The organism is Phaeobacter sp. A36a-5a (genome assembly GCF_037911135.1).
Classification (GTDB): domain Bacteria; phylum Pseudomonadota; class Alphaproteobacteria; order Rhodobacterales; family Rhodobacteraceae; genus Phaeobacter; species Phaeobacter bryozoorum.
The window spans coordinates 1,704,831-1,761,725 of the sequence record NZ_JBBLYU010000001.1 but is presented as its reverse complement, the minus strand read 5'-3'; the positions used below and the strand labels follow the sequence as shown (position 1 = coordinate 1,761,725).

Genomic DNA, 56,895 nt, shown 5'->3' with positions numbered 1-56,895 from the left:
CTTTCCGATAGCGCTTTGATGCGGTAGGAGAGGGTTAAACAGCGATGTGCTCTGGCAGGGCACGCGCAGATGCGCTATGGGGCGCGTCTGAATCGCAGAAAGTTGGTCTGATGTCTTTTACCCTCGCTATTGTGGGCCGCCCGAATGTGGGCAAATCCACACTGTTCAATCGTCTCGTCGGCAAGCGGCTGGCGCTGGTGGATGACCAGCCCGGCGTCACGCGCGATCTGCGTGAAGGGGAAGCGCGTCTTGGCGATCTGCGCTTTACCGTGGTGGATACCGCCGGTCTGGAAGATGCCACCGACAACTCGCTGGAAGGGCGGATGCGCCGCCTGACCGAGCGGGCGGTCGATATGGCCGATATCTGTCTGTTCATGGTCGATGCCCGCGTCGGTGTGACTCCGGTTGATCAGATGTTTGCCGAAATCCTGCGCAAGAAATCCGCGCATGTGATTCTGGCCGCCAACAAGGCCGAGGGCAATGCCGCCGACGCCGGTGTTCTGGACGCCTGGGGGCTGGGGCTGGGAGAGCCGATCCGCCTGTCCGGCGAACATGGTGAGGGTCTGAACGACCTTTATGCGCAGCTGATGCCGCTGGCGGATGAGTTTGAAAAACGCGCCAAGGACGACAGCCCGGAGATTGACGTCGTGCTGGATGAGGACGCCGAGGAGGATGACCTCTCGGTGCCGATGCCGACCCGCAACAAACCGTTGCAGGTGGCGGTTGTCGGGCGTCCGAATGCGGGTAAATCCACCCTGATCAACAAGATCCTCGGCGAGGATCGCCTGCTGACCGGGCCCGAGGCCGGGATCACCCGCGATGCGATCTCGCTACAGATCGACTGGCAGGATGTGCCGATGCGGATCTTTGACACCGCAGGCATGCGCAAGAAGGCCAAGGTGCAGGAAAAGCTTGAGAAACTTTCCGTGTCCGACGGTCTGCGGGCCGTGAAATTTGCCGAGGTTGTGGTGGTCCTGCTGGACGCGGCAATCCCGTTTGAGCAACAGGATCTGCGCATTGCCGATCTGGCCGAGCGTGAAGGCCGCGCGGTTGTGGTTGCGGTGAACAAATGGGACATCGAGGACGAAAAGCAGGAAAAACTGCGCAATCTGAAAGAGGCCTTTGACCGGCTGCTGCCGCAGCTGCGCGGCGCGCCGCTGATCACCGTGTCGGCCAAGACCGGCAAGGGTCTGGACCGGCTGCACGCCGCCATCATGCGCGCCTATGACGTCTGGAACCGCCGGGTGCCAACGGCGGCGCTGAACCGCTGGCTGACGGGGATGCTGGAACAGCACCCGCCGCCAGCCCCGCAGGGCAAACGGATCAAGCTGCGCTATATGACCCAGGCCAAGACCCGTCCGCCGGGCTTTGTGGTGATGTGTTCGCATCCCGACAAGATGCCCGAGAGCTATAATCGCTATCTGGTCAACGGGCTTCGGCAGGATTTCGACATGCCGGGCACGCCCATTCGTCTGACGCTGCGCTCGCAGTCGGACAAAAACCCCTACAAGGGCAAGAAAAAAGCGCCGCCGTCGAAGCTGCGCAAACATCTGGAAGGCCGCCGCAGCTGAGCGTTGCCGTGCTGACCGCAGGATGAGATTTCGGGCAGCCCCTTCGAGGGCTGCCTTTTTTCATGGGGCGCGCGGCTTCACGCCTGCGACCTTGGCCCCATTTGACCGCAAGCCATTGGCTTTGCTAGGCTTCACCATAGATTATTGAAAGCCGGGGTGGCTTCTCTGCGCAATCTGATGCCGGTCGGGCGGCCGGACCCTCAGATGCGGGGCGCCGCGTCGGGGTATTGCGGGGTATTCACAGTGGCGGTCTGAGCGTCGCCGGGCCACGGGCAATTTGCCTCAGGCCATCGTCATTTCAGCGTCACACTGCGTCTCTAAGGAACATTTCATGGATCTGAGAGCATATACGCGGACTTATTGCGAGAAGGATAACCGGCTGGCGGCGCTCAGCTATTTTGGGACGTTTGCGGTCTATTTCCTGTCGCTGTCACTCGCGATCCGCTACGCCGACATCTGGTATCTGATGGCGCCTGCCGGGGTGGTTTTTGCCTTTGCGGCGGTGCGGCTTTATGTGCTGCAACATGACACCGGGCATCATTCGCTGTTCGAAACCCGATGGCAGAACGAAGTCGCAGGCCATGTGCTGTCGCCCTTTACCTTTGCGCCGTTTGAGGTGATGAAACAGAACCACAATGAGCATCACGCCTATGTCGGCAATCTGGAACACCGCGAGTCCGGTGAGATCCACACCATGACGCTGCGCGAATGGCAGGCGGCGGGCTGGGCGCAGCGGCTGGTCTATCGGCTGTATCGAAACCCGTTTGTGCTGGTGCCGCTGGGGGCGGCGTTCACCTATTTCATCCGCTATCGCTGGCCGAAGAACACGCTGCGCTTTGGCGTCCTGGGGGTGGTGCAGCACAATGTGGTGATCGTGCTGCTGCTCGCGCTGCTCTATGCCATCGCGGGGATGACCGGGGTGCTGATCTGGCTGGGGTTTTCCTTTCTTGGTGGGATGATCGGGGTGTTTCTGGTCTATCTCCAGCATAATTTTGAGGACACCTATTGGGATCGTCGGCCGGACCTCAATCCGCAGGTGGCCGCCCTTCAGGGATCATCGTGCCTCGATTTTGGCTGGTTTTTTGACTTTGCAGTCGCCAATATCACGCTTCATGACATTCATCATTTCAACGCCCGCATTCCCAGCTACCGGCTGCGTCGGTGCCACCACAATCTGCCGCCGGAGATTGCCCCGCGCAGGATCAAATTTGGCGAGGCGGTCCGCGCCATGGGGCTGAAACTCTGGGATGAGGAGCAGCAGCGGCTGGTGCCATTCCCGCAGCAGGCGGCAGGATCGGTCGCCGTGGCGGGTGGGATGCAGGCGACCAACAGGCAGGAGACCTCATGACATCCATTGCAACACTTCCCGGTGTCGGTCCTGCCTTGGCGCAGGTTCTGGCACAAAACGGCTGCGCCACGGTTGAGGCGGTTGCCGGAAAAACGCCGGAGGAGCTGAGCCGGATCCCGCGTATCGGCCGGCTGCGCGCGCAGAAGCTTGTGGCCGAGGCGCGCAAGGCGCAGCAGGTCGCGAAGGGCGCCGGGACCGGACCGGATCACCGTGCCAATGGCGCCACGCCCGCGACAGCGGCGCGCAATGGCGCGGATACCCAGACGGGCGATGCCGCGCAGCTCAGCTCGGCGCTTGCTGCGGCCGAGGCCGCCCGCCGCGCTGCGGAGGCCAAGGCGGAGAGGGCCGTCACCAAGGCCAAGAAGGCCGCCAAACAGGCCGCAGCCCTGGCCGAGGAATTCGCCGCCGCAAAGGTGAAGGCCAAAGCCAAGGCAAAGCGGGTGAAGGCCAAGGCAAAACGCGCCATCGAGAAGGAAAAGGCCAAGGCCAAGGCGATCCTTGAGGCCAAGAACAATCCAAAGAAAGACGGCGGTAAAAAAGACGGCGCCAAGAAAGACGCCAAAAAGGAACCTGCCAAAAAAGCCTCCGCCCGGAAAGAGACCGGCAAGAAGGAGGCAGGCCGCAAGAAGGCCAGTGCGAAGAAACAGGACGATTCTGCCGCTGTCGCAAAGGCCAGGAAGAAATAGGCCTCACCGGAGGCGCGTCTCGCGAGAAAAGGAAAACCGGCGCTGGGGTGCGCCGGTTTTTATATTTTATTAACAGGTTGCAGTGCGCTGTTAAACCAGATCACCTGCCGCCGTCAGGGTCAGGCGACCGCCCAGGTAGGGGGCAAGCACCTCGGGCAGTTTGACGGAGCCGTCTTCCTGCTGGCCGTTCTCCAGCACCGCAATCAGGCAGCGCCCGACCGCCAGTCCGGAGCCATTGAGCGTGTGCAGATATTCCGGCTTGCCACCGTCCGCAGGTTTGAACCGGGCGTTCATGCGGCGGGCCTGAAAATCACCGGTGGTGGAGACCGAGGAAATCTCTCGGTAGGTGTTCTGACCCGGCACCCAGGCCTCGATGTCAAAGGTACGGCGCGCGCCAAAGCCCATGTCGCCGGTGCACAGCACGACGGTGCGATAGGGGATGCCCAGTTTCTCAAGGATCCCTTCGGCGCAGCGCAGCATACGCTTCTGCTCATCATCGGACTGGCTGGGGTGGACGATAGAGACCATCTCCACCTTCTCGAACTGGTGCTGACGCAGCATGCCGGAGGTATCCTTGCCGGCGCTGCCCGCCTCGGAGCGGAAACACAGCGTATGCGCGGTCATGCGGATCGGCAGGGCAGCCTCATCAAGCGTGTCGCCCGCAACGGAATAGGTCAGCGGCACCTCGGAGGTGGGCACCAGCCACCAGCCATTGGTGGTCTGATAGCTGTCATCGCCAAATTTGGGCAGCTTGTCGGTGCCATACATCGCCTCATCGCGCACCAGAACCGGGGAATTCACCTCGGTCAGGCCGTTCTCATCGACATGGGTGTCGACCATGAACTGCGCCAGCGCGCGGTGGATACGGGCCACGGCGCCCTTCAGCAGAACAAAGCGGGAGCCGGAGATTTTGGCGGCGGTTTCGAAATCCATCGCAGCTGCGACGCCCTTGATTTCAAAGTGCTCTTTCGGTTCAAAGGCGAAATTGGGGATCGCCCCCCATTTGCTGACCTCGACATTGTCGTCCTCATCCGCGCCCTCGGGCACGTCCTCGGCGGGCAGGTTGGGAATGCGGGCCAGCACATCGGTGAGCTTGGCGTCCAGTTCCTTGGCCTCGGTCTGCAGGGTGGCGACTTCGGCTTTCTTACCGGCCACTTCCGCGCGCAGACGCTCGAATTCGGCATCGTCCCCCTTGGCCTTGGCCGCGCCGATGGCCTTGGCCGCCTTGTTCTGGTCGGCCTGAGCGGTTTCGGCCGCCTGGATTTTGGCCCGGCGGGTTTCATCCAGCGCCAGGATGTCAGAGGACATCGCCGCATCCCCACGCCGCGCCAAAGCGGCGTCAAAAGCGGCAGGGTTCTCGCGGATCGCGCGGATGTCATGCATGGGGGGTGCTCCTAAAGCGTTGAATCAGTGGCTCCAGCATATGCCGGATGGGGGCGGGAAGGGGAAGAGGGCGCGAGGCTGCGGCGCGCAGGCTGTTGTCAGGAGGGCGCATTGAGGGCGGGTGTCCTCGGCAGCGCGGCATAGACGACGGCCCCCCGTCGGCGCAAAACCGGGAAGGGTGACGGTTGCCCAGAAATACTTGGGATCAATCGGCAGGATAATCGTGGTCATATGGGCAATCTGGATCTGAAATGGGTTGTAAAAACCCTCTCATCGCTCCCGCCATGGGTCAACTGCGTTTGCGGTATCGCAACTGGCCCTGTTAGCCTTGCAAAGCCCCGGGCCAGCGCATAGGTTCCCCTGCAAAATTAAGGGCGTCTGAAGCGCCTGTCACACAGAAGGAATATCCCATGGAAGGTGGCGCACTCGCCCAGTTTCTCCCGCTCATTCTGATCTTTGCGATCATGTATTTCCTGCTGATCCGTCCGCAGCAGAAAAAACTGAAGACCCATCAGGCGATGGTCGAGGCGCTGCGCCGGGGCGATCAGGTGGTGACCCAGGGAGGCATCATCGGCAAGGTGGCCAAGGTCAAGGACGATGGCGAGATCGAAGTGGAAATCGCCGAGGGTGTGAAAATCCGCGTGATCAAATCCACCATCGCGCAGGTTCTGAACAAGACCGAGCCGGCAGCGTAAGTATCCCCGCTTAACCAACTGAAAAGGCAGGGCAATGCTGCAAATTGATCTCTGGAAGCGGGTTCTCATCTGGCTGGTCTGTGTGACCGGCCTTTTGCTTGCCCTGCCAAATGCGTTTTACACGCGCGTCGAGCAGGCCAATGATGCCGCCGCCGAAATAATCGCGAAGGGCGAAAGCCCCGCGCGGCTGGACGTGGCGGGCCAATGGCCGTCGTTCATGCCGTCGTCGCTGGTCAACCTTGGTCTGGACCTGCGCGGTGGCGCGCATCTTCTGGCGGAGGTGAAGGTGGCCGACGTCTACGGCGCGCGCATGGATGCGCTCTGGCCTGAAGTGCGCGACGCGCTGCGCCCTGAGCGCGGTGAGGTCGGCACCTTCCGGCGCCAGCCCGCACCGGAGGGGCAGATTCGTCTGAAGATCTCTCAGCCAGAGGGCATGGCCCGCGCGCTGGAGGTTGTGCGTGGTCTGGCCAATCCGATCACCAGCCTGACTGGCGCCGGGGCCACAGATATCACCGTGTCCGGGACCGGTGACATTCTGACCGTAGAGCTGAGCGAGCAGGAGAAGCTGGCCTCTGATGACCGCACCGTGCGTCAGGCGTTGGAAATCATCCGCCGCCGGATTGACGAGGTGGGCACCCGAGAGCCGACCATTCAGCGCCAGGGCAGCGACCGGATCCTGATCCAGGTGCCCGGCATCGGGTCGGCGTCTGAGCTGAAGGCGATCATCGGCACCACCGCCCAGCTGACCTTTAACCCCGTCGTTGGGCGCGGCACGGACGCCGATGCCAATGCGGGTGTCGGCAACAAAGTCGTGCCGTCGCTGGACGAAGACGGTGTGTTCTACACCGTTGAGGCTGCACCGGTTGTGACCGGTGAGGAGCTGGTGGATGCGCAGCCGTCGTTTGATCAGAACGGCCGCCCGGCGGTCAGCTTCCGTTTCAACACCACCGGCGCGCGCAAGTTCGGCGACTATACGGCCGAAAACATCGGTTCGCCCTTTGCCATCGTGCTGGATGAGGAGGTGGTCTCCGCCCCGGTGATCCAGTCGCATATTCCGGGTGGCTCTGGCATTATCACCGGCAACTTCACCATCGAGGAAAGCACCAATATGGCGATCCTGCTGCGTGCAGGTGCGCTGCCTGCGGGGCTGGAGTTCCTTGAGGAACGCACGATTGGCCCGGAACTGGGTCAGGACAGCATTGACGCGGGCAAGGTTGCGACCATCGTCGCCTTTGTTGGGGTGCTGGTGTTCATGGCGCTGAGCTACGGTCTGTTCGGGATCTTTGCCAATATCGCGCTGATCCTCAATATCGCGCTTATCTTTGGCGCGCTGAGCCTGATTGGTGCGACGCTGACCCTGCCGGGGATTGCGGGTATCGTTCTGACGGTCGGTATGGCGGTGGATGCCAATGTGCTGATCTTTGAACGGATCCGCGAGGAGCTGAAGGCCGGTCGAGGTCCTGCACGGGCCATTGACGAAGGCTATTCCAAGGCGCTGAGCGCCATTCTTGACGCCAATATCACCACCTTCATCACCGCCGTGATCCTGTTCGCCATGGGCTCTGGCCCGGTGCGCGGCTTTGCGATCACGCTGGGGCTGGGGATTCTGACATCGGTCTTCACCGCGATCTTCGTGACGCGGGTGATCATCGTGATGTGGTTTGAACGGCGTCGTCCGAAAACAATCGAGGTCTGAGATGCGGCTGAAACTAATTCCCGAAAATACCTCGTTTGATTTCTTCAGACTCTGGAAACTGTGGCTGGGCATCTCTGCGCTGATGATCGTTGTCGGCTTTGCCTCCTTTGCCTTGCAGGGGCTGAATTTCGGCATCGACTTCCGCGGCGGCACCACCATCCGGACCGAAAGCACGACCGAGATCGACGTGGGCGCCTATCGCGGCGCGCTGGAACCGCTGGAGCTGGGGGACATCACCATCAGCGAGGTGTTCGATCCGACCTTTGACGAGGACCAGCATGTGGCCATGGTGCGCATTCAGGCGCAGGGCGATGGTGAGTCGATTTCCGGCGCAGTGATTGCGGATGTGAATGCAGCACTGGATACGGTGGCACCGGGGATCAAATTCGTCTCGGTGGAATCTGTAGGCCCCAAGGTCTCGGGTGAGCTGGTACAGACGGCGGTTCTGGCGGTCGCCCTCGCGATTGGCGCGGTTCTGATCTATATCTGGCTGCGCTTTGAGTGGCAGTTCGCGCTTGGCGCTGTTGCCGCGCTTGTCCACGATGTGGTGCTGACCATTGGCGTGTTCTCGGAACTGCAGATCAAGTTCGATCTGGCCATCATCGCGGCGCTGCTGACCATCGTCGGCTATTCGCTGAACGATACCGTGGTGGTTTTTGACCGGGTGCGTGAAAACCTACGTCGCTACAAGAAAAAGCCACTGGCCGAGGTTCTGAACATCTCGATCAACGAAACCCTCAGCCGGACGGTGATGACCTCGGTGACCACATTGCTGGCGCTGATCTCGCTTTATGTGCTGGGCGGCGATGTGATCCGGGGCTTTGTCTTTGCGATGATCTGGGGCGTCATCATCGGCACCTATTCGTCGATCTTCGTGGCCTCCACCATCCTGTTGTGGCTGGGTGTGAAACGCGACTGGACCAAGCCGTCGAACACCGCAGGCAACCAGTTCGCAAATATCGACGCCTGAGAGTTCAGACCGCGCGACGGATCAAAGGCCGCAGCCCCATGGGTTGCGGCCTCTTTTTATCGGCATATGCGGCGCTGGTATTTTGTCGCGGTGGCGGACATGTTATGCAGCCGGGCAGGGCAGGGTCGCCCGCACACCACCCGACCACGTACAAAGGATGCACGCCATGCGTTTGAACGAAGTTGCCTATACGGATGCCCTGCCAATTGATGGCTATGGGCCGGGGTTCTTTCGGGTTGGCGGTGAGGTGCATCACGGCAATATCCTGACCGGGGCCACGGGGACCACGGACTGGGGTGGCTATGAGGACAGCGCGCCATTGCTGGCGCTTGCCGGTGATGTGGATGTGCTGTTCGTCGGCACCGGCGCCGAGGTGGCCCATATCCCCGCCGGTCTGCGCCAGCAGCTGGAAGGGGCCGGGATCGGAGTTGAGGCGATGAACTCCCCCGCCGCCTGCCGGACCTATAACGTGCTGTTGTCCGAGGGCCGCCGCATCGCGCTTGCGGCGCTTGCGGTCTGACTGTCGCACGTGCAGGCCTGGGCTTGATCTGGCGCAAGGACAGCGGCCGCCGGATCGGCTTTTTCGAAGCAGAACCAAATGGGTAGGCGGATTTCATGACAGTGACCATCGCAGGGCTGAGCATCGCGCGCGGCGGCGTTCCGGTGCTGGAGAGGGTGAGCTTTGCGCTGACACCGGGCCGGGCGCTGATCCTGCGGGGGCCAAACGGCAGCGGCAAGACCACGCTGCTGCGCACCATCGCCGGGCTGCAACCGCCGCTGGCGGGTGAGATCAATTTTGACGGCGACGGCAGCGCCGAGGATTTTGCCTATGCCGGCCACGCCGACGGGATCAAGCTGACGCTGACGGTTGCGGAGAACCTGCGGTTCTGGGCGGCGATTTTTGCCACCGGCGCGATTGATGCCGCGCTGGATGCCTTTGACCTCCGGGGTCTGCGCGACCGGCAGGCCGGGGCGCTGTCGGCCGGACAGAAACGCCGCCTGGGTCTGGCGCGGCTGATGGTGACGGGGCGGCGCTACTGGATCCTGGATGAACCGACCGTCAGTCTGGACCGGGCCTCGGTGCAGCAGTTTGCACAGGTCGTGCAGCAGCATCTGGCCGGTGGCGGCGCGGCGCTGATCGCCACGCATATCGATCTTGGCCTGGATGGCGACACGCTGGATGTGGGCCGTTTTCGGGCCAGGCTGCCGGATCTCGACAATTTTGACGGAGCCTTCCTGTGAGGGCGCTGTTGCTGCGGGATCTGAAGCTGGCGCTGCGTGCCGGCGGCGGCTTTGGGCTGGGGCTGGCGTTTTTCCTGATTGTCACCGTGCTGGTGCCATTCTCGGTGGGGCCGCAGTCCGAATTGCTCAGCCGTATCGCGCCCGGCATCCTCTGGCTGGGCGCGCTCCTGGCCTGCCTGTTGTCGCTGGACCGTCTGCTGGCGCTGGACTGGGAGGATGGGACGCTGGATCTGATGGCCACGGCGCCGCTGCCGCTGGAAGCGGTGGTGACGATCAAGGCGCTGGCCCATTGGATCACCACCTCGCTGCCGCTGGTTCTGGCAGCACCGGTGCTCGCGGTTCTGCTCAACCTGCCGGGGCAGGGGTTTCTCTGGCTGGTGGTTTCGCTGCTGCTGGGCACGCCCGCGCTGTCGGTGATCGGCACCTTTGGTGCGGCGCTCACTGTCGGGCTGAAGCGGGGCGGTCTGCTGATGTCGCTTCTGGTGCTGCCGCTTTATGTGCCGACGCTGATCTTCGGAGCCGAGGCGGCGCGCCGGGGGGCCGAGGGCATGGCGGTAGAGACGCCGCTGTTGATGCTGGCCGGTATCTCGGCCGCCTCGCTGGCGCTGCTGCCCTTTGCCAGTGCCGCCGTGCTGCGCGTCAATTTGCGCTAGGATGAATGAATTGAGATCCCTTCAAGCAAGAGCTAAATAGCCACCATGTCGATCTGGGAATACGCCAATCCAAAGAAGTTCCTGACCACCTCGGAGCGGGTCTTGCCCGCGCTGTGGGTCACGGCTGCCGTGCTGACCTGTGCGGGGCTGGTCTGGGGGTTCTTCTTCACACCAGATGACTACCGGCAGGGGTCCACGGTGAAGATCATCTTCCTGCATGTGCCTTCGGCGCTGATCGCCATCAACGCCTGGTTCATGATGTTGGTGGCCTCACTGATCTGGGTGGTGCGCCGTCATCATGTCAGTGCCCTGGCCGCGCGTGCCGCAGCGCCCGTTGGGGTGGTGATGACGCTGATCGCGCTGGTGACCGGCGCGCTCTGGGGCCAGCCGATGTGGGGCACCTGGTGGGTCTGGGACCCGCGGCTGACCTCATTCCTTGTGCTGTTCCTGTTCTACCTTGGCTATATCGCCCTGTGGGAGGCGATCGAGGATCCGGACACGGCGGCGGATCTCACCTCGATCCTGTGTCTTGTTGGCTCCGTCTTTGCGGTGCTCAGCCGCTATGCGGTGAACTTCTGGAACCAGGGTCTGCATCAGGGCGCGTCGCTCTCGCTCGACAAGGAGGAGAATGTGGCCGATGCGTTTTCCAACCCGCTCTATGTCTGCATGATTGGCTTTGGGTTGATGTTTCTGGCGCTGGTGCTCTACCGGACCGGCACGGAAATCCGCGCCCGCCGGATCCGTGCGCTGATGCTGCGTGAAAGGATGGACGCATAATGCCCGATCTTGGAAAATATGGCGTTGAAGTGCTGTCTTCCTACGGCGCCTCGCTGGTTCTGCTGGCCGGACTGCTGGTGATCACCTTTGCACGTGGTCGCCGGATACGGCGGGAGATGCAGGCAATGGAACAACAGATGCAGACCCGTGGAGGTGCGCCCCGTGGCTAAGATTTCTCCCGTGATGGCGCTGCCGGTTCTGGTTTTTGGCGGGCTGGTGGCCCTGTTTCTGGCTGGCATGTTCCGCGATGATCCCGAAAGCCTGCCCTCAGCGCGCGAAGGTCAGAGCGCGCCGCCGGTTGTGCTGACCGATTTTCCCGGTGAACCCGGGTTCGACGATGCCACGCTGCGTGACGGCAGCGTGAAACTGGTGAATTTCTGGGCCAGCTGGTGTGGCCCCTGCCGGGTGGAACACCCGAGCCTGGATGCGCTGTCCAAGGAAGGGCTGGCGATTTACGGGGTGAACTACAAGGATCAGGAAGACAATGCCGTTGGCTTTCTGAACGAGCTGGGCAACCCCTATACGGCCATCGGTCGCGATGAGGCAGGTCGGATGGCGCTGGACTGGGGTGTCTATGGCGTGCCGGAAACCTATGTCATCGACGGTAAGGGCACTATCATCCTGCGTTTTGCCGGTCCCATCACGCAGCGGGTGATCGACAGCACCCTGCGCCCGGCACTGGAGCGTGCGGCAGCCAACTGATGCGGCTGCCATCGGCGGGCGGCGCAGGCCTTGCGGGGCAAGCAGGATCCGATCCTAGCCGAGCTCATAGGTGCGGAAGATCTGTTCGTCCTGTATGAACTCTGCCAGCCGATCAAAATCACCGCGGTCTGCCCGCCAGGTGAGATAGGCGCTCTGGACCTCGCTGTTCTCCCAGATCTGGAAAATGACCACCTCGCCGCGCTCTGGTGCCAGCAGGAGATGGGCCTGGATACAGCCCTGAAAACGACGGGTTTCCGGCATCAGTTTTTGCAGCGCCGCGACCAGCTCGTCGTAGAGGTCGGGGATCGCCGTGATGGTGACAATGATAGCTTCTTTTTCAGGAGTGTCGTTCACTGGGCATCCGTCTGAGTTTAGTGCGTCTTGGGGGCGGCTGAGCACAACCTGTTGCATCTGGCAGTGCCGTCGTTACGCGGCTGCTAGATCTGTTGATAAATCCTAGACGGGCCGGCAGCCCGCCGTCCAGTTCGAAGTTTACGTAACGGCATCTTGATGCGATGATTCCGATTGGTCCCGCGAGTTTATGCCTGAATTCATCGTGTTGAAAACAAAAACGGGTGCCCCGAAGGGCACCCGCGTTGATCGCTCAGATGCTGTGACCTGCGCCTGCCTTAGGATTTGGCGAGGTTGCGCAGCACGTAATGCAGCACGCCGCCATGTTCGATGTACTCGATCTCGGGCGCGGTATCGATGCGGCACTTCAGGGTGATGGTCTTGGTGGTGCCATCGCCGTAAGTGATGTCGCAAGGAACTTCCTGCTGCGGCTTGATGGTGTCCAGGCCGTGGATCGAGACCGTCTCATCGCCGGTGAGCTTCAGCGTCTTGCGCGTGTCGCCGCCGGTGAACTCAAACGGGATCACGCCCATGCCAACCAGGTTGGAGCGGTGGATACGTTCGAAGCTCTCGGCGATGACCGCCTTGACGCCCAGCAGGGCCGTGCCCTTGGCCGCCCAGTCGCGCGAGGAGCCCGCACCATATTGTTCGCCGCCGAAGACAACCAGCGGGGTACCCTGTTCCTGATAGGCCATGGAGGCCTCGTAGACCGAGGTCTGTTCGCCATCGGGGCCTTTGGTATAGCCACCTTCGACACCGTCCAGCATCTCGTTCTTGATGCGGATGTTGGCAAATGTGCCGCGCATCATGATCTCGTGGTTGCCACGACGCGAGCCGTAGGAGTTGAACTCACGCGGCTGCACCTGACGGTCCAGCAGATACTGGCCAGCCGGGGTGGTGGTCGCGAAAGAGCCCGCCGGGGAGATGTGGTCGGTGGTGACCATATCGCCGAGGATCAAGAGCGTTTTTGCGTCCTTGATGTTGGAGATGGTACCCGGCTCAGAGCCCATACCCTGGAAGTAGGGCGGGTTCTGGATATAGGTGGAGCTTGCCGGCCAGTCGTAGGTCTCGGCGTCGGTGGTGTCCACCGCCTGCCATTTCTCGTCGCCTTTGAACACATCGGCGTATTTCGACAGGAAGGCTTCGCGGGTCACGGTTGCTTCGACCAGATCGGCGATTTCCTTCTGGCTCGGCCAGATGTCCTTCAGGTAGACATCCTTGCCGTCCTTGTCCTGGGCAATCGGATCTGACGCCAGATCAATATCCATGGTGCCCGCCAGCGCATAGGCAACAACCAGCGGCGGCGAGGCCAGATAGTTGGCGCGCACATCGGGGCTGATACGGCCTTCGAAGTTGCGGTTGCCGGACAGAACCGAGGTCGCCACCAGATCACCTTCGGCGATGGCATCGGACAGCTCCTGCTGGATCGGACCGGAGTTGCCGATACAGGTGGTGCAGCCATAGCCGACGAGGTTAAAGCCGATCTTGTCCAGATCTTCCTGCAGGCCTGCGGCCTCCAGATAGGCGGACACAACCTGCGAGCCCGGTGCCAGCGAGGTCTTGACCCAGGGCTTGCGATCCAGGCCGAGGGCAGCGGCCTTGCGCGCCACGAGGCCCGCGCCGATCATCACATAGGGGTTCGAGGTGTTGGTGCAGGAGGTGATCGAGGCGATCACGACCTTGCCGCTTTCCATGGTGTAGTCTTCGCCCTTGACGGCGACTTCCTTGCCCATGGGACGCTTGAAGGTCTCTTCCATTTCCTTCTGGAACGCCGCCTTGGCGCCGGTCAGGGCGACATAGTCCTGCGGGCGTTTCGGGCCGGAGATCGCAGGCACGATGGTGCCCATGTCGAGGCTCAGCGTGTCGGTGTAGATCGGGGCATAATCCGCATCACGCCAGAAGCCGTTTTCCTTGGCATAGGCTTCGACCAGCGCGATACGGTCTTCGTCGCGGCCGGTGTTACGCAGGTAGCGGATGGTTTCTTCGTCGATCGGGAAGAAGCCACAGGTGGCGCCATATTCCGGCGCCATATTCGCGATGGTAGCGCGGTCCGCCAGCGGCAGCGTATCAAGACCGGTGCCGTAGAATTCCACGAATTTGCCAACCACGCCTTTGGCGCGCAGCATTTCCACAACCTTCAGCACGAGGTCGGTGCCGGTGGTGCCTTCGACCATGGCGCCGGTCAGCTCAAAGCCGATGACCTCGGGGATCAGCATGGAAATCGGCTGACCCAGCATCGCAGCTTCGGCCTCGATACCGCCAACACCCCAGCCCAGAACGGCCGCGCCGTTGACCATGGTGGTGTGGCTGTCGGTACCGACCAGCGTATCGGGGTAGGCGACCATCTCACCGTTCTGATCCTCATCGGACCAGATGGTCTGGGCGAGATATTCCAGGTTCACCTGGTGGCAGATGCCGGTGCCCGGGGGCACAACGCGGAAGTTGTTGAACGCGCCCTGACCCCATTTCAGGAACTGGTAACGCTCCATGTTGCGTTCGTATTCGCGGTCGACGTTCATCTGGAACGCGCGCGGGTTGCCGAACTCGTCGATCATGACCGAGTGGTCGATGACCAGATCAACCGGGTTCAGCGGGTTGATCTTCTGGGCGTCGCCACCCAGCGCCTTGATACCGTCGCGCATCGCGGCAAGGTCCACAACGGCGGGAACGCCGGTGAAATCCTGCATCAGCACGCGGGCCGGACGATAGGCGATTTCGCGGGGGTTCTTGCCGCCATTGGCGCCCCATTCGGCAAAGGCCTTGATATCGTCAGTGGAGACGGAGAAGCCGCCGTCCTCAAACCGCAGCATGTTTTCCAGCACCACTTTCAGCGCGGCAGGCAGCTTGGCAAAATCGCCAAGACCGGCTTCGGTTGCGGCGGGGATCGAGTAATAGGAGATCGACTTGCCACCCGCGCTCAGTTTGCGGCGCGTCTTGGCATTGTCCTGTCCGACGGTGATAGGCATGTTTGGCCTCCCTCTGGGATGTGAAAACAGGGAATTCGCTACCGGCTATCTGCAACAGGTCGGGCGTGCATTCAATAGCTGAAACGCCGCAGGCGGCATTTTTGTATGCAATAGTACACAAAATTTGCGCCAAGGTGGAATTTTAACCCCAAACAGCACCGCGCACGGGCGTCTCAAGAATGATTGATTGGTCATTTCAGGCTCAGCCCGCTAGATCCATAAGCCAGAGCAAAAAGGGTATCTTGTATGAAATGGGTCGCATCGCTTTTTCTGGCCGTGTGGATGACGCTGCCAACCGGGGCCGCCGCGCAGAGCGCTGGCGCGGCCACCGATCTGGTGGTGGTGGAGCTGTTCACCTCGCAGGGGTGCTCCTCCTGTCCGCCTGCTGATGCGCTGCTGCGGCAGCTGACGGCGCGGCCTGATGTGCTGCCGTTGGCGCTGCATGTGGATTACTGGGATTATATCGGCTGGAAAGATCAGTTCGCCGATCCCGCCCACACCCGCCGCCAGAAAGGATACGCCCACGTCGGCGGGCGCCAGATGGTCTATACCCCGCAGATGATCGTCAATGGTCAGGACGATGTTGTCGGCGCCAATGCGATGGAGCTGACCGAGGTGATCACCCGCCATCAGGCCCGACCCAGCCAGGTGTCGATCCGCATTGATGGCAGCGCCGCTGATGGCGTCGCTGTCGCGTTGCGCCGGGCGGATACCGCGCCGGTTCTGTCCGGGCCGATCTCGGTGCAGCTGGTGCGTTATGCGCCGCTGAAAACCGTGGATATCTCACGCGGGGAGCTGGCGGGCCGTCGGTTGGATTACGCCAATGTCGTCGAACAGATCGACCGCGTGGCGGATTGGGACGGGCAGGGCACGCTGGAGCTGACTGTGACGCTGACCGATGCCCGCCCGGCCGCACTGCTGGTACAGCAGGCGCCCTATGGTGCGATCCTGGCCGCAGCCAGGCTGAACTGAGACAGGTTGAACTGAGACAGGCTGAAGTGGGCCGGGCAAACCTGAGCCAGGCCAGACGAAGACCGCACACCGCAGCACCCCGGGCAGGCTCAGGTCGCGTCCGGTTTCCGGTCTGCCGGTGTGGGTTTCGGGATCGGCACATAGGGTTTCCACCGCCGGTGGATCCAGAACCATTGCCCCATATGTTGCCGCACCAGTTCCTCCAGCCGTTTGCAGACGGTGGTGGTCATGGTGACAGGATCCGATGGGGCGATTTCTTCCTGCACGATGATCTCGAAATCCAGCCCGTTGGGCTGGCGAATGGCGTAGACCGGGATCATCGCAGCCTTGTATTTCAGCGCCAGTTCGGCTGGCACGATGGAGGTCACGGCGGGTTCGCCGAAGAAGTCGATATTGACCCCGCCATGGGCATGCAGATCCGCCACGATGGCAATGATCCCGCCCTGTTTCAGGTGGCGGACCATCTCCATCATGCCGCGTTTGCCCTGTTCAAACATCGGTTTGCCGGTTTTTTCAATCGCCTGCACGTAGTGGTCGTTGAAATAGGGATTGGCCATCCGACGATAGAGCGCCCCCATGGCAAAGCCGCGCTTGATCAGATTGGCGCGCGCGGCGTCGTAATTGCCGAAATGGCCGGTCACCAGAATGACCGGACGCCCTTCGGCGCGGGCGCGTTCCAGCGCCGCCAGACCGGGGCCGGAGACCGGCGCCGCCCAGGCGCGCTCCAGAAACGGTTGCCCGGCGTAGAGTTCCGCCACCACGCGCCCGACATTGTCGCTGACCTCATCGCAGAGACGCGCCACCTCCGCCTCCGGCAATTCGGGGCAGGTCAGCGCGAGATTGTCGCGCACCCGTTTGTGAAACCCGGCCAGCGGTGCAGCCTTGCGCATCACCCAGCCCATCGCCGGAATGCGTTTGTCATAGGGGATCAGACCCAGCGCGCCGATGATCGCGCGCAGCGCCAGATTGCTGGCGTAGTAGCTGGCGCGGCGGCCTGGGGACAGGGTGGAGGGATCAACGGGCATGTCCGGTCGGCCTGCAATTGAGGAAAGCAAAATCAGCCGCGACCATAAACGGCGGCGCCAACAGGCACAAGCAACCGACCCCGTGATCGGCAACGCAGCTCTTGGCCATACGTCCGCTCAGATCCGGTGGACGCGGCCCTGGGCCGCGCCGCCGTTGCGGGCGCTGAGATCAGTCCTCGTCGTCCTCGTCAGTGGCGCGCAGCTCGATCTCGCCGGAATTCACCAGCTCTCGCAATGCGTTGACGATCGTGCCCATGGCACCTTCTCCAACGCTGCGCTTGACCTTGCCCCGTTCGGCCACTTCCTCGCGGATGTTGTTGGCCATCCGGCTGGACATATTGGCCAGCATGAATTCGCTGGATTCCACGTCGTCCTCGTCGGTGGCAAAGGCGATGGCGGTGACCAGATCCTGCTGCGCCAGAACGCGCGCGATCTTGGGCACATCGACGGGGCTGACGCGCTGCGAGATCAGCGCATAGGTGAAGATCGATTTGCGGACGTCACCGGCGAATTCCTCGTCTTCCTCATCCAGCGCGGTCAGCACCTCGTCACGTTTGCCGGCTGCCGCCTGGGTCAGGATGGCCCCCATGCGCTGGCCCGGCGTCTCTTCAAAGGCGACCTCGGGCCGCGCCTCGATCTGCGCGGCAAGCGACAGGCCAATGCGATCCACTGTATCCGGGGTCACGGCGGCGGTCTGACTGACAGCATAGGTGATGCGGCGGGCTACGGGACCGGGCAGGTGGATCAGCATCTGCGCCGCCTTGGTGGTGTCGAGTTTGGACAGAAGGACAGCGGCGACCTCGGTGCTTTCGGCCTGAGCCAGCTCCGCCAGCTCCTCTGGCGGCAGGGCGCGCAGACGCTCCCACGGGTCGCCAAACTGGCGCACGCCGGCCTCCTTGCGCAGGCGGCTGGCCGTCTGGCGGCTGATCTTGCCCTCCATTGCGGAGAGCGCACCAGCCAGACCATTGGGAAAGGAGAGCCCGACGTTGTCGAGCATTTCGGCAAATTCCCCGGCCACCTCATGCAGGGTGGTACGGTCGATCAGCCCCATGCGGCCCATCTGCTGGGTCAATTCGATCTGCAAATCGTCCGGTAGCGATTCCAGCGGGATATCGGCCCCTTCGTTCAGCAGCAGGCGGACCACAATGGCGGCTTTGGCCTTGCCGCTCAGTTTGGATTTGGCGGCGGGCATACCACCGCCCATTGCGGGCATATCCAGCGCACCGCCACCCATGCCGCCCATCCCCATATCGCCGCCGCCGAAATCGCCGCCGAAATCCATCCCGCCAAGCGGAGCCGGGGCGGAGAAATCGCCAAAGTCATCTGAGGAGGCCGCCATGGGAAGCGCCAAAGCATTTTCATTTTGCATTTATGAGCCCTAGCCAAAAAGATTCTCTTTCTGTTGTCTCCAATCTAGGGCGCAAGCCGTAAAGAAATGCTGAAAATCAATAGCTTTGCGTCTGTCCCGACAAAAGCGCCTCGCGCAGCGAGACCTCGGCCCAGCTGCCACTGCCGCCTGCGGCGCGGATCAGTTTCCACTGCTCCAGCGCAAGACCGTATTTTCCTTCAGCTACAAACCCTTGCCCCATGTAAGACCGCGCCAGATGGTTCTGTGGATCCAGCGCAATGGCACGAGTGTAATAGGACATGGCCTGGTCCCGATAGCCCTGCTTACGATAGGTAAAGCCCCAATAGGTCAGCACCCGGCTGTCCATCTGGTCAGGCATCGCCGCCAGCACCGCCTGCGCGTCGCCATAGCGCCCAGCATAGGCGAGTTCGCGCACGGCGTCATACATTTCATCCGGGTCGAGCGAGGAGTGTTTGGGCGCGACGCAGCGCTGTTTCTGATCGTCCCAGACCTTGGCGCCCTTGCAGGTCTTGGTGGTGTTGGTTGGCTTTGGCGCGGCGCTGTCATCGCTCCCCGCCGCCAATGACTGGCCTGCAAAGCCGGTGGCAAAAGCAGCCGAGAGCGCCAGCGCAGGCAGCGCGGCACAGCTGGCCCGCAGCACCGATGCGGGCAGAGAGCGGGCGAAGAGGGCGGTTCGTGTCAGGATGGCAGGCATGGGATTGTCCTTTTGTCGCGCGCGCCGCGGATCTGCGGCCTGAGGTGTCTTCACCTTAGAGGGTGGACCACCGGGGCGGGATAACAAGACAGTGAGGCGCAGCGGCACGAAAAAGGCCGCCCTGCGTGTGGCAGAGCGGCCTGTGCAATCACAGAGATCACAGGTTGGCTTAGTCGCCAAACACCCGGGCAAAAATCGTGTCGACGTGTTTGGTGTGATAGCCCATGTCGAATTTCTCGTTGATCGCCTCTTCGCCAAGGGCGGCAACCACATCGGCATCCGCCAGCAGCAGCTCGCGGAAATCAACACGATCTTCCCAGACCTTCAGGGCGTTGCGCTGCACCATGGAATAGGCGTCCTCGCGGCTGACACCCGCCTGCGTCAGCGCCAGCAGCACCCGCTGCGACATAACGAGGCCGGGGAATTTGTTCATGTTGTCCAGCATGTTCTCAGGGAAGACCAGCATCTTGTCGATGACGCCGGCCAGACGGTTGAGCGCAAAATCCAGGGTCACGGTCGCATCCGGGCCGATGCCGCGCTCCACCGAGGAGTGCGAGATATCGCGCTCATGCCACAGCGCCACGTTTTCCATCGCCGGGATCACCGCCATCCGCACCAGGCGCGCAAGGCCGGTGAGGTTTTCGGTCAGAACCGGGTTCTTCTTGTGCGGCATTGCCGAGGAGCCTTTCTGGCCCATCGAGAAGAATTCGGCGCCTTCCAGCACCTCGGTGCGCTGCATGTGGCGGATTTCCACTGCGATATTCTCGATCGACGACGCGATGACGCCCAGCGTGGCAAAGAACATTGCGTGACGGTCGCGCGGGATCACCTGTGTGGAGATCGGCTCGGGGCTGAGGCCGAGCTGCTCGCAGACATGTTCTTCAACGCGCGGGTCGATATTGGCAAAGGTGCCAACCGCGCCGGAAATTGCACCGGTGGCAACTTCGGCGCGGGCATTTTGCAGACGCTGCTTGTTGCGGTCCATTTCGGCATAGAAACGGGCAAAGGTCAGACCCATGGTGGTCGGCTCGGCGTGGATGCCATGTGAGCGGCCGACGCGCACGGTGTCCTTGTGCTCCAGCGCGCGTTTCTTCAGCGCGGCGAGCACCTTGTCGACGCCCTCGAGCAGGATGTCGGCGGCACGCACCAGCTGCACATTGAGGCAGGTGTCCAGCACGTCCGACGATGTCATGCCCTGATGCACAAAGCGCGCTTCCTCGGAGCCGACATGTTCGGCCAGATGGGTCAGAAAGGCGATGACGTCATGTTTGGTCACGGCCTCGATCTCGTCGATGCGGGCGACGTCGAATTCCACGTCCTTGGCTTTCCATACCGCGTCGGCGTTCTCGCGCGGGATCACGCCGAGGTTCGCCATGGCTTCGCAGGCATGTGCCTCGATTTCGTACCAGATCTTGAATTTGGTTTCCGGCGACCAGATGGCAACCATTTCAGGACGGGAATAGCGGGGGATCATGGGCAGCAGCACCTTATTGTAGCAGGGCAGAAGGGAAGCGGATGATGCCGCGCGTCTTAGAGCAGCGCGCCTCACAGGGCAAGGGCGCGGAGCCAGCCCGCGACAGAAAGCGCCCGATTTCAGCTGTCTTATGTCTCGCATCCGGCGCATCGGTGCGTTCTGCGCCACTGATAGGGAGGCAGACGGCATCCGTTACGGGGCCGGCAGCCAGCGGCGACATCCGCCCGCCCAACAAATGCCGTCGTCAGCGCAGGGTCAGAACGGCAGATGTGCCGGATCCACCTCAACCTCCGCCTGATCCAGCCGCGTCGTCACCTTGGCGCCATGTTCCAGCGTGCGATGCACCGGACAGCGGTCGGCGATATCCATCAGCTTGGCGCGTTGATCTGCGCTTAGGGGGCCGGTCAGATAGATCACGCGGGTAAACTGGTCGATCTGCGCCGGACCCGAGGGCAGGGCATCCTGCGCATGGACCTTGTCATGGCAGACATCGACGCTGACGCCTTCCAGCGGCCAGCCCTTGCGCCGGGCATACATGCGGATGGTCATGGAGGTACAGGCGCCGAGACCGGCGGCGATAAACCCATAGGGTGTCATGCCACGATTGCTGCCGCCATAGGCCAACGGTTCATCGGCGTAGGTGTGATGACGGGGGCCGGACTGGATATCCTGCAAAAAGCCGTTCGGATCCGCTTCGGTGACGCGCAGCACGCCTTCGGGGGCACCGGGGGGCGGAGCAGGTGGCGACAGGTCGATATAGCGCCCGGCCCAGGTGGCGATGAGGTCAGCGGCATATTCGGCATCACGGGGACGCGAGATCAGGTGGTCGGCATCGTCCAGCGTGACAAAGCTCTTGGGGTGTCTGGCCGCCATGAACAGCTCTGCTGCATTGTCGATGCTAACGGTGGCATCCAGCGGCGCATGCATCACCAGAAGCGCGGCATCCAGATCGGCAACGGCGCTGGTCAGCGCCTCGCTGCGGATGTCGTCGACGAATTGCTTGCGGATCAGGAACGGGCGGTCGGCAAGGCAGACCTCGGCCGCACCTTCGGTCTCGATCTGCTCCAGCGCCTCGCCAAACTGATGCGCCACATGGGCCGGATCGGAGGGCGCGCCAAGCGTCACCACGCCGCGCACCGACGGCAGGCCTGCACGGGCGCGCAGCACCGCAGCGCCGCCCAGCGAATGACCGATCAGCAGCGCAGGCGCCAGCCCGCGCCCCGCCAGATATTGTCCCGCCGCCACCAGATCGGCGACATTTGAGCTGAAGTTGGTATTGGAAAACTCGCCATCGGAATGACCCAGACCGGTGAAATCAAACCGCAGGACGGCAATTCCCATCGCCGCCAGACGGGCCGAGATACGCCGCGCCGCCGGGATGTCCTTGGAACAGGTGAAACAATGCGCAAACAGCGCCGTTGACAGGATCGGCCCTTCGGGTAGATCCAGTCGCGCAGCCAGCTGGTCACCGGAGTGACCGGAAAAGGAAATGCGTTCGGTGGGCATAGGAATGGCCTTTATCTGGGGGTCGCCCTAAGGTGCGGCGACAGCCGGGCAGGTACAAGCCATCAGGCCCCGACGTCACGGGAAGGTGAGGGATATTGACAACAAATACGACCCTGGATCACTGCGCGGGGATCGGCGCATTCACCCCGCTGGATGCGCGTGACCGGCAGATGTGGCAGCGCCTGACCACGTTTTGCGCGCGCGAGCCAAGGGCGTTTGAACGGGATCCGGCAATCGGCCATGTGACCGGATCCGCCTTTGTGCTGTCGCAGGATCTCTCTGCGGTGCTGCTCACCCATCATGCCAAACTGGACCGGTGGTTACAGTTGGGCGGACATTGCGACGGCATCGCCGATGCAGGGTTCACCGCCTGGAAAGAGGCCTATGAGGAAAGCGGGCTCAGCCGGATCAGCCGTATTGGGGAGCAGGTGTTCGACATCGACATTCACGAGATCCCGGCCAATGGCCGCGAGGCGGCGCATCTGCACTACGATGTGCGCTACCTGTTTCGCCCGAGGCAGGCGAAATCCGGGCCACTACGGAATCAAAGGCGCTGGCCTGGGTGCCGCTGGCAGAGCTGTCGCAATATAGTTCCGCGCGCAGTGTGCTGATCCTGAAAGATAAACTCGCCCGGTGGCAAAGCGGAGGCACCTGACGGCGCCACGGGTTCAGCGGTCTCTCCCCCAGCGGGAAAGCGCCCGCCAGTGGGCGCTCTGCCCAGGCTCTTTGCGCGACGCCCTGCGGGTCACTTCCCGCCCGCGGTGCCCATCAACGCCGGATCGAACGGGTAGGTGGTGAGGTTCTCATAGCCGGTTTCGGTAATCAGCACCTGATCCTCCAGCTTGATCGAGAAATCGCCGCCTTCGGGGCTGACCAGTGCCTCGACACAGAGCACCATGCCCGGCTCCAGCTCATAGTCGAAAGCGCCCTCGACCATTTGATCGGGATAGGCGACCAGCGGCCATTCATCACAGAGCCCGACACCGTGCATCATGCAGCCGTATTTCTGTTTCTGGAACTGAGCATCCAGCAGATGGCAGCTGCGCGACAGCTCCTGCAGATTCACGCCCGGTTTCAGCATCTCCATATTGCTGCGGATGTGCTCAACCCCGTGCTGCATCGCATAGATCATATCGGCAGGCGGCGCGCGGTCGCCGATCCACCAGCTGCGCGAGATGTCGATACAGATCCCGTACGAACCGACCAGATCGGTGTCAAAGCTGATGATTTCGTTGTTCTGGATGATGCGTCCGCCGCATTCCTGAAACCACGGGTTGGTGCGCGGGCCAGAGGTCAGCAGCCGGGTTTCGATCCATTCGCCACCCCGGCGGATGTTTTCGGCGTGCAGCACTGCCCAGACGTCATCTTCGCTGATCTGACCGCCGGGGATGGCGCTGCGGGCATAGCGCTCCATCGCGGCGACAGCTGTTTCACAGGCGTGATTGGCGCAGCGCATGGCGCGGATCTCATCGGGGCCTTTCACGGCGCGGCATTTCTCGGTCAGCTCCTCGCCGGGGAAGACCTCCAGCCCCTGTGCTTCGAGCGCGCGCAACCCGTGCAGCATGATCTTGTCCACCGCGATCCGCCTGTTGCCGCCGCTGTGGGCGCGCAACAGCTCACGCACCTCATTGGCAAAGACATCCGCCGCCACATCCACCTTGTCGCCGCGATCAAAGTAGAACAGATCCGCCCCGGCGCGCTGTTCGCGCACCAGCGGGTTGAATTCGCTGAGGAAAGGCGCCTGTTTGTAGTCCCACATCACCATGTAGCCGTCAGCGCAGATCAAGAGTGCGCGAAACGGGTTATGGGTGTTCCACAGCTGCATATTGGTGGAGTCGGTGGCGTAGCGGATGTTCATTGGGTCAAACACCAGGAGGCCGCCGTAGTCGCGATCGTTGATGAACCGGGTCAGCCGCTCCCAGCGGTAGCGGCGCATCGCCTGAAGATCAGGCAGTTGCAACCCTGCGGCGGCCCATTCGCGATAGGCCAGTTGGGTGGGGCCGATTTCGACCCGGTCCTGATCGTTGGGCGTATTGTCGCCAAGGGTGGCGCCGCGCGTGGGGTCAATCTTGCGGGTGTCGCGGTAGTGCTCGTTCATCTCCGGCTCCATCTCTGGACAGGTCTGTCCAAAGTGGCGCGGGGCTTGCGCCGGTGTCGCTGCCAAATACGACCGTTCGGACGGTCGTTTTCAGGCTGATGCGCAAGCTTGCGGATGAAATGACAGGCTTTGCTTGCTACAAGGTGGCATGAATGAGATTCTGCAAACCCGCCTGCCGTATAATCCCCTGGAAGAGCGCAAGCTGCCCGGCATCCAGCCGCTGGCGCCAGAAGACTGGCTCTATTTCGATGCCGCCTTCGCCGCGCAGATGACGGAGCGCGAGCGGCTGCTGACAACTCAGCGGGCGGCGGTTCTGCAATGCGGGCCGGGGGCGATGCCCGCTGCCTGCGAGTTGCTGGAGGCGGTTCTGGCGCAGCTCTACCCGGAGGCGGCGCCGTCTCGGCCAGGCCATGTGCTCCGGCCTGACGGGGTGCAGGTGCAGCTGGACTGGGAGGATCCCCTCGGCACGCTGGGGCGGATCGCGCAGCAGGATTTCTGCATTCTGGAAAAACCGCAGGGGGCGGATGAGCATGTGCTGACCGGGGCGGTGCTGTGCTTCCCGGCGAACTGGACCTTGGCGGAGAAATACCTGCGTCCGCTGATCGCCATCCATGCGCCTGTCGACAGCTATGATGCGGGCATTGCGGCGCGGGTGCAGCGGCTGTTTGACGGGGTCCAGCAGGGTCGCCCGATGTGGCGGTTCAATGCGCTGTGGTACGCCGATCCCACATTGCATCAGCCGCGCCGGGTCAGCGGGGATCGTCCACGTCCGGCGGCGGATGACGCCGGGTATCTGCGCAGCGAACGGCAGACGATCCTGCGGCTGCCGCGCAGTCGCGCGGTTGTTTTCAGCATCCACACGAGCGTGCTGGCCCGTGCGGATGTCTTGGCCCAATGGGGGGCACCGGCTGCATCGGCCTAGAGCGGGTGCGGCTCTAGAAGGCGATGGCAGCCGAGCTTTGCAGGGCCAGCAGCGCAGTTGCGCCACAGATGATATGCAGATGGCCGCGCAGCTGCGGGCTGTGCAGAATATGGGCCACCGCCGAGAGCATACGCGGCGGCACAGCCGCCAGCAGACCACCGATCCGGGCCATGTCGTAGTGGGCAGCCCGCGGATGTTGCAGGATGGCCTTGGTGCGTGCCCGCGCCCTGTTACGCGCCTCGATGGCGTGGCGACCGGTGGCGCGGAGTTCCGATGAGTCGAGCATGGCCGCGCAATGTTCGGCAAGCTGTGCAGCGGTGACATCGACCGGCTCGAAACAGGCCCGGCCGCGTAGCCGTCCCTGGGGTCGTTGTTTGGGATCGGCTGCGGATTGCGACGCGTCCGGCGCAGCGATCTGCGGCGCAATAACGGCGGAGGTGTCAGCCGCAGCGTCTGTCGGCGCGGTCACTGGTGATACGGTCAGCAACACCTCCGGCGGTACGGTTGCAGTCCCGTCTGCTGACCCGTCTAGCGGGGTGGGCATAGCCGCCTCGGAGGGTGTTTCGACCTCTGAAGCGTCCGAAAACGCACCAAGAAAGGCCGCCCGGGTCAGCGTGACGGGGGTGTCCAGCCAATCCACCGTCGCCACCTCAAGCTCTTCTGTCAGGCGGCGCAGGACCACCGCCAGCAGCAGCTCGCTCAGCTCGGCGTCGCAATGGTCAGGATGGTTCGGGGTAAGCGTCACATTCAGCGCGCTGCGCAGCCGCGTCTCGGTGCAGTCCGCATCGGCGCTGTTGGCCCGCGTCGGCTTGATCGGATGGCGCAGATAGCGCAGTTCAATGCGATAATGATCGCACTCAAGCAGGATCAGATTGGGGCTGCGGGATCGGAACTGCCGCACGGCGTGACCATATTCCTCCAGCGTATCGACCACCGAGGCCGAGCTGCTGGACAAGGCCTCCGGGTGTCGGGCCTCAAAGCCGAGCTTGCCTTTGTACTGAACTGACTGTGTCACCGTCGGGATCCTCCGCTCAGATGTTTCAACAATTAAGTTAAAATTTGAAATGGTGGAAAGTGAGGCGACGACAGGCGATTGGTAAAATAATCCTTAGGTTATTTGAATGCGTCGGTGACTCTAGCTATCATTTTGAAAATGTTGATATTTCTTGCCAGTCAACCTGCTGTCACGCGACGAATGGGGCGAAACATGGGCGGGGAATGGTCACATTGATGCCGCAGCGATTGCCAATCGCCGCCAATCACTTGCAGTGTTTCCGATCAGTTGACGTAAGGGGAGCGTGTCAGCGGCGGGGGTGGCCGGAATCCGGTATGACGCGGGCCGCCGCTAAGCAAGGCCAAGTATGAAACGGGCAACATACCACCCGGTCAGCGCGAGCAAAGCCCAGCCCGTCGCCGCCAGCAGCGCGCGTGAGATGCGATTTGGCCGGTAGGCCGCAAAAAGGCAGATGAGCGCCACGATCGGCATGGCGATGGGCAGTAGAACAGCAAGGATCATGCGGCGATGGAGACCGAGCGGCGGGGGGATGTCAAATCAAAAGTCGCCCCGTTGGATCTGCACGCAATATCGCGTCGGCGAAGCGCCATGATCATATGCCGTAGCCACCCACATCTGACGAGGACGACGGCGAGCTGAGCTGCTGCGGCGCATATGAAAAAGGCGCCCCCCGAAGGGAGCGCCCAGTCAGCCTGCGTGATCGGGGATCAGCAGCTGTAGTACATGCCGTATTCCACCGGATGCGGGGTGTGTTCGTAGGTTTCCACCTCTTCCATCTTGAGGGCGATATAGCCTTCGATCTGGTCCTTGGTGAACACGTCGCCCTGCAACAGGAAGTCATGGTCGGCCGCCAGCGATTCCAGCGCTTCGCGCAGGCTGCCGCAGACGGTGGGGATGCCGGCCAGCTCTTCTGCGGGCAGGTCGTAGAGGTTCTTGTCCATGGCTTCGCCCGGATCAATCTTGTTCTTGATCCCGTCAAGGCCGGCCATCAGCAGGGCGGAGAAGGCCAGGTAGGGGTTTGCGGCCGGATCTGGGAAACGGGCTTCGACGCGCTTGGCCTTCGGGCTCTCGGTCCATGGGATCCGCACGCAGCCGGAGCGGTTGCGGGCGGAATAGGCGCGCAGAACCGGGGCCTCAAAGCCGGGGATCAGGCGCTTGTAGGAGTTGGTCGAGGGATTGGTGAAGGCGTTCAGGGTCTTGGCGTGCTTCAGGATGCCACCAATGAAATACAGCGCTTCCTGGCTGAGATCGGCATATTTGTCGCCCGCGAACAGCGGCTTGCCGTCCTTCCAGATCGACATGTTCACATGCATGCCGGTGCCGTTGTCGCCATAGATCGGCTTCGGCATGAAGGTTGCGGATTTGCCGTAGGCATGTGCCACGTTGTGGATCACATATTTGTATTTCTGCAGCTCGTCGGCCTGTTTGGTCAGGCTGTCAAAGATCAGGCCCAGCTCGTGCTGGCACGAGGCCACCTCGTGATGGTGCTTGTCCACCTTCATGCCCAGACGCTTCATGGTCGAGAGCATTTCGGAGCGCAGGTCCTGGGCTTCGTCGATCGGGTTCACCGGGAAATAGCCGCCCTTCAGACCCGGACGGTGGCCCATGTTGCCCATTTCATATTCGGTATCGGTGTTCCAGGAGGCGTCGGTGGCGTCGACCTCGAAGGAGACTTTGTTGATGGTGTTGGAGAAGCGCACATCATCAAACAGGAAGAATTCTGCCTCGGGGCCCATATAGGCCACATCGCCGATGCCGGAGGATTTCAGATAGGCCTCTGCCTTCTGCGCGGTGCCGCGCGGATCGCGGGGGTAGGCTTCGCCGGTATCGGGCTCAACCACGGAGCAATGGATGCAGATGGTCTTTTCGGCATAGAACGGATCGACATAGGCCGAGCTGGTGTCGAGGATCAGTTTCATGTCGGAGTTTTCGATCGACTTCCAGCCGGCGATGGAGGAGCCATCGAACATGAAGCCCTCTTCGAGGAAATCTTCATCCACCAGGTCGACGTCCACGGTCACGTGCTGGAGCTTGCCCCGCACATCGGTGAAACGGATGTCGACATAGGCGGCATCTTCGTCTTTGATCATCTTCAGAACTGCGTCTGCGCTCATTTCCAATGGTCCTTCTGATCTTTTTGTCTTGAGAGTGTCCGGGCTGGCCTGCCGCGCGGCGACAGGGACAGCCGAGTATTATGTGGTCAGGCTCAGAGCGCGTCCGAACCGGTTTCCCCGGTGCGGATGCGGATTGCCTGCTCAACGGGCGAGACAAAGATTTTGCCGTCGCCGATCTTGTCGGTCTTGGCTGCTGCCACAATCGCCTCGATGGCGGCATCAACCTGATCATCGTCCAGAACCACCTCGATTTTCACCTTCGGCAGGAAATCGACGACATATTCGGCGCCACGGTAGAGCTCGGTATGACCTTTCTGACGGCCAAACCCCTTGACCTCGATCACCGAAAGACCCTGTACGCCCACGTCCTGCAAGGCTTCTTTCACCTCGTCGAGTTTGAACGGCTTGATGATGGCTTCGATCTTTTTCATCGGGGTGACTCCTCGCAACCTTGTCGAGAGAGGTCAGATCACTTCTACTGAGCCGCGACAACAAGAGCTGCAAGCGCTGCGGCGAAACTGCGCAGGATTTCATCGGATGTGCCTAAAAATTAGGCAGTGCGCCCGTTTTATGCGCAGTTCTGAATCCGCGTCACCGTTTGCTGCCCCAATCGAGAGGTCAAAGGAATGAGCGAATTGCTGACCGCTGCCCAGATGCGCGCCATTGAACAGGCCGCCATCTGCTCTGGCGAGGTCACCGGTCTGGAGCTGATGGAGCGGGCAGGGCGGGGCGTGGTCGAGGCCATTTTCGAGGAATGGCCGGAGCTGGCGGGGCCTGCGGCTAGCCAAATGGGGGGCGCTGCCCCCCGGCCTGCGGCCTCCCCCCGGGATATTTCTGGCCAGAAGAACGGTGCCGAAGGACCCTACCGTGCCGTGGTACTCTGCGGGCCGGGCAACAATGGCGGCGACGGTTTTGTTGTGGCGCGACTGTTGAAGCAGCGCGGCTGGGAGGTGGAGGTGTTCCTTTATGGAGACCCGGACAAGCTGCCGACGGATGCGAAGGTGAATTATGAGCGGTGGCGGGAGCTGGGAGCAGTCGTTCCATATGTCGACACTGGGAGTGGCGCATTTGCACTGGATCCTGCAAAGCACCGGGAAAACACTCTTCTTGTTGATGCGCTGTTTGGAACTGGACTTACGCGGCCGGTCGAGACGTTCAATTCGTTTGGCTGGCTAACCGAGATAACCGAGTGGCGTCTGTCAGAAAGCTCCAGAACGGGTGCTTTCCCGGCGCCCCGCGTGGTCTCAATTGACCTACCCAGCGGGGCGTGCACGGACTCTGGAAAACTGCTGCGTAGTAAGGAACCGGCACGGGAATTTGAGGCAATCCGCGCTGATCTCACAGTGACCTTTCACAGCCGGAAGTTGGCGCATGTCCTGGCAGATGGACCCGAGCAGTCAGGCAGGGTTGTGGTCAAAAGCATCGGCCTGAAAACAGGGCAAGGTGCCGCAACTGGCGGCGTCGTGACCTCGGTTGCGCCACAGATAATGTCGAAGCGAAGCGGTCATCACAAATACACCCACGGCCACGCCCTCATCCTCTCCGGCGGACATGGCCGGACCGGTGCCGCGCGTCTTGCCGCCCGCGGAGCGCTTCGCATCGGGGCAGGGCTGGTGACCGTCGGCTCGCCGCGATCGGCGACGATGGAAAATGCCAGTCAGCTGACGGCGATCATGCTGCGGCAGATCGACGGCGCGCATGGGGTCAGCGAGCTTCTGGAGGACAAGCGGTTCAATGCGGTCTGCCTTGGCCCCGGATTGGGGCGCGGGGCCGACACCCAGGCTGTGGTCATGGCGGTGCTGAAGGAAAAACGCGCCACTGTTCTGGATGCTGATGCGCTGACCCGGTTCGAGCTGAAACCCGACGTCCTGTTTGAGGCCCTGCACGACACCTGCGTGATCACGCCCCATGGCGGCGAGTTTGCCCGGCTGTTCCCGGATATCGCAGAAAAACTGGCAGCACCCGCCACCTCCGGTCCCGCCTATTCCAAGGTCGACGCCACCCGTGAGGCGGCCAGACGCGCGGGCTGCGTGGTGCTGTTCAAGGGGCCGGATACGGTGATCGCCGCGCCGGACGGGCGCTGCTCGGTCAATTCCGCCCATTACGAGCGCTCCGCGCCCTGGCTGGCCACCGCCGGGTCGGGCGATGTGCTGGCAGGCTTCATCACCGGGCTGCTGGCGCGCGGGTTTTCCCCGATGCAGGCGTCCGAGACCGCCGCCTATATTCACGTCGAATGCGCGCTGGAATTCGGTCCCGGGCTGATTGCCGAGGATCTGCCCGAGCAGATCCCCTGCGTGTTGCGCAGGCTTGAGGGGCGAACCGGATAGCCGGGGCAGGGCGCGGGTGAAAAAGTTGCGCCCGAACCGCGCTTTCCCTTTTGCATCCGTCAAAAAGCTTTGCTATTGAGCGCTTCACGGTGGCTGTGACCACCGACAGGATGCGGGTGTGGCGAAATTGGTAGACGCACCAGATTTAGGTTCTGGCGCCGCAAGGCGTGGGGGTTCAAGTCCCTCCACCCGCACCATTTTTCACAGATCCTCTAGGATGACCCGGCCTATTGGGGCCGGTCTACCCCTTTGGCACCAGCTTTGACTTTCGCCCTTCGCGGCATCTGCGCCTAGCACCATGTCGCCATCGGCGGGGCGGTGGATGCCATGCGTGGGGCTCTGGCTGATCTGCGTCGTCTCGATCTGACCACGCCGGTTTTTGATCGGCACCTGCGCCGCTGCCTGACTGGCGCGGATCGACCCATTGGAGGATATCTTTGGCGGATATGATGAAACGCCCGGGTTGGCGGGCGTTTCAGGGGGCAGCAGGTCAGGGGGCGGAACTGGGCTCATCAGACTGCGACTCCGGTCGTTGACGCCTTGGCCAGCCTCAGGTCCGACCGCCGCGCCAGCTGGGGCAGTGCGGTCAGACCGTCTGATCAGGCGGATTGGGCGTAGGCCATATCCTCATCGTCATAGGCCGGTTGCGCCCAGCTGTCGGCGATGGGTTCAGCATCGCGGTGTCCGGTGCCGGAAGGGCTGATGGTAAAGCCGGAGATCGCCCGGACCAATGTCTGCGCCTCCTCGCGCAGCATCTGACCGGCGGCGGCGGTCTGCTCCAGCATGGCGGAGTTCTTCTGCGCATTCTGGTCCAGGGAGACGACGGCGGTGTTGACCTCTGACAGACCATTGGACTGCTCGACCGTGGTGGCGGCGATCTGCTCAACCTTGCCGACCACCGCTTCGACCGAGCTTTGGATCGAGGCCAGCGCGGTGCCGGTCTGATCGACCAGTTTCACGCCCTGGGCAACCTCGCGGGTGCTGACCTCAATCAGCGCGTTGATCTCCTGCACGGCGTCCGCAGAACGCTGTGCGAGGCCGCGCACCTCGGAGGCGACGACGGCAAAGCCGCGGCCTGCTTCTCCCGCGCGGGCGGCCTCGACCCCGGCGTTCAGCGCCAGCAGATTGGTCTGAAAGGCAAGATCTTCGATCAGGTCGGTGATCTTGGCGATCGCGCCAGACGAATCCTCGATCCGCTGCATGGCGCTGATGGTCTGGCTGGCCAGTTCGCTGGTGGAGCGCGCCTGGGCAAAGGCGTCGCGCACGATATCCTTGGCCTGATCCGATCCTTCGGCGGTGCCGCGCACGGTGTCGTCCAATGTCTGCAGCGCAGCGGCGGTTTCTTCCAGGGAGGCGGCGGAGGTTTCTCCGCGGCGCGAGGCGTCCTCGGCGGCGGCCGCAATTTCTGCGGCGGTGGAATTCAGCACCTCGCTGCTGTGCGAGAGTTGCCGCACCATGCTGGTGAGGCTGTCGCTGAGGTTGTCGACCGCATCGGCGATTTCTTTGAAAATCCCCTTCTGACCGTCGGGCATGCGCTGCGTGAGGTCACCTGCCGCCAGCGTGTCGAGCACCTGCCGGATATCGCCGAGGCCGCCCTCTGCCGCGTCGCCGATGGCATTCACACCGCGGCCCAGATCCGCAAAGGAGCCGCTGGCGTCCCCGATCTGCAACCGTTTGGAAAAGTCTCCGGCAGCGCAGGCGCTGATGACCTCGGCAATTTCGCGGGTCAGCTTGTCCTTCATCTCATTGTCGGCGCGCAGGTCCTCCACGGCGGCGGCAATGGTCGAGACCTCTTTGATGCGCGACTGCGGCGCCGGTGTGGAGAAATCGCCCGCCATGATCTTTTGCAGCACCAGATTGACCCGCGACAGCGGACGCGAGATCCCGATGGCAAGGGCAAATGCCACCACGACAAAGACCCCAAGCCCGCCAAAGCCTGCCTTCATTGCATTGGCATTGGCGGTGGCGATGGCCTCGGCGGCGCTGGCATGGATCCTGTCCAGCCGGGCCGAGGTGAGGTCGTTCATCTTGGCCAGGATCGGCGCGCTTGCGGTTTCGATTTCATTCAGGGCCTGATAGTGGCCGTCGATCACCTTGGTCTCCTCGGCATAGGCGTTGAAGGAGTTCTGATAGGCGGTCAACAGGCTGCCGATCCGGGCCCGCTGCGAGATGTTCTTGTAATAGCTGCCGGGGAACGCACGAAATTCATCCACGCGGGCGTTCAGCCGGTCGATGTATTTTGTGTCGTGGCGCATGATGAAATCTTTCTCATGGCGCCGCATCATCAGCATCTTCACTTTCATCTCGGGCTCTGCGGTGTCTTCCAATGCCTTTTCGATGCTCCGCACAGAGCTGCGCAGCGCCCCCTGAAGCCCGTCGGTCTCGTCAAAGCCCAACCGCTCCTGGCTGGCGACCACATCGGCAAACCCGGTTTCATAGGCGGCGATTTCACTGGCCAGCAGGCTCAGCGTCTGTGCAGCCTCACTCATGTTATCCAACTCGGTGATCTGCATCCTTGCAGTCTCCAGCCGGTTGCGCAGATGCGCCATGGTCTCAGCCTGGGTGGCGATCACTTCCTGGCTCGGCTTCAGGCGAAACCCCATCTCAACAATGCGGGCGTTCTGAAAATCGCTGCTGGCCTCGGCGAGGGTCTTTGCAAACCCCTCCACGGCGACCACTTCAGCCTCGATCCCCGTGCGCAGCTGATCGGTGTATCGCGACAGGGCGATGAGCGCGAACATGACCGCGCTGGCCAGAAAGACGATCAGAAAGATGGCCGTCTTGATGGAAGTTTTGAATCTCATAGTCTGGGTACCTGCTTTGTCGATCTGCCACAGCTAACGAGTGCCCCTTAATAAACGGTGGAAATCTGCCGTTAGACGGCATGTTTCACTGAATATTCCACCGACATGTCGACGTTTTCTGGGGGGAGCGATGTTCCGGCCCGATTGGTCAGCCTGAGGCAGCTGGGCGGCGCAGAAATTCCGGACCGATCGGCGCGATGCCGCGCAGCGGGTGATCACAATCGAGCGAGAATTCCGCCCACAGCTGGCAAGGGAACCGGCGCGGCTTATTTCAAGAGTGCAGCACCAGAAAATCGCGTGATAGCACCTGTGACAGGTCGGCCTCTCAGGGATGGAGAGGGAGCCGCCCTGAACAATATTGGAGCATCTCCTCATGAACACCAAAATTGCCTCTCACCTTGGGGTGACAGCCCTGATGTCCGGTCTTGTTGCCGGGCTGGCGGTTCCCGCCTTTGCCGGGCCCACCTACGAGAACAGCTCCGGCGGCAGCTTCCGCTACTATGGTCAGTTCAACCCCTCGTTCCAGTCGTTCGACGATGGCAGTGACGATTTCAGCACGCTGGTGGACAACGCCAATTCCAACTCGCGCATCGGCTTCTGGCTTGAACAGCCCTTTGGCGAGAACACCCTGCGGTTCAATTTCGAAACCGCTCTTGGGCTGCGCTCCTCCGATGGGGTGAACCAGAACGGCCGTCCGCAGAACATCAGCTGGGACCGTACCCGGATCCGCAAGGTCGATATTCAATACGCAACACCGCGCTACGGCACCTTCTCCTTTGGTCAGGGTTCGATGGCCTCTGACGGGCTGGCAGAATCCGATTTCTCCGGCACCAGTGTCATTCAGACGTCTGCCATCGGGGATTCCGCTGGCGGCTTCCTGTTTCGCACCTCCACCGGTACGCTGTCAGGCGTCAACATCGGCTCGGCCTTCCGCAGCTTCGATGGCGGGCGGCTTGGCCGGGTGCGCTATGATACGCCGGAATTCAGCGGCTTTACTGTCTCGGCCTCTTACGGCGAAGAGATCCTGCGCTCAAGTTCCGACCGTGAAGCCTATGATATCGCTGTGCGGTACAATAACGACGATCTTGGTGATTTCGCCATTCAGGGCGCGCTGGGGGCGGTCTGGAACGAAAACGGGCCGGGCACCAAAACCCGCGATATCGTGGCCTCCTTTGCCACGCTGCACGAACCAAGCGGAGTCTCGCTTGCGGTTGCGGCAGGGGATCGCGACACCGGCGGCGATTATGCCTTTGCCAAGCTGGGCTATACCGCGAATTTCCTGGCCGTGGGCGCGACCTCCTTTGCCATCGATTATTATGACGGCTCGGATATGGTCACCAGTGGCGACAGCGCTGAATCCTGGGGCGTTGCAGCGGTGCAGAATTTCGACGGTCTGAACCTGGAAACCTATGTGGCCTACCGCGACTATTCCTATGCGGACACCTCTGGGACCAGCTATCAGGACAGTTCCTCCATCATGGCAGGCGCCCGCTGGAAGTTCTGATCGCCAGCGACAGGGCAGGGCGATCCGCTGCGCCCTGAACGGCATCCGCGCAATCGGATTATGGAAAACACGTCCTTTGGGGCGTGTTTTCTGTTTTCGGGGCCAAAAAACGCCGCAACCGGCGCTGACCGGGCGGCTGCGGGGGCAATCCCTCTTGCGCCGCCGCGCTTGTGCAAATAGAAGGCCACAAATTGTCTGGGGGAGCGCCCGCGCGCGCGCCCCGAATCTCTATGGGGAATATGATGCAGGTCACCGAGACGCTGAACGAAGGTCTGAAACGCGGCTACGCGATCACCGTTACCGCCGCCGAGCTGGATGCGAAGGTCAATGAAAAACTCGTCGAGGCACAGCCCGAAGTCGAGATGAAGGGCTTCCGCAAGGGCAAGGTTCCCATGGCGCTGCTGAAGAAGCAGTTCGGCCAGCGTCTGATCGGCGAAGCCATGCAGGAAACCATCGACGGTGCGATGAACAAGCACTTCGAGGAAAGCGGTGACCGTCCGGCGATGCAGCCCGACGTCAAGATGACCAACGAAGACTGGAAAGAGGGCGACGACGTCAACGTCGAGATGTCCTATGAGGCACTGCCTGAAATCCCCGAAGTTGATCTCTCCGGCGTTGAGCTGGAAAAGCTGGTGGTCAAAGCGGACGACGCCGCAGTTGACGAGGCGCTGGCCAACCTGGCCGAGACCGCCAAGGAATTCGAAGCCCGCGAAGAGGGTGCTGCCGCTGAAAATGGCGATCAGGTTGTGATCGACTTCGTCGGCAAGGTAGACGGCGAAGCCTTCGACGGCGGCGCAGGCGAAGACTACCCGCTGGTGCTGGGCTCCAACTCCTTCATCCCCGGTTTCGAAGACCAGCTGGTCGGCACCAAGGCAGGCGACGAAAAAGACGTCACCGTCACTTTCCCCGAGCAGTACCAGGCCGAGCATCTGGCCGGTAAGGAAGCCGTATTCACCTGCACCGTGAAAGAGGTCAAAGCCGCCAAGGCAGCAGAGATCAACGACGAGCTGGCGAAGAAATTCGGCGCCGAGGACCTCGCCGCGCTGAAAGGTCAGATCTCCGAGCGTCTGGAAGCAGAATACGCCGGTGCGGCCCGCGCGGTGATGAAGCGTGGCCTTCTGGACAAGCTGGACGATCTGGTCTCCTTCGACCTGCCGCCCTCGCTGGTCGAAGCCGAAGCCAAGCAGATCGCACATCAGCTGTGGCACGAGGAAAACCCCGAGGTTCACGATCACAACCACGGTGAAATCGAGCCGACTGACGAGCACAACAAACTGGCAGAGCGCCGCGTCCGTCTGGGCCTGTTGCTGGCCGAGCTGGGCCAGAAAGCCGAGGTCGAAGTGACCGACGCGGAAATGACCCAGGCCATCATGAGCCAGGCACGCCAGTACCCGGGCCAGGAACGCCAGTTCTTTGAGTTCATCCAGCAGAACGCTCAGATGCAGCAGCAGCTGCGCGCACCGATCTTCGAAGACAAGGTCATCGATCACATCGCCGAGCAGGCCAAAGTCAGCGAGAAAGAAGTGTCCAAGGACGACCTGCAGGCCGCAGTCGAAGCTCTGGAAGAAGAATAAGTCAGATCCCGGATCCCGCCCGGCGCGGATCCGAGGTGTGCCAACACGCAAGGCCGTCCCCTAAGGGGGCGGCCTTTTTTGTTTGGCGGTGAGCGCGGGGCGGAGTAGGAGCGGTCTAAGGCATAAGAAAACCGCCGTGGAGGCGAACTCCAGGGCGGTTGTCTGATCACTCGGTTGTCTGACCTCTCGGTTGTCAGATCACCCGATGGTCTTGCGGTGGTGCCCGCTCAGAACAGAAAATTATCGGAACTGGCCAGGTCCTCGACGGTGATATTTTCAACCGTGACCACAACATTGTCAAAAGACATCACGACGTGATCACCTCTGGTCGTAAAATCGATCTGATTGATGTTCTGTGCTCCGCTGAGGATGTCGATCTTGTCCGTGCCCAGTTCAAAATCGCGGATACGGGCGCGCCCGTGGTTGCTGCCGAAGGCAAATGTGTCGGCCCCATCGCCCCCGATCATCAGGTCGTTACCACCCTGACCAAACAGCAGGTCATTGCCATTGCCGCCGATCAATGTGTCATTGCCCGCACCGGCGCGGATCGTGTCGGCCCCGTGCGAACCGTTGAGTTTGTCATCGCCGCCCTGGCCAATCAGCCGGTCGCGCCCGCCGCCACCGCGCAGATCATCATCACCCGCGCGGCCTGCAAGCCGGTCGTTGCCGCCGCGCCCTGACAGCAGGTCATTTGCATCGGTTCCATCCAGAATGTCCCGGCTGACGGTGCCCAGCAGGGTTTCACCAACCAGGACGGGCTCGCTTGGCTGCGGCTCGCCCATGTCCAGCGGTGCGGTACCGCCTGCCTTGCGATCCTGCCAGAAGGCAATCAGCGCGTCGGCCGTGGGGCTGTCGTAACCGCCGAAATCTTTCACGTATTTCAGGATCGACGTGCCGTATTCATCGGTCGAGGCGGTATCGCTCAGCAGGAGCGTCGCCAGCCCCGAAGCACCGCGCAGATGCGCCGCAGCCATCAGCCCGGTCAGCGAGAGGGTAACATCCACCATGGCGCCATTGACATCGCGATAGGTCACGGTCTCGCCGACAAAATCGCTGATGCTGCGCCCCTGCCGACCGAGATAGTAGCTCAGCATCTCGAAGTTATAGCCAAACGCCTCATTGATGGCGGTGTCCTGTGCGGCGTGGGATTTGAAATCATCCAGGCTGTTGACGCCATTTTTCCCGGTCCAGGTGCCATCCCAGCGGTTGATGGTATCACCGCCCAGGTAGTAAACGTCGTCCTGATAATAACCGAGGTCAATCAGCAGCGCCTCGCCGAACTGATAGCCGACAAAGCCCAGCGAATTGGTGGAGTGATAGGCCATGTCCCGCCATTGGGTGTCGCTCAGCTGGCCCCAGCTGCTGAGGCCGGGATAGAAGCTGCTGACCGGCGCGCCGACCCATTGCGTCAGCTGCGCGTCGCTGATCTGCCCCGCATTGTAGCGGTCCCGGTCCCAGCCCGATTCAAACGCCAGAAGCGCATTTCGAAAATCGTTGAAACTGCCGTTTGGCATCGGAACTGCTCCTCTTGCTCATCAACCGTCTTGATGCGGGTCGCTGTTGTGCAGCGCTGATCGACACCTCGCATGTCGGAAAACTCTGCCGCAAGAAGGGGGCGGAAATTTGGCAAACAAATGCCTAAAAAGCAGTAAGGAGAGCGCAAATTTGCTCGAAATTTGTAAAAATTAACCTTTAGGGCGCCCCTCAATAACTTGTGTGCAAGCGGGGCGTGTGCGCCTAAATATGCCGCCCGACCAAGTTTGGCCGGGCGGCGAGAATCATTTCATTTTGCACAAATCGGAAACAGTTTGTTCACAGCGCAATTCTGTAGCGTGCAAAGCCATCCGGCCCTTCACCCGCAGGTTCTATTGCAATGCTCTCGACACTGTCCACATAGGCCGCCGCCTTGGGGCCGGTGTCAAACAGCACCGAGGTGTCCGCCAGCGGGGCAAAGCGCCAGTTGGCATCGGCGCGCGGGCTGATGGTGCCCTTCTCGACGATATAGCGCACGATCACATCGCGGTTGGTGTCCGGCCCCTCGAACACGATGGTATCCCCCATCGCGCCGGGGAAGGCACCGCCGCCGCCAGCACGATAGTTGTTGGTGGCGATAATGAACTCCTGTGCGGGATCGATTGGCGCGCCGTTGAACTCCAGATTGACGATGCGGTTGGCGTCGGGATTCTCCAGCTCCCCCTTCGGTCCGAACTTCGAGGGCTGCGACAGATCGATCTGATAGGTCACCCCGTCGATCACGTCAAAGTTGTAGCTCGGGAAGGCGGGATTGAGCAGCACCTGATCGGCCTCGCCGGGGGTAATCTGGTTGAACATGCCGGCAGAGCGTTCCAGCCAGTCCTTAACCTGCGCGCCGGTCACCCGCACCGCACGGGCGGTGTTGGGGTAGAGGTAGAGGTCGGCGACATTCTTGATCGCCACATCGCCTTTTGGCACATCAGTGTAATACTCCGCACCACCGCGACCGCCGGCCTTAAACGGGGCCGCAGCTGACAGGATCGGCAGGCCTTCATGCTCGGTGCCCTTCAGCATCTGTTCGATATACCAGGTCTGCGCAATCGACACGATCTGCACCGAGGGATCATCGGCGACCAGTGCAAAATAGCTGTGCAGCGGTGCATCGGTCTTGCCGACCGCGCGGCGGACATATTGCAGTGTCTCGTCATGTTCTTTCTGCGCAGCTGCCAGCACCGCAGGGGCACTTTCGACCAGGGCGGTGATCGACCGGTCCTCTTCGCGCCGCGAAATCGGGCGCGCCTCCGAGGCATGGCCCACCACGCGCCAGCCGCTGCCGTCCCGCTCCAGCATCAGGTCGATCAGACCCATATGGCTGCCCCAGAAACCGCCCATTGTGGCGGGGGTTCCGTGGATGGTGCCCTTATCGACATCCACCCCGGCAAAATCCGCATAGGTGGAGGAGGGGAAGACCAGATGCGAATGGCCGGTCATGATGGCGTCGATGCCCTCGACGGCCGCCAGCGGCACCGAGGCATTCTCCATCCCGTCGGTCTCATCGGCGCTGCCGATCCCGGAATGTGACAGGGCGATAATGATGTCGGCGCCTTTTTCCTTCATCTCCGGCACATAGGCGCGGGCGGATTGCAGAATGTCGCGGGCCTGCACATTGCCTTCCAGATGGCGACGGTCCCAGTTCATCACCTGCGGCGGCACAAAGCCGATCAGCCCGATCTTGATGGGATGACGGTTGCCCGCGCCATCGGTCAGCTCGCGCTCCAGGATCACATAGGGCGGCAGCAGGGTCTTGTCGTCACGCGGGCCGGCACCGGTGGATGTGGCGACATTGGCGCAGACCACCGGGAACTCGGCCCCGGCGAGGGATTTCATCAGGAAATCCAGCCCGTAGTTGAACTCATGATTGCCCAGCGTCGAGCCGTCAAAGCCAACGGCGTTCATCGCCTGGATGACCGGATGGGTGTCGCCTTCCTTCATGCCGCGCTCATAGGCGATGTAATCGCCCATCGGATTGCCCTGCAGGAAGTCGCCATTGTCCAGCAGCAGCGAATTGGTCGCCTCGGCGCGAATATCGCCGATCAGCGAGGCCGTGCGCGCCAGCCCGACAGTGTCGCGCGGCTTGTCGGCGTAATAATCATAGGGAAACACATGCACATGCAGGTCGGTGGTCTCCATCAGGCGCAGATGCACCTGATTGGAAGCCGCCTGAACCGAAAACGGATGCAGCGCGATCAGACCGGCACTGCCGGCCAGAAAGGACCGGCGATCTAGTTGAATAGGCATTTTTTACTCCGACGTCTTTTTATTACAGACATCCATGCTAGCAGAAAAACGCCTTCGGTCACGTGACAGTTTTGCGCTAACAATCAGAGTGGCAAGCTGCCGCGTAAGATATCATAACTCTTTGTGATATCGTGGTTTTCAAGCGGTCTGATCAGGGGCGCAGCCCGGTTTCGCGCAACATGCCCCGCCGTTTTGCGGCATAGTAGTAGCCGCGCGAATAGTGTTTTACCGCCTGATCGTAGCTGCCATCGGAGAGGAGCCAGGCCCCGCGCAGATATTTCACCGCATATTTCAGGTTGGTATCCGCATCCAGCAGATCCTTCGGCTTGCCGCGAAACCCCATGGAGCGGGCAGTGGCCGGCAGGATCTGCAACAGCCCGTAGTAGGGCCGGTTGACCGCCCAGGGCCGATGGGTGCTCTCGCGGATGGCAAGGCGATGGACCAGCGGGCGCGGCACCTCATAGTGGTCGGCCCAGAAATTGATCTTGCGGCGAAGCTCCGGCGTCTCGTTGGGATAGAGCGGCGGCGTTGCGGCACGCTCGGTTGCGGCGGGTGCCTCGCCACAGGCGGCAAGGGCCAGCGGGCTGAGAATAATGGCCAGAGCCGTTCTGCGATCAATCATGGATACTGCCTGTCTAAACCCCGAATACGCCGGATCGGCGGCAGATTAGGGCGCGCCTGCGGCTTGGGCAAATGGCGCGGGAACCCATCGGCGGATATCCCCCGACCGTGGCAGGCTGTCCGATGATCGCCCGCAATCCCGGGCCATCAGCCGGGATTGGACCCCCGGCGCGGCGATCCGCATGACCGGTCAGGGTGCCCCGGCTAGCGCGGGCGCTGATGGATCAAATTTTAACGGCTAAGAATTTGTCGGCGCTGATCGACTGCCGCATGATCCACGCGCGCATGAACCGGGCCTTGCCCTGTCCCAACACGGCTCCCGTGCCTGCGGCCCGATTGGGACGCCCATGCAAAGGGGCTGCGGGGGCCGAGCCTTCGTGGCCCCGTCTGCAACGCCCACATGGTTCAGGGTTGGATCACCCGGTCAGGGTTGTGCCGGGTCAGCTCGGCGGTGATCAGCTCCGGTGGCACCAGATTGCTGATCGGTTCGCCCCTGTATTTCGGGTTTTCAAAGCTGAAGTTGCGCAAGAGCCGCAGCAGCAGGCGCCGCCGCAGCGCCGTTTCTTCCCGGATCAGATCCTCTTCCATGCTTACCCCCAGACGCCAGACGCAGGCCTGGCACGACAGTCACAACCACACGTGCGCACAAACACGCGCTCCCGGAGCGATCGCTCAGGGCGGGATCTAGGCTTGCAGAAACCGGCAAAGACGAGGTTACCCGCGCCGCAGTTTCTGCGGAGAGTTTGAGGCGATTTTGATCTGTCAGCAGCGCAATCCAGCTGCGGCCGCCGCAGATATGAAAAAGGCCGCCCCGATCCGGGGCGGCCTCTCTCGATCTCGGATAGATCCAATGCCGATCAGGCGTTGGTCTCTTCGTCGTCTGCGGCCGGGGCTGCATCGTCGTCGTCGGATGCGGCAGAGCCGATATCGTCGAACAGTTCGGAGATTTCGAATTCAGCAGCGGCTTCTTCTTCAGCGGCCAGCTCTTGAATCGATTTGCCCGAGGCTTGCAGCTCAGCTTCTTCGACCGAACGCGCAACGTTCAGTTTGATCTGAACTTCGACTTCAGGGTGCAGCTTCACAACAACGCTGTGCAGACCCAGTTCCTTGATCGGCGAAAGCAGGGCAACCTGCTTCTTGTCGACCGAGAAACCTTCTGCGGTGGCGGCTTCTGCGGCGTCACGCGGGGTGACGGAGCCGTAGAGGGCGCCAGCGTCAGACGCGGAGCGAATCACGATGAACTGCTGACCGTCCAGCTTCTCTGCCAGAGCTTCCGCTTCTTTCTTGGTTTCCAGATTGCGCGCTTCGAACTGCGCTTTCTGTTCCTCAAAACGAGCGATGTTGTTCTGCGACGCGGTCAGCGCCTTGCCTTGCGGCAGCAGGAAGTTGCGAGCATAGCCGGGCTTTACGTCCACGACTTCGCCCATTTGGCCCAGTTTGGCCACACGTTCCAGAAGGATAACTTGCATGTGCTTATCTCCTTACTTCACGGCGTAGGGCAGCAGGGCGAGGAAGCGGGCGCGCTTGATAGCACGGGCCAGTTCACGCTGCTTCTTTGCCGAAACGGCGGTGATGCGCGACGGCACGATCTTACCACGTTCGGAAATGTAGCGCTGCAGAAGACGGGTGTCTTTGTAGTCGATTTTCGGCGCATTGTCGCCCGAGAACGGGCATACTTTACGACGACGGAAAAACGGTTTGGCTGCCATGGTTTAGCGTCCTTTTCTCAAGCGTTGATCAGCGGCGCTCACGACGCGTGTCGCGCTCATCGCGCTTCTGCATCTGAACCGAGGGGCCGTCTTCATGTGCGTCAACCTTGATGGTCAGAACGCGCATCACGTCATCATGCAGGCGCATCAGACGCTCCATTTCCTGGATCGCCGCTGCCGAAGCATCGGTCTTCAGGAAGGAGTAGTGGCCCTTACGATTTTTGTTGATCTTATAGGCCATCGTCTTGACGCCCCAGTACTCGCTGTCGACCAGCTTACCGCCGTTGTCGGACAGAACAGCACCGAAATGTTCGATGAGGCCTTCAGCTTGCGAGTTGGACAGGTCCTGACGCGCAATCATGACATGCTCGTAGAGTGGCATGTGAACTCCAGTTTTTGTCTAGGCGCATTTCATAGACGGGGCGGTTGTCCCTTCCGCTGCCCTGTCACGAGAGTCTGCGCGGATCGAAAATGTCGCGGAAGGAAGCCCCCATATACAGGCTCAGACCAAAAGGGCAAGGCCCGTTTCCCGCCGCGTGCCCCTGTGCTCCTCAAGATGTCCCTCTGCACCCACGTTGCCAGTGGTCGCTGGGGTTTGATCCATAGCCTGTGAACCAAATTTTAGCAAAATTATGCAAAGCTTTGCATGCAAAGCTGAGAATGGGCCACGGATCCGACAGGGCGAACCTCTTTCGCCAGCGGCCCGATCAGACCCCGCGCGCTAGCCCGGAGGGGTCAAGACGGAAGCGGGGGGCAGGGCGGCTGCATCTGCATATGCCCTGTTGAGGCCCGTAGACGAAAGGGCTGCCCATCACGGCGGAGCACGGCCCGTATTTACCGCAACTCCGCCCCATTTCAGCCCCAATGCTGGCGTCAATCTTGGTTAATCAAGTGTTAACCATCCCGCCAGTCACAGACCAACAGGCGCAGCAGGCGTCACAGGCAAGGCAGGACAGACAGACCGCGTTAAGAGTGAAAGGGACCAGAGATGAGCATCCTCGAACCATCCGAGATCGGTTTTCAGCCCATGCAGCCGGGTCGATTTGGCAAGGTCATGCGGCGCGCGTCCTCTCAGTCTCCTGCCGCCAGACGGCTGGCCCATCTGGCCCGGTCGGCACCAATGAACCTTCAGATGCAGGCCAACTGGCCGGTCCGCTCGCTGCTGCTGCGCATTCTTGGGGGCGGTATGGTGATGGGCGCCACCGGCCTCTGGCTGCTGCCTGACGCCGGCTTCGATCCGCAGATGTCGCTGATCCGGATCGGGATTTCCGTGGCCTTTCTGTTTGTCGGCCTGATCCTGCTGACCTCGCACCACCCCGACAGCCAGCCGGAGGCCTGTTTCGACCCGATCCGGCGCGAGCTGAGGATCCTGCGCAAGACACGGCGCGGCGCACCGCGGATTGTCCTGCGGCGCAGCTACAGCAGCCTTGGCGGCGTGCGGCTCTCCGCCCATGCCATCTCGGTTCTGGATATCGACGGCGCAGTGCTGATGGAGCTGCCGATCGACAGCACCGAAACCCGCCTGCGGCTGCGCGATCAGCTGAGCGGCGCCCTGCCGATCTTCAGCTAGGCGCTCCAGATCTCTGGCCGAACGCCTTGGCCCGCCGCCACCGCCTGCCGACATCACAACTGCGCGAGAACCGGCCTCTGTGCGTCAATGCGGCTTGGGTTGTTCATCTGAACACAGATAGTGTTGGCTTTTGCGGGCTTTCCTTTCTGATCACAAAGTCTTCAACTGGGAAACGAAGTCACACGGTCCAACGGAGCCAAGATTATGAAAACCACTCTCTTTGCCGCCGCCCTGATGGGGGCCGCCGCCACCACCGCCTTTGCCGCCCCTGAAGCCTACAAGCTGGATTCGAGCCACAGCCAGGTGGTGTTCAGCTACAATCACCTTGGTTTCTCGACCACCTACGGCATGTTCTCGGGGTTTGAGGGTGAAATCGCCTTTGATCAGGAAAACCCCGAAGCCTCCAGCGTCTCGGTGTCGATGCCTGCGCAATCCATGCTGACTGGCTGGGAAGCGCGCTTTGACCATTTCATGTCAAAGGATTTCTTTGGCGCCGATGATGCGGAGATGATCAGCTTCAAATCCACCGGCATCAAGGTCACCGGCGATAATACCGCAGAAATCACCGGCGACCTGACCCTGAACGGCGTCACCAAATCCGTGGTTCTGGATGCCAAGCTGAACCAGGTCGGCGAACACCCGATGGCGGGCAAGCCCTGGGCCGGTTTCGACGCCACCACAACCCTGCTGCGCTCGGACTACGAGCTGGGCAAATTCGCCCCCTTCGTCAGCGACGAGGTCGAGGTGAAGATCTCGGTCGAGGCGATGAAGGCCGAATAACCAGACCGCACGGCGGAGGGATCACCTCCGCCACCTACCGATCCAGAACCGCCGCCCCTTGCCGGGTGGCGGTTTTTTTGTCCCTGTATGTTCGTCCCTGTACGAGTGGGCGCGCACCCGTCAGCTATTCGGCGGTTGCCGCCAGCCGTCTGACCAACACCAAGATCAGCATCATCGCAATCACCAGAAACACCGCACCGACGATCCATGCGACCGGTGTCGAGTAGATATCGGCGACAGCTCCGGCCAGAATCAGGCCCGATGCGGCCCCCAACTGTTGGATCAGCGACCGCAAAGACAGCATGGTCGAGCGTTGACCGTCGCCAACGCAGCGATGCAGGATGCTGCTGGCCGGGGTTTCGCAGACCCCCAGAAACACGGAATAGAGGACAAACACCGTCACAAAGCCGACGATGCTGCCTTGCAGCGCCAATGCGATCTGAACCCCTGCCAGACAGGCGAAACCTGCCGCCAGCGTCATGGCGTGCCGCCGTTTGAAAATCCGGCTGACGGGCACGGATAGGGACGCGCCGAAAGCGATGGCGAAGAAATAGCTGGCAGTGACGATACCGATGACGGTGTTTGCATAGCTCTCGTCCAGCATCGGCTTTGCATGGGTCGGCCAGATCACCTCAACAGGGTTGGTCGCCATCAAAAACAACGCCAGCGCTGCCAGAAGGATCGACAGAGCCGGATGTCTGAGGGCCAGACGGCTCGCGTCCCCTATCACCATCGGCACATTCGCAAAGCCGTGCTTGAGAGCCGTGGCGCTCATCGGGCGCGGTGTTTCGACAATGGCCAGTACCGTGAAAACAAACACGCCCGACATCACGACGACGCTCGCGAGGTAGGACACATCATAAATGCTGAACCCAAGGCGTTTTGCGACCTCGCCGCAGAGATCGGGCAGAAGACCTCCCAGAATGGCGCCAATCGCCAAACCTACGGCATTGGCCCATTGCGCTTTGGCCAGTGCGGGCTGGACATCGACATTGGGGGCTGCGGCTTTGAAGGTTTCAACAAACCAAGCATCCAGCGTGCCCGACCGAAGCGCGCGGCCAAAGCCGATGAATGCAAACGACAGCGCCAGAACATAAAAATCGCTCGTAGAGAGAAAAAGCACGAGCGAGATCAGGCTGGCGACAACCGCCGTCAAGAAGACCGGCCTGCGCCCGATGCTGTCGGCAAGGCCACCAAACGGCAGCTCCATCGCCATCGTCGTGAGCGCGTAGATCCCGAAGAGAAACGAGATCTGCAACAGGTCCATGCCCCGGTCGGTCAAGGCCAGAGCAACCACGGCAACCGTCAGCCCCATCGCAAAACGGTCAAGGAACTGGTGTATCTGAAACACGCGAATGTGCCGTCGTACCGACGGGTTCAGTGCCGCAAAAGAGAACTCGATTTCGGTGGTCATCTTCGCAGCATCACCGGTGCTGCCGCGCGGCACAATACCTTAAGTGGGCCAGAACCTACGGGACTATATGTCCCCATGGGGGGCACGCGGCGGCCATCCCCCCTGATCTGTGCCCACATCCGTCAGGGGGCGGCGCGGCTGGCGGTCAGGTCGACAGCGATGGTCACCGCATAGGCAAGCGAGCTTTCGTCCTGCACGCCCTGGCCGATGTTGAAATCCAGCCGGTTCACTTCGGCACTGCCGGACATTGTGGCGGTGTCACCGTTCAGATCCAGCGTGAAGGGCAGGCGCAGCGGCACCTCCTGATCGCGGATCCGCAGGGTGCCCTCAGCGATATATCCTTCCGCCAGCTTCTCGATCTCGGCGCGGAACTCTGCGGTGGGATAGGTGGAACTGTCAAAGTAATCCGGCCCCATCGCCTGATCGGTGACAGATCCGAGCTTCAGCGAGGGGATCGCCACGGTGACGGTGACCGCGCCGGCGGGGCCGGGGGCGGCAGGGTCCTCGAAATCAATCACTGCCTGCCAGCGGTCGAACTGGCCGCGCACCTCGCTGCCCATCTGCACGATGGTGAGCGCCAATGTGCCATCCTCGACCCGCCAGTTGCCGGCAGTGTCAGACGCCATCGTTGCGGCAGGATCGCCGCCATCCGTGGTCTCGGATCCAGCCTCATGTGCGGTGGCGCCCGGCGCGCCATGGCTGTGCGGCGCATAAAGGCCGAAGGCGCCGCCGCCGGCCAGCACCAGGACCCAGATCGCCAGCGCCACCAGCACCGGCGCCGCCCCATGGTGGGGCTGCTCTGGCACCGTCACCTGGGGCGCGCGTCCTGGCAGCATCCGGCGCAGCGTGGCGTCGCGGTCGATCACCTCATGTTTCAGCGCCCCGGCAATATGCAGCCCCAAAGCCACCGCAAGGGTCCAGACAAACAGCCAGTGCAGCCCGCCAAACACCGCCGCCACCGCCTCCGATTTCGCCACAAACGGCAGGTTCTGACCAAAGGGCCACCAGATCGGCGCAAATCCCGTGGTTGCGGCGTGATGGATCCAGCCGGTCAGGGGTGCCGCCACCAGCGCCCCATACAGCAGCCAGTGAACCACCTCCGCCAGCAGCGTCTCGGCCCGCCGCTCCGGGTGCAGCGGCACCGGCTTGGGCTGGCTCAGTGCCCAGAGAATGCGCAGCAGCGCCGTCAGGAACAACGCCAGCCCCAGGGTCTTGTGCAGTGAAAACAGCAGCGCCGCGCGGGTCAGCGTGGCCTGTGCGCCGTCAAACTCCGGGCTTTGAATATGGTGCGCCAGATCATTGGCAAAATAACCAAGCGGGAACACCGCCAGCATCAAGAGGGCGGTCAGCCAGTGAAAACCTTTGGCGACGCTGCCATAGTGGCGGGCGGTATTCTGGCGAAGCGTGGGGGCGCGGGCAGGGGAGGACACGGGCGATGAGACCTTCTCATAGGGGGCGACAGGAATACCCTATCCCTTCAGCGGTTTGACACAACACGCATCTCTGTCAGCTGATGCACAGCACCGGTGCGCCCGCGCGAAGGCTATGCTTGTACGCAGCGTCACCTGCGTCTAAACCCGATGCAACGCAGATATGCAGACAAGATGAGGTCTCAGATGACAATTGCATTCGTGTTTCCAGGGCAGGGCGCGCAGACGATCGGTATGGGCAAAGCCCTGGCCGAGGCCTATCCGGCAGCCAAAGCGGTCTTTGACGAGGTGGACGCCGCACTGGGAGAGGCGCTGAGCCAGCTGATCTGGGAGGGCGACATCGAAACCCTGACCCTCACCCAGAACGCCCAGCCGGCGCTGATGGCGACCTCGCTGGCGGCCATGCGTGCGCTGGAGGCTGAGGGTGTCAGCATCGACAAGGCGGCGTTTGTCGCCGGTCACAGCCTTGGCGAATATTCCGCACTGGCCGCAGCCGGGGCGATTTCCGTCGCCGACACCGCGCGCCTGCTGCGCATTCGCGGCAAGGCGATGCAAAGCGCCGTGCCGGTCGGCGAGGGCGCGATGGCCGCCATTCTGGGGCTCGACCTCGAGGCTGTGCGCGCCGTTGCAGACGCCGCCGCACAAGGCGAGGTCTGTCAGGCCGCCAATGACAACGACCCCACTCAGGTCGTGGTCTCCGGCGCCAAGGCCGCCGTTGAACGCGCCGCTGAAATCGCCAAGGAAAAAGGCGCCAAACGCGCCGTGATGCTGCCGGTCAGCGCGCCCTTCCACTGCGCCCTGATGCAGCCTGCCGCCGATGTCATGGCCGAGGCACTGGCCGGGGTCGAGATCACCTCGCCTGCGGTTCCGCTGATCGCCAACGTCCGCGCCGATGCGGTCACCGATCCGGCTGAAATCCGCCAGCTTCTGGTCGAGCAGGTGACCGGCTCTGTGCGCTGGCGCGAAAGCGTGCAGACCATGGCCGCCAAAGGCGTGACCGAATTCTGGGAAATCGGCGCGGGCAAGGCGCTCTCCGGCATGATCCGCAAAATCGACCGCAATCTGGCCTGCCGTCAGATCGGCACCGCTGAGGACGTGGCAGCCATCACCGCGAGCTGAACGCGGAAATTTCATTAATATTCCGGCCCGTTGTCTTCCAAAGAAAACGGCGGACCGCGGGCCGGGGATGAGACAAAGGAAATCATATGTTTGATCTGACTGGAAAAACCGCCCTCATCACCGGGGCATCTGGTGGTATTGGCGGCGATATCGCCCGCGCCCTGCACGCCGCTGGCGCCACCGTGGGCCTCTCCGGCACCCGCGAGGCCCCGCTGCAGGAACTGGCGGCGGAACTTGGCGAGCGCGCCCATGTGCTGCCCTGCAACCTCTCCGATGCAGAGGCGGTCGAGGCGCTGCCGAAACAGGCGATCGCGGCGATGGGCTCGGTGGATATTCTGGTCAACAACGCCGGCATCACCCGCGACAATCTGTTCATGCGGATGAAGGATGAGGAATGGGCCAGCGTGCTGGAGGTGAACCTTACCTCGACCATGCGCCTGTGCCGGGGTGTTCTGCGCGGCATGATGAAGGCGCGCTGGGGCCGGATCATCAATATCTCGTCCATCGTGGGGGCCACCGGCAACCCCGGTCAGGGCAATTACGCCGCCGCCAAGGCCGGTATGGTCGGCATGTCCAAATCGCTGGCCTATGAGGTCGCCAACCGGGGCATTACCGTCAATGCTGTGGCTCCTGGCTTTATCGCCACCGCCATGACAGACAAGCTGAACGACGCCCAGAAAGACGCGATCCTGACCCAGATCCCCAGCGGTCGGATGGGCACCCCGGAGGAAATCGCCTCCGCCGTCTTGTATCTGGCCAGCGCCGAGGCAGGCTATGTCACCGGCACCACCCTGCATGTGAACGGCGGCATGGCCATGCTGTGATCCCGGGTCGCGATCCGGGCTGCAACCGGGGCCGCCGAGACCCCGGTTAGGCTTTGCGGTGACGCCGAGTCACCTGGTCCCGCCGCCGGTCCTCCGGTGGCGGGTTTTGCGTTCCGGCCGCCGCGTCAGATGTGGCCTCTATGCCTCAGGCCGGGGGGATTTTCGGTGCCGCCAGCGCGGCATCGCACAAGATTGGTCGCGGGGTTTTGCGATCCCGCCCCGCAGCTGGCCCGGTTATCCGGGGCGAAATACGGCCATCCTCAGGATGGATGACCAGCTGAAAGTCGCTGCAAAATAACGGAAAATGACCTGCGACGGTGAGGGGTTGCGTAAAAATATGCACCACAAGCCTTGCATGTGGCTGCGGCTGTGGCCAAATGCTCACCCTGTTGCCTGAGCCTCAGGCGACAGGCCCCGGGCAGGCGGGTGCAGTGATGCTGCGAAACCGTTTGCCTCTGCGTCGGTCTGTGTTATAGGCGGCGCATATTCGCCATCTGCGGGTCCATGCCGGACCGGCAGGGGCGGTTCCGCTATGCGGGACACGACCGCCCGCATCGGGCACAACCACGCCGCCCCGAGCGGGCAAGGGCAGAACCGGGCGAATGCCTGACAACCGGGCGAATGCCTGAAAAGATGAGGAATTGACATGAGCGACGTCGCAGACCGCGTAAAAAAGATCGTTGTGGAACACCTGGGTGTTGAAGAAGACAAAGTGACCGAGAACGCGTCGTTCATCGATGATCTGGGCGCAGACAGCCTGGACACCGTTGAGCTGGTTATGGCCTTCGAAGAAGAGTTCGGCATCGAGATCCCCGATGACGCGGCCGAGACCATCCAGACCTTTGGCGATGCGGTGAAGTTCATCAGCGAAGCTTCCTGATCCCACCCAATCGGTGACGATCACAGACGGCGCTTTCCGGGCAGGAAGGCGCCGTTTTTCGTTTCTGGACGTTTCCGACCTCCGCGAGGTCGGGTTTTCTCCTTAGGGGTGATCGGTCTCCGTGCTAGCCTTGGCGAAACTGCCGACGACAGGAGGGCATTGCGATGATGATCTACCCCACGATGGAACTGAAGGACGGCCGCTGCGTGACGCTGGACAAGGGGCGGCTCGACACCGCCATGATCTGGCACGTGGACCCGGTTGCCACCGCCTGCGGCTTTGCCGCCGATGGTGCCGAATGGATGCATCTGACCGATTTTGATGCCATCGAAGGCGACAACCGCAATGCCGAGCTGGTGGAGGAAATCATCCGCACCGCCGGTATCCCGGTTCAGCTGGGCGGCGGTATGCGCTCGCGCGAGCATATTGAGCATTGGATCGACAAGGGGGCGGGCCGTGTGGTGGTCGGCACGCTTGCCGCCCGGGACCCCGAACTGGTGCGCACGCTGACCCGTCTTCACCCCGATCAGATCGTGCTGGCGGTGGATGTCTGGCAGGGGCAGGTGATGACCGACGGCTGGCGTCAGGCCGGCTCGTTCACGCCCGAAGCCTTTATCGACGCCTTTGCCGATTGTCCCTTTGCGGGCATCATCATCACCGATATCGAAAGCGATATGACCGATGTCGAGGCGCAGCTGGGGCTGATCGCAGGGCTGGCGGAGAAAGCGCGCACGCCGGTGATCGCCAGCGGTGTGGTCCGCACCGCCGATGACGTGGCGCGGCTGAAATACATCGGTTCGATCTCCGGCGCATTGGTCGGGCGGGCACTGTTCCGCAAGACCCTGACCGTGGCGGAGGCGCTGGAGGCGGCGCGCCCCACGCGTGAGCCAGTTGCCGAATTCCGCTAGGTCGGCGGCACGTCTCGGGCGGCACTGCTGCCGCATCAACCAATGGGCTGCGGTGTCGTCAGGACTGCGCGGCCCTGTTATTTCAGCGCAGCCTGCGTGTGTTGGCTGCCTTGGGGAGCGGGCAGGCCGACGTGGGTTTGCAGCACCGGGCGCATGACCGGCGCGGCTGAGCTGGTGCGGCGCTGTCTATACAGGATCCGGTCGAGATCGCTGCCAATGGACCGGAATTGTCGAACCGACCTCTCGACGCCGCCGATGCACCGCTGATCGCGACATAAGCGGGCCGGAGCTGTGGTCTCTGCCTGAAATTGACCAAACCGGCGCGCGCGCTTCCTGCATGTTCTATACCGGCGGAAGATCTGTCTGCTTCGCCGACTGATTGCGGAGCGAAGCACGTCCTGCCCCAATGGTCCGCATCTGCCACCATCCGGCACCAACCGCCACCATCCCACTACCACAGGGGTGCCACCGGTTCGCGAGGTCGGCTCCGCAAGGCATCGCACGTGGGATCTGTCTGCATATTCGCGATCATGGCCGCGATCATGGCCCGCCAGACGCCAGCCAGACGCCGGTCCGCCGCCCGCGCGCGCGATCTTTGCCGCGCGCTTGTTGCCGGTTCGCCGCGACCGGGGACCCGTGATAGCAGCTGAGCCCAAGACAGGCCGACCCCCTTGTGACATCATCACGACGAAGGACCACGCCGCAGAGTGTCGCTCCGGCCATGCCGATCCGTCAGCCAGACACCGCGCCATGTGGTTCAAGCTCGGCAGGCGTCCCGTCGCGCCCGAACTCCCGTTTGGATTTTCTGGGCGCCCTGCGAAAACCCGCCAGAGCCTTCACCATATCGCGTGTGAGACGCTCCTTGAACTGCAGGCCAAAATAGTTGGCATTGCACCATTGCACCCGACCGTGAAGATTTATCTGCGGCGCATCGCCGGGCAGGTCCAGCACGATGATATCCCCGGCGCCGAGGCGCGCTTCGGATTTGACCTTCGCCCCCTCCTGACTGATGTCCAGCAGGGTCGCCGCAACCCCGTTATCATTGTTGTGCACAAGGGTGCAGTCCAGGTTGCAGGTATGGCGCTTGCGGCGCCGCCTCAGCGTGGTCATGCGCCGTTCAAACAGCACAAAACACAGCGCTCCAAGCGCCACCAGACCCAGTGAACCGGCCGCCGCGGTGGTGCTGGAAATCTGTCCCAGCGCGGGCAAGGCGCCAAGGCCGCCGCCATCCTGCCCGCTACTGCCTGCACGAGAGCAGGGCATACGCGCCAGCTCCCGGCGATAGGCCGCCAGGGTTTCACTGGCAAAGAGTTTGACAGAGGCCCGTTCCGCATGGCGCCGGTCCTTCAGCGCCAGGACCCGCAGCAGGCTGCGGTGCTGGGCAATCAGGTTATGGGTCGCCTTCAGCAGATCGTCCATCTTTTCTCTCTGCATCGCGAGATGCAGCTCGGTCTTTGATGTCTTTGCCAGCAACCGTTCCATCTCCTGCACGGCGGGCGAATTGCTGCCGGTGCGCAGGTAGTCGAGAAAATCTTCACCGGCGAGCGTCAGCGTCATCAGTTTGTTGAAGACACGGCATTCGCGGGCGGCCAGCGGTTCAGCGCCAAGCAGCAGGCTGACCAGCAACAGCAGCGCAAATACGCCCAGCCCCCACATGCGCGAAGGGCGGCGGTGTGCCATCCGCCGAACCCTTCGTAGATCAGGATCAGGTGACGCAGGGCGTCCAAACAAGAACTCTATGTGCACCATTCACATCTTGCCCCACAGCCGCTGACCTTGGATCCTGCGCCCCGTCTGTTGGGCGCCGCATAGTGGTTCGCAGGCGCGCCATATCGGTACTGTCGCGACTACGAAACCAAAGAACAACCAAAAGGTACATTATCCAAGTTAACCGCAATCTAAGGCTGTCATTAAATTATCGCAAAACAACCGGAGACCACCGGCTCTTGCACCTCTGCGCCAATCCAAGCTATTTGGAGTCAAATTGCCGAGGCAGAGGAGTGCAAGAAATGCGTCGAGTAGTAGTTACCGGACTGGGCCTGGTCACACCGCTGGCAAGCGGCGTCGAAGAGACCTGGTCGCGGTTGCTGGACGGTCAGTCCGGGGCGGGTCCGATCACGCATTTTGATGCGGTAGAAAGCGGCGTCGCCACCACCTACGCCTGCGAAGTTCCGCGTGGCGACGGCAGCGATGGGACCTTCAACCCCGATGATTGGGTTGTCAAAAAAGACCAGAAGAAGATTGATGATTTCATCCTCTATGGCATTGCCGCGGCTGATATGGCCGTGCGTGACGCCGGCTGGACACCCGAGGACGAGCAGAGCCGCCTGCGCACCGGCGTGATGATCGGCTCCGGCATCGGTGGCCTCAGCTCGATCGCCGACACCGCCGTGATGATCAAGGAAAAAGGCCCCCGCCGGGTGTCGCCCTTCTTTATCCCCGGCGCGCTGATCAACCTGATCTCCGGTCAGGTCTCGATCCGTTTTGGCTTCAAGGGGCCGAACCACTCTGTTGTGACCGCCTGTTCGACCGGTGCCCATGCCATCGGCGATGCGGCCCGTCTGATCAAATCCGGCGACGCCGACGTGATGATCGCAGGCGGCGCCGAGGCGGCGATCTGCGAAATCGGCATTGCTGGCTTCAACGCCTGCAAGGCGCTGTCCACCAAACGCGCCGATGACCCAAAGGCCGCCTCGCGCCCCTATGACGCCGACCGCGACGGTTTCGTGATGGGTGAGGGCGCCGGCATCGTGGTGCTGGAAGATTACGACCACGCCAAGGCCCGTGGCGCCAAGATCTATGCCGAGGTGCTGGGGTATGGTCTCTCCGGCGATGCCTACCACATCACCGCTCCCTCCGAGGACGGCGAAGGCGGCGAACGCTCGATGCGCGCGGCGCTGGCCAATGCGGGGCTTGAGCCGAAGGACATCGACTATATCAACGCCCATGGCACCTCGACCATGGCCGATACCATCGAACTGGGCGCGGTTGAGCGGATGATGGGGGATGCGGCGGGCAAGGTCACCATGTCCTCGACCAAATCCGCCACCGGCCACCTCCTGGGTGCGGCTGGCGCGATTGAGGCGATCTTCTCGATCCTGGCGATCCGCGATCAGGTGGCACCGCCCACCATCAACCTGGACAACCCGGCCGTTGAAACCGCTGTCGATCTGGCCCCGAACCAGAAACGCGAGCGCGAGATCAAGGTGGCGCTGTCCAATTCCTTTGGCTTTGGCGGCACCAATGCGTCGGTCCTGTTCGGAAAGCCTGAGTGATGTGGCGCAACCTCGCCTCAAACATGCTGACGGTCCTGGTGGTGATGCTGTTCCTTCTGGGCGGCGTCATCCTCTGGGGGCAGTCGCAATATACCTCCGAAGGTCCGCTGGACAGCGCGATCTGCCTGCGGGTGCCGTCCGGCAGCACGATGTCTCGGGTCAGCCGTGATCTGGAGAGCCAGGGCGCGATCAACTCCGGCCCGCTGTTCCGGGTTGGTGTGCGCTACGCCGAGAAAACCGATGCGCTGAAGGCCGGCAGCTATCTGGTGCCCGCAGGGGCCTCGATGGCCGAGATCGTCGATCAGATCACCCGCGGCGGCGCCAGCAGCTGTGGCACCGAAATCGTCTACCGCGTGGGCGTGACCCGCGTGCTGGCCGAGGTGCGCGAGCTGGACCCGGCCACCAACCGCTTTGTCGAGCGTGCGGAATTTGTGCCCGGCGTCGATGAGGTGCCCGCTGTCTACGAAGAGAAGAAAGCCGATGCCGACACCCGTTACCGCATCGCGCTGGCCGAAGGCGTGACCAGCTGGCAGGTGGTCGAATCGCTGAAAGCCATGGATATCCTCGACGGCGATCCGGGCACGCGCCCGGCGGAGGGGATGCTGGCACCCGACAGCTATGAGGTCTCCCCCGGTGATGACCGCGCCGAGATCCTGGCCGAGATGCAGGAGCGCCAGGAGCTGCGCATCAACGCCGCCTGGGAGGGCCGCTCGGACCGCGCAGCGGTTACCAGCCCCGAAGAGATGCTGATCCTCGCGTCGATCATCGAAAAAGAGACCGGCGTGGCAGAGGAGCGTGGTCAGGTCGCCTCGGTCTTCACCAACCGGCTGAACCGCGGGATGCGGCTGCAAACGGACCCGACGGTGATCTATGGTGTTACTCGGGGCGAGGGTGTCCTCGGTCGTGGCCTGCGCCAGAGCGAGCTGCGCCGGGCAACCCCGTGGAACACCTATGTGATCGAAGGGCTGCCGCCGACGCCAATCGCCAACCCCGGCATGGCCAGCCTTGAGGCGGCGGTGAACCCGGATCAGGGCGACTACCTGTTCTTCGTCGCTGATGGCACCGGTGGCCACGCCTTTGCCGTCACGCTTGAGGAGCACAATCGCAATGTCGCCAAATGGCGCGAGATTGAAGCGCAGGGCAACAGCAACTAGGCGCAATCCAATCATGGATCAGATCTGAAAGGGGACGCTTCGGCGTCCTCTTTTTTGTGCGGCGCCGTTAACCTTATGGTAGGTTAATCTGAAATTTACTTAACAAATCCGGCAGCTTGCGTCCGATACTTCAGGTTGCCAACTTTGACTTTTGCGCTGGTTTGTGGCAGGGTTCACAGGCAGCTGGGAAATTGGCAGATCCGCCCGCAGGACGCCCGATCATGGATCGCGCTTGTGGGGCGGCCTTGCGATTTTCCGAACGGAGGTCCCATGACTATGAGGCCCCAACCATGAGCACCTATACCCCGGAAAATCGGCTGGCAAAGACCGCCGATCTTCTTTTCTCCCTCCATAATTCCATCGAACGGCTCCGGCAGGAGGCCGAGCAGATGCTCGAACGGCTTGCCTGCGATGCAGACGACGCCGGCAGCGCGCCGCGTATCGCCAAATTGGAAAGCCTGATCCGTGACAGCCAGAAAGTGGAGAAAACCCTTGTCGAACAAAGTGAACAGCATCAGGCCGCAGCCGGGCTCGACATCGACGCCGCCCGCAGTGAAATCGAAGAGCGGCTGGCTCGCCTGCGCGCCAGTTTCGACGCAGAAGATGTTTCTGGACCGGCTCAGCGACCATGACCTCTGTGCGATGCCCTATGTCTTTGATCTCTGGGCGCTGCCGCACCAGCTGCCGCCGGCGGGGGACTGGCGCAGCTGGGTCATCCTCGGCGGACGCGGGGCAGGTAAGACCCGCGCCGGCGCCGAATGGGTGCGTACGCTGGCCGAAGGGGCAACACCGCTGTCCGCTGGTCGCGCCCGCCGCATCGCCCTCCTCGGGGAAACCTACGATCAGGTGCGCGACGTCATGGTCCAGGGCGACAGCGGCATCCTCGCCTGCACACCCCGCGACCGCCGCCCGACGTGGAAAGCCACCGAACGGCGGCTGATCTGGCCCAATGGCGCCACCGCCCAGGCGTTTTCGGCCCATGACCCTGAGGCGCTGCGTGGC

Annotated in this window: 52 protein-coding genes and 1 tRNA gene (2 of these 53 running past the window's edge); 30 read left to right on the top strand and 23 right to left on the bottom strand. The window is 62.1% G+C overall.

Features of this window, described 5'->3' with window-relative positions:
- The 4 genes from WLQ66_RS08200 to WLQ66_RS08185 all read left to right on the top strand — a co-directional run.
- A protein-coding gene (locus WLQ66_RS08200) for a PQQ-like beta-propeller repeat protein (protein WP_340545840.1) crosses the window boundary here: on the top strand, positions 1-11 show its end. 1,312 nt of this gene lie to the left of the window's left edge; only the last 11 of its 1,323 coding nucleotides appear in the window; its start codon lies beyond the left edge, outside the window; the stop codon is at positions 9-11.
- 99 nt (positions 12-110) lie between these two features.
- A complete protein-coding gene (gene der, locus WLQ66_RS08195) occupies positions 111-1,571 on the top strand; it encodes a ribosome biogenesis GTPase Der (RefSeq protein ID WP_340545839.1) in 1,461 nt (486 codons plus the stop codon).
- Positions 1,572-1,902: 331 nt separating this feature from the next.
- Positions 1,903-2,919, top strand: a complete 1,017-nt coding sequence (locus WLQ66_RS08190; RefSeq protein ID WP_340545838.1) for a fatty acid desaturase — start codon at positions 1,903-1,905, stop codon at positions 2,917-2,919.
- Complete coding sequence (locus WLQ66_RS08185) at positions 2,916-3,605, top strand: helix-hairpin-helix domain-containing protein (RefSeq protein WP_340545837.1); 690 nt, start codon at positions 2,916-2,918, stop codon at positions 3,603-3,605. Before WLQ66_RS08190 ends, WLQ66_RS08185 begins: the two co-directional genes overlap by 4 nt.
- A gap of 90 nt (positions 3,606-3,695) precedes the next feature.
- On the opposite strand, the gene serS is transcribed toward WLQ66_RS08185, so the two are convergent.
- A complete protein-coding gene (gene serS, locus WLQ66_RS08180; protein ID WP_340545836.1) occupies positions 3,696-4,988 on the bottom strand; it encodes a serine--tRNA ligase in 1,293 nt (430 codons plus the stop codon).
- Between the two features lie 410 nt (positions 4,989-5,398).
- Here serS and yajC point away from each other — a divergent pair, with 410 nt between their 5' ends.
- The 9 genes from yajC to WLQ66_RS08135 all read left to right on the top strand — a co-directional run bounded on the left by yajC (position 5,399) and on the right by WLQ66_RS08135 (position 11,723).
- Positions 5,399-5,683 carry a preprotein translocase subunit YajC gene (yajC, locus tag WLQ66_RS08175; protein WP_340545835.1) on the top strand — a complete coding sequence of 95 codons (285 nt, stop codon included), beginning with the start codon at positions 5,399-5,401 and terminating at the stop codon, positions 5,681-5,683.
- A gap of 34 nt (positions 5,684-5,717) precedes the next feature.
- A complete protein-coding gene (secD, locus tag WLQ66_RS08170) occupies positions 5,718-7,379 on the top strand; it encodes a protein translocase subunit SecD (protein WP_340545834.1) in 1,662 nt (553 codons plus the stop codon).
- A gap of 1 nt (position 7,380) precedes the next feature.
- Positions 7,381-8,349: a protein translocase subunit SecF gene (gene secF, locus WLQ66_RS08165; RefSeq protein ID WP_340545833.1), complete on the top strand. Its 969-nt coding sequence runs from the start codon at positions 7,381-7,383 to the stop codon at positions 8,347-8,349.
- Between the two features lie 166 nt (positions 8,350-8,515).
- Positions 8,516-8,869, top strand: a complete 354-nt coding sequence (locus WLQ66_RS08160; RefSeq protein ID WP_340545832.1) for an Mth938-like domain-containing protein — start codon at positions 8,516-8,518, stop codon at positions 8,867-8,869.
- 95 nt (positions 8,870-8,964) lie between these two features.
- Positions 8,965-9,591: a heme ABC exporter ATP-binding protein CcmA gene (ccmA, locus tag WLQ66_RS08155; protein ID WP_340545831.1), complete on the top strand. Its 627-nt coding sequence runs from the start codon at positions 8,965-8,967 to the stop codon at positions 9,589-9,591.
- Positions 9,588-10,244 (top strand): heme exporter protein CcmB, encoded by a 657-nt coding sequence (ccmB, locus tag WLQ66_RS08150; protein WP_340545830.1) that lies wholly within the window; start codon positions 9,588-9,590, stop codon positions 10,242-10,244. Before ccmA ends, ccmB begins: the two co-directional genes overlap by 4 nt.
- Positions 10,245-10,289: 45 nt before the next feature.
- Entirely contained in the window at positions 10,290-11,021 is a 732-nt protein-coding gene (locus WLQ66_RS08145) for a heme ABC transporter permease (protein WP_340545829.1), read from the top strand.
- Complete coding sequence (gene ccmD / locus WLQ66_RS08140) at positions 11,021-11,191, top strand: heme exporter protein CcmD (RefSeq protein WP_340545828.1); 171 nt, start codon at positions 11,021-11,023, stop codon at positions 11,189-11,191. Before WLQ66_RS08145 ends, ccmD begins: the two co-directional genes overlap by 1 nt.
- Positions 11,184-11,723: a DsbE family thiol:disulfide interchange protein gene (locus tag WLQ66_RS08135; RefSeq protein ID WP_340545827.1), complete on the top strand. Its 540-nt coding sequence runs from the start codon at positions 11,184-11,186 to the stop codon at positions 11,721-11,723. The genes ccmD and WLQ66_RS08135 overlap by 8 nt, the downstream gene beginning before the upstream one ends.
- A 54-nt stretch (positions 11,724-11,777) precedes the next feature.
- On the opposite strand, the gene WLQ66_RS08130 is transcribed toward WLQ66_RS08135, so the two are convergent.
- Both WLQ66_RS08130 and acnA read right to left on the bottom strand, forming a co-directional pair.
- Entirely contained in the window at positions 11,778-12,077 is a 300-nt protein-coding gene (locus WLQ66_RS08130) for a putative quinol monooxygenase (RefSeq protein WP_340545826.1), read from the bottom strand.
- A 275-nt stretch (positions 12,078-12,352) separates the two neighbouring features.
- Positions 12,353-15,040: an aconitate hydratase AcnA gene (gene acnA, locus WLQ66_RS08125; RefSeq protein ID WP_340545825.1), complete on the bottom strand. Its 2,688-nt coding sequence runs from the start codon at positions 15,038-15,040 to the stop codon at positions 12,353-12,355.
- A 246-nt stretch (positions 15,041-15,286) separates the two neighbouring features.
- On the opposite strand from acnA, the gene WLQ66_RS08120 reads away from it, so the two are divergent.
- Positions 15,287-16,012, top strand: coding sequence for a DUF1223 domain-containing protein (locus WLQ66_RS08120; protein WP_340545824.1), 726 nt, complete (start codon positions 15,287-15,289; stop codon positions 16,010-16,012).
- A gap of 89 nt (positions 16,013-16,101) precedes the next feature.
- On the opposite strand, the gene WLQ66_RS08115 is transcribed toward WLQ66_RS08120, so the two are convergent.
- From WLQ66_RS08115 to WLQ66_RS08095, 5 genes are all read right to left on the bottom strand, one after another.
- Complete coding sequence (locus WLQ66_RS08115; RefSeq protein ID WP_340545823.1) at positions 16,102-17,037, bottom strand: lysophospholipid acyltransferase family protein; 936 nt, start codon at positions 17,035-17,037, stop codon at positions 16,102-16,104.
- A gap of 169 nt (positions 17,038-17,206) precedes the next feature.
- Entirely contained in the window at positions 17,207-18,406 is a 1,200-nt protein-coding gene (locus tag WLQ66_RS08110) for a flagellar motor switch protein FliG (RefSeq protein ID WP_340545822.1), read from the bottom strand.
- A 76-nt stretch (positions 18,407-18,482) separates the two neighbouring features.
- Positions 18,483-19,100, bottom strand: coding sequence for a tetratricopeptide repeat protein (locus WLQ66_RS08105; RefSeq protein ID WP_340545821.1), 618 nt, complete (start codon positions 19,098-19,100; stop codon positions 18,483-18,485).
- A gap of 169 nt (positions 19,101-19,269) precedes the next feature.
- Positions 19,270-20,574: an adenylosuccinate lyase gene (gene purB, locus WLQ66_RS08100; protein WP_340545820.1), complete on the bottom strand. Its 1,305-nt coding sequence runs from the start codon at positions 20,572-20,574 to the stop codon at positions 19,270-19,272.
- A 255-nt stretch (positions 20,575-20,829) separates the two neighbouring features.
- On the bottom strand, positions 20,830-22,080 hold the full coding sequence (locus WLQ66_RS08095) for a bifunctional alpha/beta hydrolase/OsmC family protein (RefSeq protein WP_340545819.1): 1,251 nt from the start codon (positions 22,078-22,080) through the stop codon (positions 20,830-20,832).
- Between the two features lie 95 nt (positions 22,081-22,175).
- Here WLQ66_RS08095 and WLQ66_RS08090 point away from each other — a divergent pair, with 95 nt between their 5' ends.
- On the top strand, positions 22,176-22,691 hold the full coding sequence (locus WLQ66_RS08090; RefSeq protein WP_340545818.1) for an NUDIX hydrolase: 516 nt from the start codon (positions 22,176-22,178) through the stop codon (positions 22,689-22,691).
- A gap of 134 nt (positions 22,692-22,825) precedes the next feature.
- Here WLQ66_RS08090 and dddP read toward each other — a convergent pair whose 3' ends face one another.
- A complete protein-coding gene (gene dddP, locus WLQ66_RS08085; protein WP_340545817.1) occupies positions 22,826-24,178 on the bottom strand; it encodes a dimethylsulfonioproprionate lyase DddP in 1,353 nt (450 codons plus the stop codon).
- A 148-nt stretch (positions 24,179-24,326) separates the two neighbouring features.
- On the opposite strand from dddP, the gene WLQ66_RS08080 reads away from it, so the two are divergent.
- Positions 24,327-25,100: a heme-dependent oxidative N-demethylase family protein gene (locus WLQ66_RS08080; protein WP_340545816.1), complete on the top strand. Its 774-nt coding sequence runs from the start codon at positions 24,327-24,329 to the stop codon at positions 25,098-25,100.
- Between the two features lie 13 nt (positions 25,101-25,113).
- Here the strand turns inward: WLQ66_RS08080 and WLQ66_RS08075 are convergent, their stop codons facing one another.
- From WLQ66_RS08075 to WLQ66_RS08065, 3 genes are all read right to left on the bottom strand, one after another.
- Positions 25,114-26,115: a hypothetical protein gene (locus WLQ66_RS08075; RefSeq protein ID WP_340545815.1), complete on the bottom strand. Its 1,002-nt coding sequence runs from the start codon at positions 26,113-26,115 to the stop codon at positions 25,114-25,116.
- 707 nt (positions 26,116-26,822) lie between these two features.
- Positions 26,823-28,229: a type I glutamate--ammonia ligase gene (glnA, locus tag WLQ66_RS08070; protein WP_340545814.1), complete on the bottom strand. Its 1,407-nt coding sequence runs from the start codon at positions 28,227-28,229 to the stop codon at positions 26,823-26,825.
- 92 nt (positions 28,230-28,321) lie between these two features.
- Positions 28,322-28,660, bottom strand: a complete 339-nt coding sequence (locus tag WLQ66_RS08065) for a P-II family nitrogen regulator (RefSeq protein WP_014874894.1) — start codon at positions 28,658-28,660, stop codon at positions 28,322-28,324.
- A 195-nt stretch (positions 28,661-28,855) separates the two neighbouring features.
- On the opposite strand from WLQ66_RS08065, the gene WLQ66_RS08060 reads away from it, so the two are divergent.
- Together WLQ66_RS08060 and WLQ66_RS08055 are read left to right on the top strand one after the other, a co-directional pair.
- Positions 28,856-30,556, top strand: a complete 1,701-nt coding sequence (locus WLQ66_RS08060) for an NAD(P)H-hydrate dehydratase (protein WP_340545813.1) — start codon at positions 28,856-28,858, stop codon at positions 30,554-30,556.
- A gap of 112 nt (positions 30,557-30,668) precedes the next feature.
- Positions 30,669-30,753 (top strand) — tRNA-Leu (locus tag WLQ66_RS08055).
- 402 nt (positions 30,754-31,155) lie between these two features.
- Here the strand turns inward: WLQ66_RS08055 and WLQ66_RS08050 are convergent.
- The gene (locus WLQ66_RS08050; RefSeq protein WP_340545812.1) at positions 31,156-33,360 is read right to left on the bottom strand and encodes a methyl-accepting chemotaxis protein; all 2,205 of its coding nucleotides are present in this window, start codon (positions 33,358-33,360) and stop codon (positions 31,156-31,158) included.
- Between the two features lie 373 nt (positions 33,361-33,733).
- Here WLQ66_RS08050 and WLQ66_RS08045 point away from each other — a divergent pair, with 373 nt between their 5' ends.
- Positions 33,734-34,864: a porin gene (locus WLQ66_RS08045; protein WP_340545811.1), complete on the top strand. Its 1,131-nt coding sequence runs from the start codon at positions 33,734-33,736 to the stop codon at positions 34,862-34,864.
- A gap of 242 nt (positions 34,865-35,106) precedes the next feature.
- On the top strand, positions 35,107-36,438 hold the full coding sequence (tig, locus tag WLQ66_RS08040; RefSeq protein WP_340545810.1) for a trigger factor: 1,332 nt from the start codon (positions 35,107-35,109) through the stop codon (positions 36,436-36,438).
- 227 nt (positions 36,439-36,665) lie between these two features.
- Here tig and WLQ66_RS08035 read toward each other — a convergent pair whose 3' ends face one another.
- From WLQ66_RS08035 to rpsF, 7 genes are all read right to left on the bottom strand, one after another.
- Complete coding sequence (locus tag WLQ66_RS08035) at positions 36,666-37,952, bottom strand: calcium-binding protein (RefSeq protein ID WP_340545809.1); 1,287 nt, start codon at positions 37,950-37,952, stop codon at positions 36,666-36,668.
- Positions 37,953-38,250: 298 nt separating this feature from the next.
- Entirely contained in the window at positions 38,251-40,209 is a 1,959-nt protein-coding gene (locus tag WLQ66_RS08030; RefSeq protein WP_340545808.1) for a bifunctional 2',3'-cyclic-nucleotide 2'-phosphodiesterase/3'-nucleotidase, read from the bottom strand.
- Between the two features lie 151 nt (positions 40,210-40,360).
- Positions 40,361-40,831 (bottom strand): transglycosylase SLT domain-containing protein, encoded by a 471-nt coding sequence (locus tag WLQ66_RS08025; RefSeq protein ID WP_340545807.1) that lies wholly within the window; start codon positions 40,829-40,831, stop codon positions 40,361-40,363.
- A 404-nt stretch (positions 40,832-41,235) separates the two neighbouring features.
- A complete protein-coding gene (locus WLQ66_RS08020; protein WP_340545806.1) occupies positions 41,236-41,418 on the bottom strand; it encodes a peptidyl-tRNA hydrolase in 183 nt (60 codons plus the stop codon).
- A gap of 269 nt (positions 41,419-41,687) precedes the next feature.
- Positions 41,688-42,299, bottom strand: coding sequence for a 50S ribosomal protein L9 (gene rplI / locus WLQ66_RS08015; RefSeq protein WP_340545805.1), 612 nt, complete (start codon positions 42,297-42,299; stop codon positions 41,688-41,690).
- A 12-nt stretch (positions 42,300-42,311) separates the two neighbouring features.
- Positions 42,312-42,539: a 30S ribosomal protein S18 gene (gene rpsR, locus WLQ66_RS08010; RefSeq protein WP_005982441.1), complete on the bottom strand. Its 228-nt coding sequence runs from the start codon at positions 42,537-42,539 to the stop codon at positions 42,312-42,314.
- Positions 42,540-42,567: 28 nt separating this feature from the next.
- Complete coding sequence (gene rpsF / locus WLQ66_RS08005) at positions 42,568-42,921, bottom strand: 30S ribosomal protein S6 (protein ID WP_340545804.1); 354 nt, start codon at positions 42,919-42,921, stop codon at positions 42,568-42,570.
- Positions 42,922-43,527: 606 nt separating this feature from the next.
- On the opposite strand from rpsF, the gene WLQ66_RS08000 reads away from it, so the two are divergent.
- Together WLQ66_RS08000 and WLQ66_RS07995 are read left to right on the top strand one after the other, a co-directional pair.
- The gene (locus WLQ66_RS08000; RefSeq protein ID WP_340545803.1) at positions 43,528-44,109 is read left to right on the top strand and encodes a hypothetical protein; all 582 of its coding nucleotides are present in this window, start codon (positions 43,528-43,530) and stop codon (positions 44,107-44,109) included.
- A gap of 204 nt (positions 44,110-44,313) precedes the next feature.
- Positions 44,314-44,889, top strand: coding sequence for a YceI family protein (locus WLQ66_RS07995; RefSeq protein WP_340545802.1), 576 nt, complete (start codon positions 44,314-44,316; stop codon positions 44,887-44,889).
- Positions 44,890-45,013: 124 nt separating this feature from the next.
- Here the strand turns inward: WLQ66_RS07995 and WLQ66_RS07990 are convergent, their stop codons facing one another.
- Entirely contained in the window at positions 45,014-46,303 is a 1,290-nt protein-coding gene (locus WLQ66_RS07990) for an MFS transporter (protein WP_340545801.1), read from the bottom strand.
- Between the two features lie 122 nt (positions 46,304-46,425).
- On the bottom strand, positions 46,426-47,733 hold the full coding sequence (locus WLQ66_RS07985; RefSeq protein WP_340545800.1) for a cytochrome b/b6 domain-containing protein: 1,308 nt from the start codon (positions 47,731-47,733) through the stop codon (positions 46,426-46,428).
- 186 nt (positions 47,734-47,919) lie between these two features.
- On the opposite strand from WLQ66_RS07985, the gene fabD reads away from it, so the two are divergent.
- The 4 genes from fabD to WLQ66_RS07965 all read left to right on the top strand — a co-directional run bounded on the left by fabD (position 47,920) and on the right by WLQ66_RS07965 (position 51,464).
- Entirely contained in the window at positions 47,920-48,852 is a 933-nt protein-coding gene (gene fabD, locus WLQ66_RS07980) for an ACP S-malonyltransferase (RefSeq protein WP_340545799.1), read from the top strand.
- A gap of 86 nt (positions 48,853-48,938) precedes the next feature.
- Entirely contained in the window at positions 48,939-49,676 is a 738-nt protein-coding gene (gene fabG / locus WLQ66_RS07975) for a 3-oxoacyl-ACP reductase FabG (RefSeq protein WP_340545798.1), read from the top strand.
- A 646-nt stretch (positions 49,677-50,322) separates the two neighbouring features.
- Positions 50,323-50,556, top strand: a complete 234-nt coding sequence (locus WLQ66_RS07970; RefSeq protein ID WP_005982462.1) for an acyl carrier protein — start codon at positions 50,323-50,325, stop codon at positions 50,554-50,556.
- A 164-nt stretch (positions 50,557-50,720) separates the two neighbouring features.
- On the top strand, positions 50,721-51,464 hold the full coding sequence (locus WLQ66_RS07965) for a 1-(5-phosphoribosyl)-5-[(5-phosphoribosylamino)methylideneamino]imidazole-4-carboxamide isomerase (RefSeq protein ID WP_340545797.1): 744 nt from the start codon (positions 50,721-50,723) through the stop codon (positions 51,462-51,464).
- Between the two features lie 732 nt (positions 51,465-52,196).
- Here WLQ66_RS07965 and WLQ66_RS07960 read toward each other — a convergent pair.
- Positions 52,197-53,144, bottom strand: coding sequence for a PilZ domain-containing protein (locus WLQ66_RS07960; protein WP_340545796.1), 948 nt, complete (start codon positions 53,142-53,144; stop codon positions 52,197-52,199).
- Between the two features lie 329 nt (positions 53,145-53,473).
- Between WLQ66_RS07960 and fabF the strand changes: the two genes are divergently transcribed.
- The 4 genes from fabF to WLQ66_RS07940 all read left to right on the top strand — a co-directional run.
- Entirely contained in the window at positions 53,474-54,739 is a 1,266-nt protein-coding gene (gene fabF, locus WLQ66_RS07955) for a beta-ketoacyl-ACP synthase II (protein ID WP_340545795.1), read from the top strand.
- Positions 54,739-55,893 carry an endolytic transglycosylase MltG gene (mltG, locus tag WLQ66_RS07950; protein WP_340546325.1) on the top strand — a complete coding sequence of 385 codons (1,155 nt, stop codon included), beginning with the start codon at positions 54,739-54,741 and terminating at the stop codon, positions 55,891-55,893. Before fabF ends, mltG begins: the two co-directional genes overlap by 1 nt.
- Positions 55,894-56,183: 290 nt before the next feature.
- Entirely contained in the window at positions 56,184-56,525 is a 342-nt protein-coding gene (locus tag WLQ66_RS07945; protein WP_340545794.1) for a recombinase, read from the top strand.
- A protein-coding gene (locus WLQ66_RS07940) for a DNA-packaging protein (protein ID WP_340545793.1) crosses the window boundary here: on the top strand, positions 56,497-56,895 show its beginning. Its footprint extends 894 nt past the window's final position; 399 of the gene's 1,293 nt are visible here — the first part of the coding sequence; it begins with the start codon at positions 56,497-56,499; the stop codon falls past the right edge of the window. Before WLQ66_RS07945 ends, WLQ66_RS07940 begins: the two co-directional genes overlap by 29 nt.

What these genes read in the sequence shown, in the direction of transcription:
- der (WP_340545839.1), top strand. Translation starts at nt 111, where the DNA reads ATGTCTTTTACCCTCGCTATTGTGGGCCGCCCGAATGTGGGCAAATCC.
- WLQ66_RS08190 (WP_340545838.1), top strand. Translation starts at nt 1,903, where the DNA reads ATGGATCTGAGAGCATATACGCGGACTTATTGCGAGAAGGATAACCGG.
- WLQ66_RS08185 (WP_340545837.1), top strand. Translation starts at nt 2,916, where the DNA reads ATGACATCCATTGCAACACTTCCCGGTGTCGGTCCTGCCTTGGCGCAG.
- serS (WP_340545836.1), bottom strand. Translation starts at nt 4,988, where the DNA reads ATGCATGACATCCGCGCGATCCGCGAGAACCCTGCCGCTTTTGACGCC.
- yajC (WP_340545835.1), top strand. Translation starts at nt 5,399, where the DNA reads ATGGAAGGTGGCGCACTCGCCCAGTTTCTCCCGCTCATTCTGATCTTT.
- secD (WP_340545834.1), top strand. Translation starts at nt 5,718, where the DNA reads ATGCTGCAAATTGATCTCTGGAAGCGGGTTCTCATCTGGCTGGTCTGT.
- secF (WP_340545833.1), top strand. Translation starts at nt 7,381, where the DNA reads ATGCGGCTGAAACTAATTCCCGAAAATACCTCGTTTGATTTCTTCAGA.
- WLQ66_RS08160 (WP_340545832.1), top strand. Translation starts at nt 8,516, where the DNA reads ATGCGTTTGAACGAAGTTGCCTATACGGATGCCCTGCCAATTGATGGC.
- ccmA (WP_340545831.1), top strand. Translation starts at nt 8,965, where the DNA reads ATGACAGTGACCATCGCAGGGCTGAGCATCGCGCGCGGCGGCGTTCCG.
- WLQ66_RS08145 (WP_340545829.1), top strand. Translation starts at nt 10,290, where the DNA reads ATGTCGATCTGGGAATACGCCAATCCAAAGAAGTTCCTGACCACCTCG.
- ccmD (WP_340545828.1), top strand. Translation starts at nt 11,021, where the DNA reads ATGCCCGATCTTGGAAAATATGGCGTTGAAGTGCTGTCTTCCTACGGC.
- acnA (WP_340545825.1), bottom strand. Translation starts at nt 15,040, where the DNA reads ATGCCTATCACCGTCGGACAGGACAATGCCAAGACGCGCCGCAAACTG.
- WLQ66_RS08120 (WP_340545824.1), top strand. Translation starts at nt 15,287, where the DNA reads ATGAAATGGGTCGCATCGCTTTTTCTGGCCGTGTGGATGACGCTGCCA.
- WLQ66_RS08115 (WP_340545823.1), bottom strand. Translation starts at nt 17,037, where the DNA reads ATGCCCGTTGATCCCTCCACCCTGTCCCCAGGCCGCCGCGCCAGCTAC.
- WLQ66_RS08110 (WP_340545822.1), bottom strand. Translation starts at nt 18,406, where the DNA reads ATGCAAAATGAAAATGCTTTGGCGCTTCCCATGGCGGCCTCCTCAGAT.
- WLQ66_RS08105 (WP_340545821.1), bottom strand. Translation starts at nt 19,100, where the DNA reads ATGCCTGCCATCCTGACACGAACCGCCCTCTTCGCCCGCTCTCTGCCC.
- purB (WP_340545820.1), bottom strand. Translation starts at nt 20,574, where the DNA reads ATGATCCCCCGCTATTCCCGTCCTGAAATGGTTGCCATCTGGTCGCCG.
- WLQ66_RS08095 (WP_340545819.1), bottom strand. Translation starts at nt 22,080, where the DNA reads ATGCCCACCGAACGCATTTCCTTTTCCGGTCACTCCGGTGACCAGCTG.
- dddP (WP_340545817.1), bottom strand. Translation starts at nt 24,178, where the DNA reads ATGAACGAGCACTACCGCGACACCCGCAAGATTGACCCCACGCGCGGC.
- WLQ66_RS08080 (WP_340545816.1), top strand. Translation starts at nt 24,327, where the DNA reads ATGAATGAGATTCTGCAAACCCGCCTGCCGTATAATCCCCTGGAAGAG.
- glnA (WP_340545814.1), bottom strand. Translation starts at nt 28,229, where the DNA reads ATGAGCGCAGACGCAGTTCTGAAGATGATCAAAGACGAAGATGCCGCC.
- WLQ66_RS08065 (WP_014874894.1), bottom strand. Translation starts at nt 28,660, where the DNA reads ATGAAAAAGATCGAAGCCATCATCAAGCCGTTCAAACTCGACGAGGTG.
- WLQ66_RS08060 (WP_340545813.1), top strand. Translation starts at nt 28,856, where the DNA reads ATGAGCGAATTGCTGACCGCTGCCCAGATGCGCGCCATTGAACAGGCC.
- WLQ66_RS08050 (WP_340545812.1), bottom strand. Translation starts at nt 33,360, where the DNA reads ATGAGATTCAAAACTTCCATCAAGACGGCCATCTTTCTGATCGTCTTT.
- WLQ66_RS08045 (WP_340545811.1), top strand. Translation starts at nt 33,734, where the DNA reads ATGAACACCAAAATTGCCTCTCACCTTGGGGTGACAGCCCTGATGTCC.
- tig (WP_340545810.1), top strand. Translation starts at nt 35,107, where the DNA reads ATGCAGGTCACCGAGACGCTGAACGAAGGTCTGAAACGCGGCTACGCG.
- WLQ66_RS08035 (WP_340545809.1), bottom strand. Translation starts at nt 37,952, where the DNA reads ATGCCAAACGGCAGTTTCAACGATTTTCGAAATGCGCTTCTGGCGTTT.
- WLQ66_RS08030 (WP_340545808.1), bottom strand. Translation starts at nt 40,209, where the DNA reads ATGCCTATTCAACTAGATCGCCGGTCCTTTCTGGCCGGCAGTGCCGGT.
- WLQ66_RS08025 (WP_340545807.1), bottom strand. Translation starts at nt 40,831, where the DNA reads ATGATTGATCGCAGAACGGCTCTGGCCATTATTCTCAGCCCGCTGGCC.
- WLQ66_RS08020 (WP_340545806.1), bottom strand. Translation starts at nt 41,418, where the DNA reads ATGGAAGAGGATCTGATCCGGGAAGAAACGGCGCTGCGGCGGCGCCTG.
- rplI (WP_340545805.1), bottom strand. Translation starts at nt 42,299, where the DNA reads ATGCAAGTTATCCTTCTGGAACGTGTGGCCAAACTGGGCCAAATGGGC.
- rpsR (WP_005982441.1), bottom strand. Translation starts at nt 42,539, where the DNA reads ATGGCAGCCAAACCGTTTTTCCGTCGTCGTAAAGTATGCCCGTTCTCG.
- rpsF (WP_340545804.1), bottom strand. Translation starts at nt 42,921, where the DNA reads ATGCCACTCTACGAGCATGTCATGATTGCGCGTCAGGACCTGTCCAAC.
- WLQ66_RS08000 (WP_340545803.1), top strand. Translation starts at nt 43,528, where the DNA reads ATGAGCATCCTCGAACCATCCGAGATCGGTTTTCAGCCCATGCAGCCG.
- WLQ66_RS07995 (WP_340545802.1), top strand. Translation starts at nt 44,314, where the DNA reads ATGAAAACCACTCTCTTTGCCGCCGCCCTGATGGGGGCCGCCGCCACC.
- WLQ66_RS07990 (WP_340545801.1), bottom strand. Translation starts at nt 46,303, where the DNA reads ATGACCACCGAAATCGAGTTCTCTTTTGCGGCACTGAACCCGTCGGTA.
- fabD (WP_340545799.1), top strand. Translation starts at nt 47,920, where the DNA reads ATGACAATTGCATTCGTGTTTCCAGGGCAGGGCGCGCAGACGATCGGT.
- fabG (WP_340545798.1), top strand. Translation starts at nt 48,939, where the DNA reads ATGTTTGATCTGACTGGAAAAACCGCCCTCATCACCGGGGCATCTGGT.
- WLQ66_RS07970 (WP_005982462.1), top strand. Translation starts at nt 50,323, where the DNA reads ATGAGCGACGTCGCAGACCGCGTAAAAAAGATCGTTGTGGAACACCTG.
- WLQ66_RS07965 (WP_340545797.1), top strand. Translation starts at nt 50,721, where the DNA reads ATGATGATCTACCCCACGATGGAACTGAAGGACGGCCGCTGCGTGACG.
- WLQ66_RS07960 (WP_340545796.1), bottom strand. Translation starts at nt 53,144, where the DNA reads ATGGCACACCGCCGCCCTTCGCGCATGTGGGGGCTGGGCGTATTTGCG.
- fabF (WP_340545795.1), top strand. Translation starts at nt 53,474, where the DNA reads ATGCGTCGAGTAGTAGTTACCGGACTGGGCCTGGTCACACCGCTGGCA.
- mltG (WP_340546325.1), top strand. Translation starts at nt 54,739, where the DNA reads ATGTGGCGCAACCTCGCCTCAAACATGCTGACGGTCCTGGTGGTGATG.
- WLQ66_RS07945 (WP_340545794.1), top strand. Translation starts at nt 56,184, where the DNA reads ATGAGCACCTATACCCCGGAAAATCGGCTGGCAAAGACCGCCGATCTT.